The sequence below is a fragment of the Lactobacillus hominis DSM 23910 = CRBIP 24.179 genome (assembly GCF_000296835.1).
Taxonomy (GTDB): domain Bacteria; phylum Bacillota; class Bacilli; order Lactobacillales; family Lactobacillaceae; genus Lactobacillus; species Lactobacillus hominis.
This window is the reverse complement of sequence record NZ_CAKE01000013.1, coordinates 1-52,561: the sequence shown is the minus strand read 5'-3', so window position 1 is coordinate 52,561 and position 52,561 is coordinate 1. Positions and strand designations below refer to the sequence as shown.

Here is a 52,561-nt window from a genome sequence, read left to right as displayed (position 1 = left end):
AGAGCACCTGACTGTTAATCAGGTTGTCGTCAGTTCGAGTCTGACAGCCGGAGTAAGAAGGAAAGCTAGGAAGAGGAAGAGACTTTGCGTTTTTTCCTCTTTTTAATTTTTTATGACAAAAAAGTAAACTTTTTGTTAATATGGGCTTTTTTTAAGTGCTTATATTTGTTATACTTTCATTGTTATGTTTAGCTTTAATGCTTGTGCATCAAGGGTTAAAGGTGTATATGCATATTTTTAATTGTAATTTATCATATTGGTCTGAATGATTTGGGGAAGTCACAGACTTTTATTTTAAACCTAATTAAGAAAACGCTAACACATTTTTAGATGCCGACTAAATAAGGGGGAAGTATTTATGGTTGGAATCGTTCTAGCCAGTCACGGTGGATTCGCAGACGGAATCTTCCAATCGGCTGAAATGATTTTTGGACCACAACAAAATTTGGCTCATGTTATTTTGAAGCCAGATGAAGGTCCTGATGACATTCATAAAAAAATGGAAGATGCAGTAGCATCTTTTGACGATCAAGAACAAGTTCTTTTCATCGTTGACTTATGGGGAGGAACTCCATTCAATCAAGCTAATGACTTAGTTGGTAAGCATAAAGATACTTGGGCAATTGTTTCAGGTATGAACTTACCAATGGTTATTGAAGCTTTAGGTCAAAGATTGGCAAGTGACAATGCCCATGAAATTGCTAAAGGTATTGTTAAGCCTGGTAAAGATGGTATTAAGACTATCCCAGAAGATTTAATGCCAAAGGAAGCTCCAAAAGCTGAAGCTAAAAAGGCACCAGAAAAGAGCCAATCTAAAGGCGCAATTGCACCAGGTACTGTTTTAGGCGACGGACATATTAAGCACGTTTTAGCACGTGTTGATACTCGTCTATTGCACGGACAAGTTGCGACTGGTTGGACTAAGACTACTAATCCAAATAGAATTATTGTTGTTTCTGATAAGGTTTCAAAAGACAACTTACGTAAAAATATGATTAAGCAAGCTGCACCTGCTGGTGTACATGCTCACGTTGTTCCATTGAAGAAGATGGTTGAAGTTGAAAAAGACCCTCGCTTCGGTGACACACGTGCTTTATTATTATTTGAAACTGTCGAAGACGCATTAGCAGCTGTTAAGGCTGGCGTGCCATTAAAAGAAATTAACTTAGGTTCATCTGCTTATAAAGATGGAAAAGTTAACGTTACTAAGGCTCTTTCATTTGATCAACAAGATATTGATGCAATCAAAGAACTTGAAAAAATGGGCGTTAAGTTTGATGTTCGTGGTGTTCCTGGTGATAAGCCGGCAGATATCAACGAATTAGTAGACAAAGCTGAAAAACTTTTAGCTGAAAAGAAAAACTAGGGGGATTAATCAATGAATGGTATTCAAATGATCCTTGTAATATTAGTTGCCTTTATCGTTGGGTGTTCTAGTGTTATGGATCAAATGGAAACTTACCAACCATTAGTAGCTTGTTCACTTATTGGTTTGGTAACTGGACACTTGGAATTAGGCGTTATGCTAGGTGGCCAATTGCAATTTATCGCAATGGGTTGGGCTAACGTTGGTGCTGCTATGGCACCAGATGCTTCATTAGCTGGTATTGCAGCTGCTATCATCTTAATTGAAGGTGGACAAGGTGAAGCTGGTATTGGTACTGCTATGGGTATCGCTGTGCCTTTAGCTGTTGCTGGTTTGTTCTTAACTATGTTAGTACGTACCATTACTGTTGGTATTGCTCATATTATGGACAGAAAAGCAGAAGAAGCAAACTACAAGTCTATTGAAAGATGGCAATTTATTGGTTTATCTCTTCAAGGTTTACGTGTTGCTATCCCAGCTGCTTTATTATTAGCTATTCCAGCTAACTTGGTTCGTCAAGGATTGGAATCTATGCCTGCATGGTTAACTCAAGGTATGACTATCGGTGGTGGTATGGTTGTTGCCGTAGGTTACGCAATGGTTATCAACATGATGGCTAGTCGCGAAGTATGGCCATTCTTCTTCCTTGGATTTGCACTTGCTGCACTTCAAGAATTAACTTTGATCAGTTTAGGTATTATCGGTGTTGTTTTAGCTATTCTTTACTTATCTCTTGAAGGTAAGGGCGGTAATGGCTCAAGCAACGGTGGTTCAAGCAGTGATACTGGTGATCCACTTGGTGATATCTTGGATGATTATTAATAGAGAGCAAGGAGAGGTGTAAAATGGCTGATAAAAAAGTTACTTTATCAAAAAGCGATAGAAGAAAAGTTTTATTACGTTCTTACTTTCTTTTAGCATCATTCAACTACGAAAGAATGCAGAACGGTGGGTTTGTTTTCTCAATGATCCCAGCAATCAAGAAATTATATAAAAATAAAGAAGACCGTGCCGCAGCTTTGAAGCGTCACTTGGAATTCTTTAATACTCACCCATTTATGGCAAACCCAATCTTCGGTGTTACTTTAGCATTGGAAGAAGATCGTGCTAACGGTGCAGATATCGATGACGCCGCAATTTCCGGTGTTAAAGTTGGTATGATGGGGCCTTTAGCTGGTGTTGGTGATCCTGTTTTCTGGTTCACTATGAGACCTATTTTAGCTGCCATGGGTGCTGCTTTAGCTGTTTCCGGTAACGTATTAGGACCAATTTTGTTCTACGTTATCTGGAACATTATGGCTTGGGCTGTTAAGTGGTATAGTCAAGAATTTGGTTACCGTGCTGGTACTAAAATTACTGACGACGCTTCAGGTGGTTTATTACAAAAGGTTACCCGTGGTGCTTCAATGATGGGTATGTTCGTTATTGGTGCCTTGATTCAACGTTGGGTAACAATTAACTTCACTCCAGTTATTTCTAAAGTTAAGTTGCAAAGTTCACAATACATTCACTGGGACAAATTACCTAGTGGTGTTAATGGAATTAAAGAGGCTTTATTACAATATAATTTAGGCAAGGGTAAAGCTCTAACTCCATTCAAGGAAACTACACTTCAAAGTAACTTGGATCAATTAATTCCAGGTTTAGCTGCATTACTTTTAACTTTCTTATGTATGTGGTTATTGAAGAAGAAAGTTTCACCAATCGTTATTATTATTGGTATCTTCGTTGTAGGTGTTCTTGCTCACGTAGCAGGTTTACTTTAATTGATAATAAAAAGCCTCACTGTTAGGTGAGACTTTTTTTGTATAAACAGGGAGGCAATAAGATGGTTAAGTCTATGAATACCAAGGTTGAGTTAGTTACTAGCGCAACATATTTTGTAGGTTTAAGTTCTAATGGGAAAATTATGATCGGCGATAAAGCATTTGAATATTATGATGATCGCAATCCTAATAATTATGTTCAAATTCCTTGGAACGAAGTAGATAAAGCTATCGCAGCTGTTTATTTTAATAGATGGATTCCGAGATTTATCATCCGTACTAAAAGAAATGGACAGTTTAGATTCTCTGCGAAAAATAATAAAAAGGTGCTGCGTGCAGTGAGAAATCATATTCCAGCTGATGATATTGTAAGATCGCTTACCTTTTTCCAAGGCATTAGTCGAGGAATAAAACGAATTTTTACTAGAAATAACTAATTAAAAAATTGCATAATACTTGAAAGACATTACAGGTATTATGCAATTTTTTTGCTAATTATAAATAAGTCTTTTCAAGAAAGCGCATCCTGTATTAAAATGTCTTTAATATTGTCACAAAAAGTCGATTTATTCATACAGGAGAACTAGAAATTTATGAGAGATAAAAAGTCAATGCCGCAATTAAAGCGATCAATGACCGCTGGCCAAATGGAAATGATTTCACTTGGTGGCGCAATTGGTGTTGGACTTTTTATGGGATCGACCTCAACCATTAAGTGGACAGGGCCATCTGTATTATTAGCTTATATGTTTGTTGGCTTGATTCTGTATATTGTTATGCGTGCATTAGGAGAAATGCTCTATGTCAACCCAGGCACAGGTTCATTTGCGGACTATGCAACTGAATATGTTCATCCATTAGCAGGTTATTTGGCAGAGTGGGCGAATGTATTTGAATACATTGTTGTGGGGATGTCAGAAGTAGTAGCCGCAACCGAATACTTGCGCTTTTGGTGGCCAAACGTAAATGCCTTTTGGTCCGGAATAATAATTATTTTATTCTTACTTTTAGCTAACTTAGCTAGTGCTAAAGCCTATGCTTCATTAGAATTTTGGTTTGCGATGATCAAAGTAATTACCATTATTATTATGATTATTTTGGGATTTGCGATTATTTTGTTTGGTTTTGGTAACCATGGTCATGCAGTTGGCTTCAGCAACTTATGGAGCCATGGTGGCTTTTTCACAGGCGGAGTAAAAGGATTCTTTTTCTCAATGTCAATTATTGTCGGATCGTATGAGGGAATAGAGCTGTTAGGAATTTCTGCCGGCGAAGTTGCCAATCCGCAACAAGCTATTGTTAAGAGCGTTAAATCTGTTTTATGGCGTATCCTTATTTTCTACGTTGGAGCTATTTTTGTTATCGTAACAATCTATCCATGGGACCAATTAAGTAGTATTGGTTCTCCATTTGTTACTACATTTGCCAAAGTAGGAATTACTGCAGCAGCTAGTGTAATTAACTTCGTTGTTTTGACAGCTGCCTTATCTGGAGCAAATTCGGGAATTTATTCTTCAAGTAGAATGCTATTTAAGTTAGCGCATGATGGAGAAGCTCCCAAGATATTTGGTCATATTTCTAAAAGAATTGTGCCTAGTCGTGCAATTATGGGGATTTCTGGTGGTATCTTAATTGGTTTTATCTTAAATATGATTGCAGCGACAATTAATAAGTCGACGCAAGATTTATTTGTTATCGTCTTTTCATCCTCTGTTTTACCGGGGATGATCCCATGGTTTGTGATTTTGCTGGCAGAGCTACGTTTTCGTCGCAATAATCCATATTTATTAGAAAATCATCCATTTAGGTTGCCACTTTACCCATACTCAAATTACTTTGCATTTGTCATGCTCATTGTAATTGTGATTTTCATGTTAATAAATCCAGAAACTCGGGTTTCTGTGTTAGTTGGTGGGGCAGTTTTGATTATTGCAACTGTAGTATATCTGATTCGTCACCGTAAAAGCAGTAAAGGAGAAATAGAAAATGGAGAATAAATCTAAATCTACTGCTCCTAAGTTAAAACGCTCTATGACGGCACGTCAGATGGAAATGATCTCACTTGGTGGTGCAATCGGTGTTGGACTTTTCATGGGATCGACGTCAACTATTAAATGGACGGGACCATCTGTATTATTAGCTTATATTTTTGTCGGAATAATTTTATATATTGTTATGCGAGCATTAGGGGAAATGCTTTATGTGAACCCTAGTACCGGATCATTTGCGGACTATGCAACAGAATATATTTCTCCTTTAGCAGGATATTTAGCTGAATGGGCAGCTGTTTTTCAATATATTGTTGTAGGAATTTCAGAAGTAGTGGCTGCCACTGAATATTTACGCTTTTGGTGGCCGAATGTAAATGCCTTTTGGTCTGGAATAATAATTATTCTATTCTTGCTCTTAGCGAACTTAGTAAGTGCTAAAGCTTATGGCGCATTAGAGTTCTGGTTTGCCATGATTAAGGTAGTTACTATCATTTTGATGATTATCTTAGGGATGCTGGTCATTGTTTTAGGGGTAGGAAATCACGGCGTACCGATTGGTTTTAGTAACTTGTGGAGTCATGGGGGATTTTTCCCTAATGGAGCCAAAGGATTCTTTTTCTCAATGGCCATCATTGTAGGATCATATGAGGGAATTGAATTAATCGGAATTTCTGCCGGCGAAGTTGCCAATCCGCAACAAGCTATTGTTAAGAGCGTTAAGTCTGTTTTATGGCGTATTCTTATTTTCTACGTTGGTGCAATTTTTGTAATTGTGACGATTTATCCATGGGATCAATTAAGCAATATCGGCTCACCATTCGTAGAAACTTTCACTAAAGTTGGAATTACTGCAGCTGCAGGAATTATTAACTTTGTTGTTTTAACAGCTGCTTTATCTGGGGCAAACTCAGGAATCTATTCTTCAAGTAGAATGCTGTTTAAATTAGCTCACGATGGAGAAGCTCCAAAGACATTTGGTCACATATCTAAGAGAATTGTGCCAAATCGGGCAATTATTGGTATTACGAGCGGTATTTTAATCGGTTTTGTCTTAAACTACGTTGTTTCTACTTTAAACAAGAGTATGGGCGAATTATTTGTTATCGTTTATAGTTCTTCAGTTCTGCCTGGGATGGTAGCTTGGTTTGTAATTTTGATTGCAGAATTGAAATTTAGAAGACATAATCCTGAGCTGATGAAAAAGCATCCATTTAAGTTGCCATTTTATCCATACTCAAATTATTTTGCTTTTACGATGCTTATCGTAATTGTAATCTTCATGTTCATTAACCCAGAAACGCGAGTGTCAGTTTCTGTAGGAGCTGGAGTTTTAATTTTAGCGACAGCTGTTTATTTAATTCGTCACAGAAAAAATAAGTCCTCAGAAAAATAAAAATATCCTTCTTACTTGTAGTAAGTGGCCTTTTCTTGTATAGTAAGTATAGACAAAAATGGGGAGGAATTAACTATGGTAAAACCACTTATTGGAATTTCAGGTTCAGTAATTATTGATGATGGGGGTATTTTTCCGGGCTATCGTCGTAGTTATGTTAATGAAGACTATGTTGATTCAGTTGTTCAAAATGGTGGGATACCTTACATTATTCCTTTCAACGAAGATAAAGAGGTCATTAAAGAGCAGTTAGACCATGTACAAGGTTTAATTTTATCTGGTGGTCATGACGTTGATCCTCATAATTATGGACAAGAACCAGAGCAAAAGTTAGGCAATATTTGGCCTGAACGTGATCAATTTGATATGGAATTGCTTCGTTTGGCCGAAGAAAAGAAAATTCCGGTGCTTGGAATCTGTCGCGGGATGCAAATTATTAATGTAGCTCATGGCGGAACTCTTTATCAAGATTTAAGCTATCGTCAAGAAAAAACTTTGAAGCATAATCAAGACCAAACACCGACTTTGCTTACGCATACTGTTAAAACAGTAGCTGGCAGCAAGATTGCTAATTTGCTTGGAAAAGAGAGTTTGCAAACAAATTCTTTCCACCATCAATTGGTAGATAAAGTTGCTCCTAATTTTAAAGTAGCAGCACGTTGCGTTGATGGGGTAGTAGAAGCAATCGAAAACGACGATGCATCAGTTATTGCCGTACAATGGCATCCTGAAATGCTTCACCGCGTAGTTTCTTATCAAAATAATTTATTCAAATATATTATTGATAAGGCGCAAAAATAAGGAAGGAAAGCTAGAAAATGAGTAAGAGCGAAAATGATAAGCTAGGATTTTGGTCCATAGTACTATTAGCTATTAACGCTATTATTGGATCAGGAATCTTTTTAACTCCCGGAAGCGTTGTACAACAAGCCGGCTCTAAAGCCTTAATTGTTTACCTTATTGCTGCTTTAATCGCCTCAGTACTTGCAATTAGTTTTGCAGCCGCTGCTAAGTATGTTACTAAATCAGGTGCAGCTTATGCATATTCTAAAGCTGCATTTGGTAACAACGTTGGATTTTATATGGGAATTTTGCGTTACTTTTCAGCCAGTGTTGCCTGGGGAGTAATGGCTGTTGGGGTTATTAAATCAACTATTTCTATTTTTGGTGGAAATCCTAATAATAATTGGAACGTTACTTGGGGCTTTTTGATTTTGATGGCTGTAATTACCATTATTAATTTATTCGGTCAAAAAGTCTTAAAGTACGTAATGAACATGGCTACTATTGGTAAATTAGCCGCTTTAGTTTTAATTATCGTAGCCGGCGTGATTTTGTTAATTACTACTGGTGCATCAAGCAATTTAAATGAAGTTGACCAACTTACCCAAAATGGTCAAAAGATTGTGCCAGCATTGACTACTACTGGGTTTGTAATGGCTGTAGTATCTGCGTTTTATGCCTTTACTGGATTTGAATCTGTTGCTTCAGGTTCTGATGATATGCAAGACCCAGAAAAGAACTTGCCACGTGCAATTCCTCTGGCAATTCTTGTAATTGCTATTGTTTATATCGGCGTAGTTGCTGTTGCCATGATCTTAAACCCACGTGCATTAATGACTACTAAGCAAGTAGTTGCAATTGCCGCAATTTTCCAAAACGAAATCTTAAGGGATGTAATTTTGGTTGGTGCTCTTGTTTCAATGTTTGGTATTAACGTGGCATCAAGTTTTAACGCTCCACGTATCTTGGAAGCCATGGCACGTGAAAATCAATTATCCAAGGCATTAACTAAAAGAACTAAGAATAACTTTCCAATTAGAACCTTCTTTATCTCTGTAGGCTTGGCAATTTTAATTCCAATGGCCTTTGAATATAACATGGTTAACTTGATCACTTTAAGTGCTATGGTTCGTTTCTTAGGATTCATTGTTGTTCCATTAGCTGTTATCCAATTCTTCCGTGGTAAGAGTAAAGAGCAAGTTCTAGATGCTCCTAGGAATATTTGGACTGACGTTGTTGCTCCAGTAGTTTCAATTATTTTGGTAATTTTCTTGTTAGTTGAATACAACTGGCGTGCACAATTCGGAATTATGAACGCTAAGGGCGAATTTGTTGGTTTGAATTGGTACGCAATTGCGATGATGATCTTTGGATTTATTATTTTACCAGCGATTATGTTCTTAATTTCTAAAAAAGAACGTCAAAGAAATAATTAATTTTTAAAATGGTATTTAAAAAAGCCACACATATAGTAATTACGCTATATGTGCGGCTTTTTTTCTCTATAAAATTTCAATATGATCTTGAGCGCATTTTTCTAGCATGTCGCTAGGCCAAATGCTGGCTTGAACTTCGCCAATGTGAGCTTTTCCTAATAAGAGCATGCATAAACGTGATTGACCGATTCCGCCACCGATAGAGTACGGCAATTCGCCGCTAAGTACCATCTTATGAAATGGTAAGCTAAGGCGCTCAGTTACGCCAGCTTTTTCCACTTGGCTGCGGAGACTTTCGGCACTTACGCGAATTCCCATTGAAGAAATTTCAATTTTACTGTTAAGTGGCTCATACCAAAATACTAAATCACCGTTTAGTTGCCAATCATCATAGTCTGGTGCCCGACCGTCGTGTGCCTTGCCGCTACGCTTTAATTTATCGCCAATCTTCATAATAAAGACTGCTTTTTCTTCTTTAGCAATCTTATCTTCACGTTCATCAGGACTTAAGTCAGGCCAGCGATCTTCAAGCTCTTGTGTAGTAACGAAAGAAACATGATCAGCTAACCGGTAAGTTGAACCAGGATAGCGAGCAGCCACTAATTTTTCAGTTTCTTTGATTGCTTGGAAAATCTTAGTTACTGTTACTTGGAGATAATCTAAATTACGATCTTCTTTGGCAATTACTTTTTCCCAATCCCATTGATCAACGTAAATGGAGTGAAAGTTATCTAAATCTTCATCGCGTCTAATTGCGTTCATGTTGGTGTAAAGACCTTCATGCATGCCAAAACCGTACTTTTTAAGAGCTAGGCGCTTCCATTTAGCTAAAGAGTGGACAACTTCGATTGTCTTATCAGGCATTGTTTTCATGTCAAAAGCAACTGGGCGTTCAATGCCGTTTAAGTTGTCGTTTAAACCGGTATTTTTTTCGACAAACATTGGGGCTGACATTCTTTGAACGTTTAAAATGCTAGCAAGTTTATCTTGAAAAGTTTCGCGAATAAAGACAATTGCTGCTTCAGTGTCGCGAATGTTTAATGTGGGACGATAGTCTTTAGGTAAAATGAGTTCCATAATGTTTTCCTTCTTTAATTAGATTTAGAAGTAAAGAAAAAGCCCTTCGCTTCTGAAATTCTCAGGACGAAAGGCTTTTTTCCGCGGTACCACCTAAATTGTCTAGCATTGCTAGACCAGCTTATAGAATACAATCATATTCTATCGATAAGATAACGTATCGAAGACGGCAGCACTTAGTTTAAAGAAAATTTATTTCAGTGTGCAGCGAGAAAAAGTGTTTTTCGATAAACCAGGGTCTGCTAACTTCGCACTAACGTTAACTCACTGAAAGAATAGTTTATTTACTCGTCTTTTTCATAGCTTTTAGAAAACTTTGAATTAAGTATTGATTATATTAAAACTTATTCAGATAAATATTGCAAGAATTAATTTGAGATTTTTGTTAATATGAACAAGGAAGATTTTAAGGAGAGAATTTAATGTCGAAAAAAAGATTGTGGACTTGTTTAGCGGCATTGGCCTGTGTGTTTTGGGGAATATCGGGCTTGTTTGCGCGTGGATTATTTAATATTAGTAGCGAAATTACGCCAATTTGGATTTCTCAAGTAAGAATGATAGTTAGTGGAGTAATTTTATTAGTTTTCGCACAATTGACGGGTAAAAAACCATTAAAGACCGTAACTAATAAAAAAGATGCCATTACCGTTTTTTCATACGGACTGTTAGGATTATTGCCGGTGCAGTATTGTTATTTCGTAGTAGTGCAGCAGGCTAATGCTTCTATTGCGACGATCTTGCAATTTGTGGGACCATTTTTTGTGATGCTTTATATGGTTGTTTTTGAACACCAAGTGCTGCGGGCAATTGATGTTATAGCTGCTATTGTAGCCTTTGTCGGCGTATTTTTCTTAGCTACGCATGGTCACTTTAATCAACTATCTTTGTCGCCTAGCGTCTTATTTTGGGGCTTTTTATCGGCAGTTGGGGTAGCTACTAATACTTTAATTCCGCGACGCTTGCTTGATCATACTTCAAGCTTGGTTGTGACCGGCTGGGGACTACTATCTGCCGGAATTGCATTGTTAATTGTGCATCCTGTATGGCCACACTTACCAAATAATATAAATGTATTTTGGTTAATGGCTGGCGTAATTGTAATTGGTACTTTGATTCCATTCCAATGGATGATGGGATCGCTGCGTTACATTCAACCATCTACTGCAAGTTTGCTTGATGCATTTGAACCGGTATCTGCGACTATTGGTTCAGTAATTGTCTTTAATTTAACTATGGTGCCAATTGATTGGGTAGGGTCGGTAATGATTATTTTGGCAGTGCTGGCACTTAACTGGCAACCGAAAAAGAAGAATAAATCTACTGCGCTAAAAGAATAGAGGATAAAGATGTTAGTGCTTGTATTTATAAATATCATTATTTGTTTGATAGTTGCGTATCTGTGTCTTAAGACGTTCAGTTTTGACTTTAGTATCTGGACGGTTGGCATTAATTTCATGATTTGCGGCGCAGTGTTGGCTTTGAGTGCATTGCCAGTTAGAAATGATTTTGATGAAAATTCGGTTTTAACTTTTTTAGCTACAATATTCATTATTATTGGCGCTATTTTATTTGTTAGCTCGCTTATAATGCATGTCCCTAAGAAGTTTGACAGAAATAATTTGGGTAATTTAGGAGTTATTTTGACGTTGTCTGGGATTATTGCCATGGTGATCTTGTGGCATCGACCTTTAGTTTGGACGCAAGCGTTGATTCCTGAAATTGCCGTAATTATTGGCATTGTACTATTAGTTAAAAATCGTCTTAAGTAAAATTTTTAGGCGAAGAAAAAATCCTGAAATTCTCTAATTGTAGAGTTTCAGGATCTTTTTGTATCTAGGATTTAATTAGTTCCAAGTATCTTCTTGCATAACCCATTGGTTACCACCAAGGTTGTACCAACGATCGCCGTTGCCTAGCACTTGGTAAGCTTTCCAGTTACTGTTCTTTGGAAGAACGCGTCCAGTTGTGATACCGGAGTTTGGATCAGCGTAAACTTTAGCACCTTTAGGGTTTGAGATCTTAACTGTGAAGTTTGAAAGGTAATTGTATCTTGCAATGCCTTCAGGATTCTTATTAATTAAGTATTGACCAGAAACCCATTGGTTACCACCCAAGTTGTACCAAATTGTGCCGTTAACATTTACATACTTGAAGTATTTCCAAGAAGTACCGTGCTTTAAGTACTTGCCAGGAATTGCGTTTTTACCTGGTTGTGACCAAACGGCGATACCGTAACCTGGCTTGTAGTGAACAGTTACAGTGCCAGTTCCTTGGTGAACTTTTGAGTAGTCAGTAAAACCACTGTTATTGGAATTATTAGTCTTGGTAGTATCCTTCTTAGTAGAAGTTGAAGCGTCTAAATCACTTGCTAATACCCATTGGTTACCACCAAGGTTGTACCATAACATGCCATTATCAGTTTGTAAGAAAGTCTTCCAGCGAGAACCATTTGGAAGAACGCGGCTGGTCTTAGCAGTGGTAGTTGGCTTGCTGTAAATTACAGCACCTTTAGCGTTGTCAACTTTAACAATCTTGCTTGCTACAACAGTTACATTCTTATCTGAAGTAGTGTTAGTCTTAGTAGTATCTTTCTTAGTATCAGCAGGTTTGTTTTCTTTAGCAGTTGAAGATGTGTTCTTAGTTGCTAAGTCGCTTGCTAATACGAATTGGTTACCACCTAAGTTGTACCAAGTTGAGCCATTTTCAACGCGGTAGAATGACTTCCAGTTAGAGCCTTTAGCTAAAGTACGGCTAGTCTTAGCTGCTGCACTAGGTGCTGAGTAAACAACAGCGCCGTTACTGCTAGCAGTTACGATTTCATCAGCGTAGACAGTCTTACTGTCGCTCTTTGCAGGAGTCTTAGTAGTATCAGTTTTAGTATTGGTGTTAGTGTTGGTAGTCTTGTTAGTTGTAGTTGTGGTCTTAGCTGGAGCAGAAGCTTCAATCTTTACGTATGAGCCATCAATCCAGCCTGAGTTGTCAGCTAATAAGTACCAGGTATGGCCGTTAACCAATTGGCTTCCAGCTACTTTAACAGTAGATTGACCTGGAACAAATTTACCAGGTATTACATTTTTACCTGGTTGTAACCAAACGGCAATACCAAAGTCAGCTTTATAGTTGATAGTAACATTTTGCGTCTTGGGTTGGTAAGTTTGAGTGATTGTGCTTTGAGCAGTAGTATCAGCAGCCTTCACTGGGGTTGCTACAGCTGTTAAGGCTAATGCGCAAATACCAACGCCAAGAGCGAGAGATTTCTTTGAGTTCATAATTACATTCTTCCTTTTAATACAGTTACAAATTTCATTGTTAGTCTACTCTTTTTAGGGAAAATTGCAACATACAATTAAAGTTATTTTAAAAAATATAGTATTGCTTTAAACTTTTTAAATTTATTTAATAATTGAAAAACAAGGGGCTATGAAAATCAATTTATGTTGGAGGAATTAAATAAAGAGCAGGACAATTTTCTGCTCTTTATTTGTTGCTTATCTTACTTTAACATCTAAGGCCGATACCCATTGATTACCGCCAAGGTTGTAGTATGGAACGCCGTAATTAATTGAATTAAAGACTTTCCAACTTGAACCTTGTGGTAAAACTCTAGAAGTAGCAGCAGTCTTAGTACCACCGGCAAGTTCAGCATTTTTATAAATGCGTGTACCTTTAGGGTTTGTGACAGTAACTACAGTATTTTTGTTAACTGTAGGAGCGATAAAGCCAATGCCAGGATCTTGACCATAGTTAACATAGCGAGATGGAATCCATTGATTACCACCTAAGTTGTACCAATATTGACCATCGGCAGTTTGAACAACTTTGAAGTATTTCCATCCACTATTTCTAGGAAGATATTTGTTAATAGGATGTTGACCTGGTTGAGCCCAAACTACAATTGGAGTCTTATAAGTAACTCTAGCAATGCCTTGTAAATCAGGCTTTCGATCGGTAATCGTTGTTGATGCTGAAGAAGCATGAACAGCTGGTGCGCTGATTGCACCTAAGCTAAGAAAGGCAAGCCCTGCGACTAAAAACTTGGTATATTTCATAATAAACCTCCTAAATAAATCTGTATTCACTCTTAATTCTAAAGCGTATAGCAATAAATGCAAGCTAAATGAGGTAGTTATTCACCTTTGCCCCATTGAGTATATTTCTTAGGGATGTATTCATCGTTACCTACAAGATAACAAATTTCGCCATTAATTACTCTCGTGTACTTAACGTTCCAACGGGTACCAGTCTTAAATACTTTATTAGATCCTTGAACTTGAGTACCATCGGCGTGCAATGCATTTACACCATAATTTGGTTGATAGTGAATTGTAATAATTCCATTGTCATAGTGGCTGGTATATTTTTTAGGAATATAAGTATTATTACCAACTAAGTACATTTCTTCGCCATTAATTACTTTAGTATTAACGACTTTCCAGCGAGTACCGTCTTTAAATTTGTAATTACTACCGGCAATTGATTTACCAGTATTTTGGAAGGCTAAGACACCATACCCAGGTTTGTAGACAATTTGTGCAATTTGTTCTGGTTCTGGAACAGTTCCTACAGGTGTGGAAGCTACGGCGCTACCACCTGCTTCATGATCCCAAGCAGCTAAGCCGTAAGTATCGATAGCATTAATAAGTTGTGCAGCGTAATTCGGTGCAGTTGCATAACCGTCTTGTTGAATTAAGCGAGCTACTTCATGGTAGTCGGTCTTTCCGAGAATATTATGGTAGCGTGGATTATCAATAAAGAAGTTAGCGTGATCTTCTACTGAAGCAGACCAGGATGGATATTTTCTAAAGGCTGCGTTGATAGTGTAATAACCACGACCTGGAGCATATTCTGATGTAGGGAATGTAATAGATTGTCCGTTATATGAACCTTTAATACCAAATAAGTTGTTACCGAGAGTTGATAATTTTGATGTTCCCCAACCACTTTCGATAATAGCTTGAGCAGCAGTAATTGATGGAAGAACACCTTTTGCCTTACTTGCTAATGCTCCTGCTTTAATTTGATTCAAGAAGTTAGTTTGATATGAAGCCATGTAAAAACTCATAAAGATAGATGGTTGAGCAATGTTTTGGAATCCAGCATTAGAACTGTAGTAACCAGGTCCAATAGATGAGTTTTTGTTTACGCTAACAGTTTGTTTGTCATTTTGTTTAGTAGCTTTTTCATCAGCTTGTTTTTCTTTAATGGTATTTTCTACTTCAGCACCATTATTAGCAGTTGTTTCAGCGAATACTGAAGAAGCTGTAGCATTAAATGCAGATAAAGCCATTAAAGTGGCACCTGAAATTCCGATAAACTTGTTGGTTAACTTCATAATTTTTCTCCTCATTTTTTAGTTAATATAAGTTACAGCGAGAATTATTGCAGATTTGAAAATACACATTAGATTGTTTTGCAGATTTGGAATGAATATTGTGTAAAAGGGCTAAAAATATCCAAATATAAAGAAATAAGTTGAAAATAAAAAAGATTTTGCAGAAATGCAAAATCTAAAATTCTATTATTTTAATTGATGTTATCTTTATTAACGTTTAATAACGTTATTTAAACATTAGTCAAAAAGTTAAAAATATTTTTAAGTTCTTCATAGAAATCGGCTCTATGAAGAGCTTCAACTGCATTTAAAATTTCTAGTACACGTTGTTTATTGTTAGTAGCTTTGTAGAGTAGAATAGCATCTAAAAATTGCTTCTGTATATCTAAGTACAAAGAATATTTCGATAAAGAAATTGAACTCATCTTTTTACTTAACTTTGTGGCTTTAGCTGGATCTGTTTCTATTAATGATGTAAGAGCATTTAGTAGAGTATCAAAAGTGTCAATAAAATATTCATAACCAGAATTTTTAGTTTCTGAAATATTATTGACAATCAGAATAGACAATCCATAAATTGCGCGTGGAGAAAGTAAATCTAAACAATTTCCAAAACGACTAATATAGTAATGATTCCAATATGTAATATCCGAAAAAATAGTTTCAAGCTTTTTTACATATTTTGAAGGTAAAAGGTCAATATTAGTTAAAGAAGAATAAAAATTGGCTGCCATTGCAGCGTTGAATAGATCGTCAATGTTTAATGTTGTAGCATATATTTTTATCCACTTAGAATACAACTGTTTCAATTCTAAAGAATTATTTGCTTTAACTGCTTTATCAATCTCTTCAATAAATGGTGTATGACTGGAAAATGATGTGATTGAGATAAACTCAAGTGGAGAAATGTGAATATTATTTAAGAGTTCAAGAACTTGATCAAAGCGCATCTCAATTTGCCCATTTTCCCAGCGTGAAAGAGTAGAAGGCGCTGTTACGTTTTCTGCCGCTTTAGTAAGTGATATATGTTGTTCATTACGCAATTTTTTAAATTCTTTTCCGAACATAGAAAGGACCTTTCTAAATGAAAAAAATAAAAGTTTTATCAGGATTAATAGTATTTTTTAGTCTATTGTATGTGATTCCACGCAGGGTAGGAGCTGACAAATTCTTCTTCCTACCACCAGCAACCCACCAAATTAATCAAACAAATACTAAATAATTTAAAAAATAGACTTAGCCAATCGCTAAGTCTATTTTAACATATGCAAGTATATCAAAAGCTTAATAACTATCGCACCTTGTTCAGCTTACTGTGTCGATATCCATAAACAAAGTAAATCAAAAGTCCGACTGCAAACCAAATTCCAGCAAATAGGTATGTTTTGGCGTGTAAGAAACACATCATCCCTATGCAGGCTAATCCTGAAAGAATCGGAATGAATGGATAAAGTGGCACGCGGAAGTTCCCTTCAGGGATATCCTTGCGCTTACGTAGTAAAATTACGCCAAATGAAACAAAAGTAAATGCTAGTAGCGTTCCGATAGATACTAAGCTAGTTAATTCATCAAGTGAGAATAATCCTCCCATTAAGGCGATGATGATCGTGACAATCCAGAGTGCATTTTCAGGGAGCCCGCTTTTATCGATCTTGCCTAAAAAGCTAGGTAATAATCCGTCACGACCAATAGAATAGATCAAACGCGATGATGAATAAATCATTGATAGCATCATCGTACTCATTCCAACAATTGCACCCAATGAAAGTAAGTCGGCGATCCAGCCCTGATTTACCATCTTGAGTGCATAAGCTACAGGATTGGCTACGTCCAATTGCTTGTAGTTGACCATCCCAGTTAAGACGACAGATACGCCCATATATAAAACTGCAGCGATGATTAAAGTTCCAATGATACCGATTGGCATATTCTTTTTAGGATTTTTAACTTCGGCAGCTGATGAAGATACTACGTCGAATCCTAAAAATGCAAAGAACACTGTCGTAGCTCCATGAAGCACGCCGTTTGCGCCAAATGGAGTAAATGGCTGATAGTTCTTAGGTTTAATGAAGAATAAGCCGACTGCAATAAAGATGAAGATAATCGCAATCTTAATAATTACGGCGGCATTATTGAACTTCATTGAAGATTTCATCCCACGTGAAAGCAGGACTGCAATCAAAATCACGCTGATAACTGCCCAAAGATTGATATAAGTTCCATGAGACGGATCATAAGGTCCTTCTAAAAAGTGCGGGATATGCAGCCCAAAACTATTTAATAGCGAGTTAAAGTAAGCGGCCCATCCTGATGAAACAGCAGCTACTGATAACATATACTCTAAAACTAGCGCCCAGCCTAAGATCCAGCCGATAACTTCGCCGTATAAGATGTTGCCGTATGAATAAGCACTTCCGGCAACGGGGATGCTTGAAGACAGTTCCGCATAACACATACTGCATAATGCACACACAGCAGCGGCAACAATAAATGATAATGTAACGCCGGGGCCTGCTTCAGTTGCAGCAACTGTTCCAGGTAAGATGAAAATACCGGTTCCAATTACGGCTCCAATTCCTAAGGTTAATAAGTCAAAAGCCCCTAGCGTTTTGACAAAGTGCTTATCAGTACCGAGATAACGCTGGAGGCTTTCTTTTCTAAACAGATTCAACTTCATTATTTGTTCGTTCCTCATGTCGATTTAAAATCATCTCTACAATGGCATTGGCAACGTTGACATTTTTAAGTAAAGGTCCGTGAGAATAAGAACCAATCATATTCTTGTAGCGCAGACCTTCTTGTTTGTCTTGGGGATTATTGCCATATCCTTCGATCATTTCGCCGAAGGGATGCAACTTGTCAGTGTCATCAAAGTAAGTTTGACCGGAGTGGTTTTCAAAAGCTTTCACTTCGCCCCATTCAGTCATATAGCGGGTATCGCCGATCATTCGCTTGTCAGCTTTAAAAACTGTATGAAGCGGCAAGATGTCTAAACCTTTGATAGTAACGCCAGAGTTGGTTTTATAGTATGATCCCATTAATTGATAGCCACCGCAGATGCAGAGCATAGGATTTCCAGCATTGATATATTTTTCAATTGTGTCTTTGTGGCGAGGTAAGTCTTTAGCTACGACCGTTTGTTCAAAGTCTTGTCCTCCACCGAAAAAGACAAAGTCATAATCATTTGCGTCAAATTCATCATCTAAAGAAATATTGTCTACTTGCGTATCGTATCCTTTTTTAGCAAGCAAAAACTTCAAGACCTTAACGTCGCCAGAGTCGCCGTAAGTATTCATCAAATCTTCGTAAAGGTAAGCAACCTTAATTAATTTATCTGCCATGTGTATCATCCTTACTATTGTTCATGATAAAAGTATAACCCAAAAAGGGGATGGCACTCAAAAATTGAAAAAATATTAAAATTAATCTAATTTTCGCATAATTGCCCAATTTAAACAAGTAAAAAAAAGCCATTACCTAAGTAATGGCAAAAGTTTAATTATTCATTTCTTCTTGAGCTTTCAAGTGGTTGATTGGGCCCCACTTAGAGCCAATGTTAATTGGGTGAGAAATTGCTTCGTAAGTAAAGTCTTTGGCAATTTCTACTGCGTGTTCTACTGAATTGCCCTTAGCAAGTTCAGCCGTAATTACTGCCGATAAAGTATCGCCGGTGCCATTTACTCGATCTGTCTTAAAGTATGGCTTAGTAAACCATTTTTCACTACTATCAGATAATAGTAAGTAGTCTTTAACTTGATCTTGATTGCCGTCGTGGCGACCTTTAATCAAAACGTTGCTTGCTCCCATGTTTTGCAACATTTGGGCTCCGCGTTTGATTTCTTCTTCATCTTTTAATTCTAGGCCAGTTAATTTTTGTGCTTCATAAAAGTTCGGCGTAATAATTGTAGCTAGTGGCAATAATTCATCTAAAAATGCTTGGTAGGCATCATCAGATAATAGCGTTGCTCCGTGCTTAGTAATAATTACTGGGTCTAACACTACATTAGGCCATTTAACATTTTTTAATTCTTCAGCTACGGCATGGATGATTTCTTTATTAGCAAGCATTCCAGTTTTAACAGCTTTAATTTCAAAATCATCATTTAAAACTTCGAATTGCTTTTTAATGAAATCAACTGGCATTAATTCTTGAGCAAAAATTCCTTGGGAGTTACCAGCTACTGCAGCAGTTAAAATTCCCATTCCGTAAACGCTGCGTGCATAAAAGGCATGTAAGTCAGCAGGCATACCAGCGCTGCCATCGCTGTCATTACCAGCAATTGTTACTGCTTCAATATGTTCTTTGATCATAATTCGACTCCTTCCAACTAGCTTTTTGCTATGTAAACATTATAAGATTAACATGAATTCTCTTTAAATAAAATGCTTTGTCAAAAGATGATATTTAAAGATCCCTCAAAAAAGATCATAATGAGGTTTATATAATAGTAGAAAAGAGAAAAATATGCAGCAATTTATTATGGCCCTGGATGAAGGGACAACTTCGACGCGAGCAATTATTTTTGATCATCAAGGCCAAAAAATCACGGAAGCCCAATGCGAATTTCCACAATACTTTCCTCATCCTGGATGGGTAGAACACAATCCTAACGAGATTTGGAATGCGGTGCAATCAACAATTGCCCAGGCCTTTATTAATTCGCATATTCGTCCTGAGCAAGTTATTTCAATTGGGATTACCAACCAGCGCGAAACAACCGTAATTTGGGATAAAAAAACTGGCGAGCCCATTTATAATGCGATTGTTTGGCAGTCGCGACAAACTAATGAATTAGCTGAAAATTTAATTAAGCAAGATCTAGGCGAAATGATTCGCCAAAAAACGGGCTTGATCATTGATCCATATTTTTCCGCAACTAAAATTCGCTGGATTTTGGACCATGTTGCTGGAGCGCAGCGGCGTGCAGAAAAAGGCGAGCTTTTATTTGGGACGATTGATACTTGGCTAATTTGGAAATTAACTAATGGTCGCGTTCATGCGACTGACTTTACCAATGCTTCGCGGACGATGCTGTTTAATATTCATACTTTACAGTGGGATGAAGATATTTTGCGCTTGTTAAATATTCCTGCCCAAATTTTGCCAGAAGTAAAATCCAATTCAGAAATTTATGGCTACACTATTCCTTATCACTTCTTCGGAGGCACTGTTCCCATTAGTGGCGTAGCTGGCGATCAACAAGCAGCTTTAATAGGTCAACTTGCTTTAGAGCCTGGTATGGTTAAAAATACATACGGTACAGGATCGTTTATTGTGATGAATACTGGTCAAAATCCGACGACTTCAAATCATAATTTATTAACTACGATTGCCTATGCTTTGAATGGTAACGTAACTTATGCACTAGAAGGTTCAGTATTTGTGGCCGGCAGTGCAATTCAGTGGTTGCGCGATTCAATGCGCTTTTTCAAAGATGCAGCTGATTCTGAAAAATATGCCTTAGAGTCAAAATCAAATAATGAAGTTTATGTGGTGCCTGCTTTTACTGGGCTAGGTGCGCCTTATTGGGATGCGCAGGCACGCGGTGCAATTTTTGGCATTACACGCGGAACTGACCGCAATGATTTAATTAAGGCAACACTGCAGTCACTGGCTTATCAAACTCGCGATGTAGTCGATACTATGGAAAAAGATTCCGACATTAAAATTAAGGCTTTGCGCGTTGATGGCGGAGCTTCAAATAATAATTATTTGATGCAATTTCAGGCTGATATTTTAAATACGCCAATTGAAAGAGCACAGATTTTAGAAACGACGAGTTTAGGAGCAGCCTTTTTAGCAGGACTTGCGACGAGATACTGGCGCGATTTAAATGAATTAAAACAAGTCTTTAAAATAGGTAGAGATTTTGAACCTAAAATGGATGAAACAGCGCGTCAAGACCTATATCAAGGCTGGTTAACTGCGGTGCGTGCAACTCAGCTTTTTAAGCATAAATAGGCTACAATAAAGTTAGAATGATTAGTTCAAAGCAGGTGAGATAAATGACGCATCAACGTTTAATTGCTTTAGATGGTACTGTTAATTTTCGCGATATAGGCGGCTATGAGAATAATCATGGTCAAAAAGTTAAATGGAATAAAATTTATCGTTCTGATTCTTTGAGTTCGCTAACCCCAGAAGACCAAGAGAAATTAGAGCAAATGAAGGTTACGGTTGATTGCGATTTGCGTTCAACTAATGAACAAGATATGGCCCCAGATCGCTTATGGAAAAATGTAGACTTTGAAGATTGTCATGTTTATAGCGAAGGTCATGGTGGTAATTTCGTGGATGAAAAGCGACCACTATATAAGTTTTTCCACCATATTCCTGAGATGAATTCTTATTTGGGGCAAATTTATCAAGATGTAATTTTGAGTCCTTCTAGTCAAAAGGCTTTTGCCAAAGTTTTTGGTAAGCTGCTTAGTCTAGCTGATAGCGAGGCACTAGTATATCATTGCAGCGCAGGTAAAGACCGCACCGGGATGATGAGTGCATTAATTTTAACCGGCTTAGGCGTTGATGATCAAACGATTGCTAAAGACTACTTGTTAACCAATGAATTATATGGTTTTGGTCTAAAAAAGCAAATGCCTAGCGACACCGAAATGATCCAACTTGTTAACCAGATGAATGTGACTCAAGGAGAAGGCACAGCAATTAAAGGCGTGACTGCTACAATCAATGATGGTTTTGGCAGTTTTGAAAATTACTTTACTAAAATATTAGGTTTTTCAAGGCAAGATTTGGTAGATTTTAGAAAATTATATTTGGTATAATTTTTACTAAAAATCAGTGTTAATATGGTATTGTGATAGATCGTATAGAATTGAAATTTCTGTGAGGTAATTATTGTGCCAACGCTTTCTGATGTAGCTAAAGAAGCTAATGTGTCTAAAATGACGGTTTCGCGAGTTATTAATCATCCTAATCAAGTAACTCCCGAATTAAGAAAAATTGTTTTAGAGGCAATGCATAGGTTGAATTATCATCCTAATTCTGCAGCCAGTGCTTTAGCAAGCAATCGTACTAATGTAGTGAAGTTTGTAATTTTGGAAGATATTGATACGACTGAACCGTATTATATGAACCTTTTATTTGGCATTGCGCAAGGCTTGCAAAAACAGCAATTTGCTTTGCAATTAGTTAGAGATGCCGCTGATGTAGATAAGGGTAATTGCGATGGTTACATTATTACTGGCGCGCGGGCAACAGATTCGGACTGGCTAGATAAGTTAAAAAAGCCATTTGTTTTATTTGGCGAAAATCGTTACGGCTATGACTTTATTGATACCGATAACAAATTAGGCGATCAACTTGCGACGCAGTATGCAATTGATAGAAACTATCAATCAATTATTTTTATGGGAATCGATGAAAAAGAACCCTTTGAATATTCGCGTGAAGCTGGCTATATCAACACTTTACAAAAGTATAAAAAGATCCCGCGAATCTTTCGTGTAGCCAATCATAGTCGCAAGGCGCAGGATTTTATTACTAATAACTGGAAAAAATTTGCGCCAGATACTTGTTTTATTTGCGCTAGCGACCGCATTGCCGTTGGCGTAGTGCGTGCCATTCAAGAAAAAGGCGGAAAGATCCCTAAAGACTTTGGCGTAATTGGTTTTGATGGCGTATTTTTAGATCAGGTGTCTAATCCGAAGTTAACAACAATTAAGCAGCCAATTTTTGAATTGGGACAATCGCTAGCAACTATGATTTTGCAAAAAGTGGCACAAAATGGCGCTGCTCAAGGTGAACTATTAATGCCACCAGAATTAATTAAACGAGAAAGTACAAGATAAAGATAAAAGTCCAAGAAAATTCTTGGACTTTTTTGATACCGGTAACAGCTGATCATTTATTGAAACCGCTTTATAGCTACCGCTAAAATTAAGCTATGGAGGAAAAATTATGACACATTGGTATGATAAAGCGGTTATTTATCAAATCTATCCCAAGTCTTTTCAAGACTCTAATGGAGATGGAATAGGTGACTTAAACGGGATTAGACAACGGATCCCTTATTTAAAAGATTTAGGAATCAATGCTGTTTGGCTTAATCCTGTTTTTGTTTCGCCTCAAGTAGATAATGGCTATGATGTTTCGAATTATTTTGCTGTAGATCCTCATATGGGAACAATGGCAGATATGGATAACTTAATTAAAGATTTACATCAAGCAGGCATTAAAGTAATTATGGATTTTGTCTTGAACCATACTTCAGACCAGCACCCATGGTTTCAAGACGCAATCAAGAATCCTAATAGTATTTATCGCGATTACTACATTTTTGCCGGCGAAAATAATCAAAGACCCAATAATTGGGGTAGTTTTTTTGGAGGCAGCGTTTGGGAGCCGGATCCAGCTGGTACAGGACAATCATATTTTCACTTATTTGATAAGAGAATGCCTGATTTAAACTGGAAAAATCCAGAAGTACGTCATGCGATGCTTGAAATTGCCGAGTATTGGCTGGATAAAGGAATCGATGGCTTGCGTTTAGATGCCTTTATCCATATTGCTAAAGCAGATTTGAGACAAAATTATCCAACTGCAGATAATAGCCAAAATTCGGTTGTTGCAGAAGGATTTTTTGCAAATTTACCGCAAGTACAAGAATGGATGCGTCCATTTTGTGAAGAAATCAAAGCTAAGTATCCTGATACCTTGCTTTTAGGCGAAGCTGCTAGTGCCAGCGTTAACTTAGCCGTTGATTATACGAGCAAGAGAAACCACTTAATGGATAGCGTTATTACTTTTAGATACTTTACTGAAGATGACAGCCAAGTTGATAAGAGTTTTAGCAGTCAGTATCAGCCAAAGAAATTTGATTTTACAGCATTTAAGCAGAATCAAGCTATTTGGCAGCAGACTTTAGCAGGAATTTCGCAGCCAACTTTATATTGGAATAATCATGATATGGCGCGTCTGGCTACCAGAGTTGCCCATAATGATACACAAGCTCGCTCTTTAGCAATGCTCATGTATCTGCAACGCGGAATTCCCGTCATTTATTACGGTGAAGAATTGGGCCTTAAGAATTTAGAGTTTGAAAACAGCGCTGATTTTAAAGATGAAACTGTAGATGAATTCATTAAAAGTGCTAAATCAGCCGGTAAATCTGAAAAACAGGCTCTAGATATGGTTAGTCAAACTCATAAATTGCCAGCTCGCAATCCAATGCCATGGAAAAACAAAGTAAATTACGGCTTTAGCTCTGCTAAGCCATGGCTGGTTGGTAAAAAGTTAGATCAAGCCAATGTTGCTGACGAAATATTAGATAGTAAAAGTATGCTAAATTTCTACAAGCAGATGATCAAGCTTAAAAAGACTGACTTGTTTGAAAAAGGAAGATACTATCTTTTAGCTACCGATAAAAATAGCTATGTTTACCAGCGTGACTATCACGACCAAAGTGCCCTTGTTGCTGTTAACTTAAGTAATCAAACTCAAGAAATTAATTTACCTGATGGTTATGAAAAAGAACTTCTAGCTGCAGGCAAGTACGATATAAAACAAAATAAGTTAGAACTCACTCCTTATGCTGGAGTAGTTTTAGCAAAATAATAATTTATTTTAAGGAGAAAAAAGTATGCAATTAGCCGCATTACGCCACCAAACTGAAAGCGAAGATTGTTTTGCAATTGATCACAGCCATGTTCGCGTACGTTTTCATAGTGCAAAAGATGATGTTGAAAAGGTAATCATTCACTATACTGATAATTACATGCCAACGCAAAGCGATGAAAGCATTGAAATGAAAAAAGTCGGTGTCGGTCAAGTCAGCGATCACTGGGCTGCAACTTTAAAGGCGCCATATCACCGCATTAAATATACTTTTGAAGTAATTGGTAAAGATGGCAGCCATAAAATCGTGGGCGATCGCGGAATTAGCGATTTTAACGAAACCAATTTAAATTCTGATAGTTCATATTTCAAACTGCCATATTTACATGAAATTGATATGGTGAAAACCCCTGATTGGGTCAAAGATACTGTTTGGTATCAAATTTTTCCAGAAAGATTCGCTAATGGTGATAAGAGTAATGACCCAGCAGGTACTAAAGCATGGAATCCTGAAGATCATCCCGGTCGAGAAGACTTTTATGGTGGAGATTTGCAAGGAGTGCTTGATCATTTAGATTATTTACAAAAATTGGGTATTAACGGAATTTACTTCTGTCCCGTATTTAAGGCAAGTTCTAACCATAAATACGATACAATCGATTACTTGCAAATTGATCCAGCTTTTGGCGATAAAGATTTATTTGCTAAAGTGGTCAATGAAGCTCATAAGCGCGGCATTAAAGTGATGCTTGATGCTGTCTTTAACCATTTAGGCGATCAATCAATGCAGTGGCAAGATGTTGTCAAAAATGGCGAAAAATCGCGCTTTAAAGACTGGTTCCACATTAGTTCTTATCCAGTTGAACCTTATCGCGATCCAAGTAAAGGTGAAGGCGAGCCTAATTATGAAACTTTTGCTTTTGAAAAGCATATGCCTAAACTCAACACAGCTAATCCTGAAGTACAAGATTTCTTATTAGAAATTGCGACATATTGGGTAAAATACTTTGACATTGATGCTTGGCGTTTAGACGTTGCTAATGAAGTTGATCACCATTTCTGGAAGAGATTTCATGATGAGTTAGTCAAAATTAAGCCTGATTTTTATATCGTAGGAGAGATTTGGCACTCAGCTCGGCCATGGCTTAACGGTGATGAATTTAGTGGCGTCATGAATTACCCATATACTTTGCAAATTGAAGATCATTTCTTCAGTCATAAACAAAATTCACAAGAGCTGGTTGAACACTTAACTGATCAATTAATGCTTTATCGTGATATGACCAATCAAGCAATGATGGATATGCTCGACAGTCACGACACAGCTCGTATTTTAACTGTTGCTAATGGTAATCAAGATTTAGCCTTGCAAGCATTGACATTTATGTTTATGCAAACAGGCAGTCCATGTATTTACTACGGAACTGAAATGGGGATGAGTGGTGGAAACGATCCAGATTGTCGCAAGCCAATGGATTGGTCTAAAGAAGATGGCCCTGTTTGGGAGCGAGTTCATAAACTAATTGAATTTCGTCGTAAGCATAGCGAAACTCTGGGTCGTGGAAGCGTTTTGTTATCTGTAACAAAGGACAGATTAATTGCGGTGAAACGCCGTGGTAGCGAGGATTTGACGGCTTTGTTTAATACAACTGAGCAAGATGTAAAACTAGACGCTGATCCGCTTTTAGGACAAAATTACGAAAGCGGTTACCTAAAACCGGATGGTTTTGTTATTGTAAAAGGTTGATATACCGCGAAAGATCAGGCTTAGCCTGATCTTTTTTATGTTCAAATGATTATGATACCGGTAACATAGTTTTTAACATTGTTAAGCGGTTTCATGAACGAGATAATTAACTTGTAAATAAAAAAGACCTCACAAAGTGGTGGAGATAAAAATGAAAAGAATTTTTGAAGTTGATCCATGGAAGATCGTAACTCATCAATTTAATCCAGAAGACAAGAGATTGCAAGAAAGTATGACTGCAATCGGTAACGATTATATGGGAATGAGAGGGAACTTTGAAGAAGGTTACTCAGCAGATAGTTTGCAAGGTACATATCTTGCAGGTGTCTGGTTCCCAGATAAGACGCGTGTCGGTTGGTGGAAAAACGGCTATCCTGAATATTTCGGCAAAACTCCTAATGCTCCAAGCTTCATTGGTTTAGGCATTACGGTAAATGGTGAGAAGATTGATCTAGCAAAAGTTAAATTTAGTGATTTTTATTTATCACTAGATATGCATCAAGGCCTTCTGACTAGAAGCTTTGTTTACGAAGGAAAAGATACTAAAGTTAAATTTGAATTTAGACGTTTTCTTCATATTGTTCAAAAAGAAGCTGCCTTAATTGAAGTCAAAGCGACTGTTTTATCCGGCAGAGCTAAAATTGATTTTGATTCAACTTTAGATGGAACAGTTGTTAATGAGGATAGTAACTATAACGAACATTTCTGGCTTTCACTTGGTGAAAACGAAGATGATAGAACTATCCAAGTTAAGACTAAAGAAAATCCATATGAAGTTCCGCAATTTACAGTTTTGCTCAAAGAAAGCTTACGTCATGACGGCAAAATCGTGACTGGCGATGTAACTAGCAGCGAGGCAAAATTAAGCGAAAAGCTTTCAGTTGAATTAGATGAAGGTCAAAGCTACGAACTTGAAAAAGACGTAATCGTAGTCACTAGCCGTGATGTTGATGATAAAGACCAATTAGCAGTAGCTAATGAATTAATGACCAAGCTGCAAAATAAGAGTTTTGAAGAAAACTTAGTTGATCACGAAGCGACTTGGAATAAGCGCTGGCAAACAAGCGATGTTCAAATCGATGGTGATCCTGCTGCTCAACAAGGAATTCGCTTCAACATCTTACAGCTATTTATGACATATTACGGCGAAGATGCTCGTTTGAACGTTGGACCAAAAGGCTTTACTGGTGAAAAATACGGTGGAGCTACTTACTGGGATACAGAAGCTTACATCGTGCCAATGTATTTGGCAGTAACTAAGCCGTCTGTAACGAGAGCATTACTCCAATATCGTCACGATCAATTGCCAGGCGCCTACCATAACGCAAAACAGCAAGGTCTGCCAGGAGCATTGTTCCCAATGGTAACTTTCAACGGAATCGAATGTCACAACGAATGGGAAATTACCTTCGAAGAAATTCACAGAAATGCGGATATCCCTCATGCCATTGCTATGTACACTGAATACACTGGCGATGATAGCTATGTTAAAAACGAAGGTATGGACGTCTTAGTTGGAACTGCTAGATTCTGGGCAGCTAGAGTTCACTGGTCTAAGTGGCGTAATAAATACGTAATGCATGGCGTAACTGGACCAAACGAATACGAAAACAATGTTAACAATAACTGGTTCACTAATACCATGGCAAGATGGTTATTGCAATACACTTTAAAACGTTTGCCGCTAGCTACTGCCGAAGCTAAAGCTAGAGTCAAAGTAACTGATGAAGAAAAAGCAAAATGGCAAGACATCGTCGACAAGATGTACTTACCAGAAGATAAAGATCTTGGCATTTTCTTACAACAAGATGATTTTTTAGATAAAGATATTCGTCCTGTTAGCGAAATTGAAGATCAACGTCCAATTAACCAAAACTGGTCATGGGATAAGATCTTGAGATCGCCATTTATCAAGCAAGCTGATGTATTGCAAGGCATTTACTTCTTAAACGACCAATACACTAAAGAGCAAAAAGAAAAGAACTTTGATTTCTATGAACCGCTAACAGTTCATGAAAGTTCGCTTTCACCATGTATCCACTCAATCTTAGCTGCTGAACTTGGTAAGCAAGAAAAAGCAGTTGAGCTTTATGAAAGAACTGCTCGCCTTGACCTTGATAACTACAACAACGATACAGTTGATGGCTTGCACATCACTTCAATGAGCGGTTCATGGTTAGCCATTGTTCAAGGTTTTGCCGGGATGCGCTATAACGATGGAAAATTAAGCTTTAAACCATTCTTACCTAAGAAGTGGGACCGTTACAGCTTTAAGATTAACTATCGCGGACGCCTTCTTTCAATTGAAATGAGTGATCAAGCAAAAATCACCTTGATTAGCGGCGAGCCAATTGATGTAAAAGTTTATGACCAAGATGTTCATTTAAGAGAAGGTGAAAGTAAATGCTTAAAGGATTAATTTTTGATTTAGACGGCGTGTTAACTAATTCAGCTCGGTTTCACTTAGGAGCTTGGAATGATCTAGCTAAAGAATTGGGAATTAATTTAACACCTGATCAGCTTGATAGCTTACGGGGAATTTCAAGAATGGATTCACTTAACCTAATCTTGAAATATGGCAATCAAGAAGATAAGTATTCTGAAGAGCAAAAAGAAGAATTTGCGGCTAAGAAGAATGAGAAGTTCGTCGAGCAAGTTGGAAAGATGACGCCAGATGATATCTTGCCAGGCATTACGAAATTATTAGCTGATGCTAAAAGTCAAAACTTAAAAATGGCAATTGCTTCTGCTTCTAAAAATGCACCAAAGATTTTAACTAGATTAAATATTATGGATGAATTTGATGGGATAGTTGATCCAGCAACTCTTCATCGTGGTAAGCCTGATCCAGAAATTTATGAAAAAGCGCAGGAGCTTTTAGGCTTAGAAAGTAACGAGGTAATCAGCTTTGAAGATGCTCAAGCAGGTGTTGAAGCAATTAAAGCTGCTGGTCAATTTGCGGTAGGAATTGGTAGTAAGCAACTTTTAGCTCAAGCTGATTATATAGTTCCTGATACAAGCAAGCTTAATCTGAAAGAAATTGAAACAGCCTTCAATAAATATGAGGAAAGTAGGGAAAGTTAATGGTTGAAGTAGATTTAAATCACATTTATAAGAAATATCCAAACAATGATAAGTATTCAGTAAATGACTTTGATTTACACATTAAAGATAAGGAATTTATTGTTTTCGTTGGACCATCAGGTTGTGGTAAGTCAACTACCTTAAGAATGGTAGCGGGACTTGAAGACATCAGCGAAGGTACTTTAGAAATTGACCACAAGGTAATGAACGATACGGCTCCAAAAGACCGTAACATCGCCATGGTATTCCAGAACTATGCCTTATATCCACACATGTCAATCTACGATAACATGGCCTTTGGTTTAAAGCTTCGCCATTACAATAAAGAAGAAATCGATAAGCGTGTTAAACACGCTGCCAAGATTTTAGGCTTGGAAGATTATCTTGACAAAAAGCCAGGCGAATTATCTGGTGGTCAACGTCAGCGTGTTGCTTTAGGACGTGCGATTGTGCGTGATGCGCCAATCTTCTTGATGGACGAACCACTTTCAAACTTGGATGCAAAATTACGTGTGTCAATGCGTGCTGAAATTGCCAAACTTCACCAAGACTTAGGAACAACTACTATCTACGTAACTCACGACCAAACTGAAGCCATGACTTTAGCTGACAGAGTTGTAGTTATGTCTGTAGGTAAAGTTGAACAGATTGGAACTCCACTTGAAGTTTACAACAATCCTAAGAACATGTTTGTTGCTGGATTTATTGGTTCACCACAAATGAACTTCTTCAATGTCCACTATAAAGATAACCGCATTAGCGATGGTAAAGGCTTGGATATCGAAATTCCAGAAGGGAAGGCCAAGATGCTCGAAGAAAAAGGCTATAACGATAAAGATTTAGTCTTTGGTATTCGTCCAGAAGATATCCATGCCGAAGAAGCCTTTCTTGAAACTTGGCCTAACGCAGTTGTTAAATCTGAAGTTGTAGTTTCAGAACTTCTGGGAGCAACTATTCAACTTTACCAAAAAGTTGATGGTACTGAATTTGTCGCAATTGTTAACGCACGTGATTACCACACGCCTGGCGATCAAGTAGAAATGGGCTTTGATGTTAACAAGGCACACTTCTTTGACAAAGATACTACTGAGGCAATTGTAAATTAACGACCTTAGTAAAAATTAATTATTGTAAGCAATTCGCAGATTAAACTGCATTGTTTTTAAGGAAAGCTTGATATTTTTTAGGAGGAAATGTCATGAAAATTTGGAAGAAATTAGCTTTAGCCAGCACTGTAGTGCTAGTTGGTTTATCAGCTGCTGCATGTTCCAACAACAGCTCAAGCAATAATAGTAAGAGTAATAAATTAACTCTTTGGGTAGATACTGAGCAAGTCCCATATTACAAGAGCATTGCTAAGGACTTTACTAAGACCCATAAGAATATTTCAGTACGTGTTGTACAAAGTCCTAACGGTTCAGCCAACGCTAAGACTGACGTAGGTAAGGATCCTTCAAAAGCTGCTGATGTATTTGAAGTTCCTAACGACCAATTAGGTCAAATGGCTGAAGCTGGTTACATTAACCCACTTTCACCATCAGATACTAAGAAGATCAAGAGCGACTATATTGACGTAGCATCTAAAGGTGTTGAATGGAAGGGCAAGGTTTATGCTTACCCATACGCACAACAAGCTCAAACTCTTTACTACAACAAGTCTAAGTTAAGCGCAAACGATGTTAAAGACTGGACTACTTTAACTTCTAAAGGTGTTGTAGGTACTGACTTTACTAACGCATACGTAATGTGGCCAGTATTCTTCTCAGCAGGTACCCAATTATACGGTAAAAATGGTGAAAACCTTCATGGTTCAAACTTTGCATCAGAAAAAGGTGTCAACGCATTGAAGTGGTTTGCTGAACAAAAGCACAACAAAGGTGTAATGCAAACTTCCAACGCTTTGAACCAATTAAAGAAGGGTAACGCTACTGCTATCTTAGATGGTCCTTGGAATGCTGCTAACATTAAGAAGATCTTAGGCGATAACTTCGCTGTTGCTAAATACCCAACTATCAACGTTGGTGGTAAGAACGTTCAAATGGAAGCATTCTTAGGTATTGAAGGGTTTGCTGTAAACTCACATACTTCAAACGCTAAAGCTGCTTCTCAATTAGCTGCATACATTACTAACAAGAAGGCTCAATTAATTGCCCACAAAGAAGCTGGTCAAATTCCTGTATTAAAGAGTGCTGTAAACTCACAAGCTGTTAAGAGCGATCCAGTTGCTGAAGCTGTAATTGAAATGGCTAAGCCAGGTAACTCAGTATTACAACCAAAACTTCCACAAATGGCAGCCTTCTGGAACGGTGCTGCTCCATTAATCAGTGGTACTTACGATGGCAAGATCAAGCCAGCAGACTACATGTCTCAACTTCAAAAGTTTGAAAAGAAGATTGAAAAGAAATAGAAATTGAAAGATAAAGATTAGATTGGTTTAAGATCCAATCTTTTCTGTTAAGAAGGGGATAAGCTATGTTCAAAAAAAAGCATGTAGCGCCTAAAGCAACTTATCGCGAAACCTTCGCAAAAGGCGATGGTGCGACAAAATTATCATTCTTCTTAATGGGAAGCAATGCATTTGCTAACAAACAATGGGTTAAAGGTATTGTTTTCTTATTAAGTGAAATTGTATTCTTCGTTTGGTTCTTTATGAGCGGTATTCCAGCTTTGAAGCTGCTTTCAAATTTGGGACCCGATAAGACTAAACGAGTTGTCTATGACGCTTCACAGGGTGTTTATGTTACTAAACAGCCATCAAATTCAGTCTTAATTCTGTTATTCGGAATTTTGGCACTCTTTATGTGTATTGCCTTTGTCTGGATCTACTACCTAAATCTTAGATCCACTAGAAAGAACTACATTGCAAAACGTGATGGCGATCACATTGCAACTAACATGGAGGAATTAAAGAGCTTATTTGATAGTCGTTTGCATTCCACTTTAATGACTATTCCTTTATTGGGTATCTTATTCTTCACCGTCTTGCCAACGGTCTTCATGATTTCGATGGCCTTTACTAACTATGACAGGCAACACTCAATCGCATTTTCTTGGACTGGTTTTCAAGCATTTGGCAATGTGTTAAGCGGTGACTTAGCTGGTACTTTCTTCCCAGTATTAGGTTGGACCTTGATTTGGGCTGTTGCTGCTACTGCTACGACATTCTTCTTTGGCGTATTGCTCGCAATGCTGATTGAATCAAAAGGTATCAAGCATAAGGGCTTTTGGAGAACAATCTTTGTTGTTGTCTGGGCTGTGCCACAATTCGTTTCATTATTGATGATGGCACAATTCTTAGACTACCAAGGTGCTTTAAACAACATTTTGATGAATTTGCATTTGATTAGTTCACCAATCCACTTTATTGATAACCAAGCTTCTCCTTTAGTAGCTAGAATTACCGTTATTATTGTTAACATGTGGATCGGTATTCCAGTTTCAATGTTAGTTTCAACTGCGATCATCCAAAACTTGCCTCAAGATCAAATTGAAGCAGCTAGAATTGATGGCGCCAATGCTGCACAAATCTTTAGATCTATCACTTTCCCTCAAATCTTATTTGTTATGGCCCCATCTTTGATCCAACAATTCATTGGAAACATCAATAACTTCAATGTTATCTTCCTTTTGACCGGTGGTGCGCCGATGAACAGTAAGTATAACGGTGCTGGATCAACCGACTTGCTGGTAACTTGGTTATATAACTTAACATTCGGACAAGAACAACGTTACAACGCTTCTGCCGTATTAGGTATTTTGATCTTCGTGATCAGTGCGGTTGTATCCTTACTAGCTTACAGACGTACTAACGCATTTAAGGAGGGCTAAAAATGAAATCTTATAGTGCTCAAAGACGGCTCTCGTTAATTGGCCGTTACATTCTCTTAGCTTTACTTGCCATTTTATGGATCTTACCAATTGTTTGGATCATTTTAGCAAGTTTCTCGTATAACGATACAGGCTTTGTTTCAACTTTCTGGCCTGAAAAGTTTACTTTGCAAAACTACATCGGAATCTTTACAAACCCACAATATCCATTTGGTAACTGGATTATTAATACTTTAGTAATTTCATTGGCATCAATGGTAATTTCAACATTCTTAACTATTTCAGTTGCCTATGTATTATCAAGATTACGTTTTGCATTTAGAAAGCCATTCTTACAAATTGCCCTAGTTTTAGGGATGTTCCCCGGCTTTATGTCAATGATCGCTTTGTACTACATCTTAAAAGGACTTAACATGCTTAACCTCTTTGGTTTATTGCTTGTTTATGTCGGTGGTGCTGGCTTAGGATTTTATGTTGCTAAAGGATTCTTTGATACTATCCCACGAGCAATTGACGAAGCAGCTGAAATTGATGGTGCTACTAACTGGCAAGTCTTCTTGCATATCGGTTTGCCGTTATCTAAGCCGATGATCGTTTACACTGCTTTAACTGCATTTATTGCTCCATGGACAGACTTCATTTTCTCAGGTATTATTCTTTCTACTTCAGGAAATGCTAAAGATTATACCATTGCGTATGGGCTTTACAACATGGTGCACACAGCTAAAGGTAATGCCACAGCTTACTTTGCCCAATTTGTTGCTGGATGTGTAATCATTGCTATCCCTATTACAATCTTGTTTGTATTCATGCAAAAATTCTATGTTAACGGAATTACTGCTGGTGCAGATAAGGGTTAAAGCTCAACCTTCTTTAAAACGTCTTGTCTTTGGCAAGGCGTTTTTTATATGAAATATGTCGATATAAATATAATTAAAATAGAATTTGAGGAATAAAAAATGACTCCATGGTGGAAAAAAGCAGTAGTTTATCAAATTTATCCTAAATCATTCCAAGATAGTAATGGTGATGGAATTGGTGATTTGAAAGGAATTATCTCACGTTTAGATTATTTACAAAAATTAGGAATTGATGCAATATGGCTTTCGCCAGTTTATCAATCACCTGGCGTCGATAACGGCTACGATATCTCGGATTATGAAGCAATTGATCCGCAATACGGCACTATGCAAGATATGGATGATTTAATTAAAGAAGCTAAAAAGCGCAATATTAGAATTGTCATGGACTTGGTGGTAAACCATACTTCTGATCAAAATAAATGGTTTATTGAAGCTAAAAAGAGCAAGGATAATCCTTATCGTGATTTTTATGTTTGGCGCGATGGTGAAAAAGATAAAGTGCCAAATGGTATGAAGTCAGCTTTTTCAGGATCAGCATGGCAGTGGGATGAAAATACTAAGCAATATTATTTGCACTTATTTGCTAAGCAACAACCAGATCTGAATTGGAGCAATCCAAAGTTGCGTCAAAAAATCTACGACATGATGAATTTCTGGATTGACAAGGGAATTGGCGGCTTTAGAATGGACGTTATCGAGTTAATCGGTAAAGATCCTGATAAAGAAATTAGCGCTAATGGTCCCATGCTGCACCCATATTTGCAAGAAATGAATAAGAATACTTTTGGCGGACATGACATGATGACAGTTGGAGAAACTTGGAATTCAACTCCTAAGATTGCCGAAGAATATTCTGATCCAGATCGTCACGAATTATCGATGGTCTTTCAATTTGAAAATCAAGGTCTTGATCAGCAGCCAGGAAAAGAAAAGTGGGATTTACGTCCATTAGATTTAGGTGAATTAAAAAAGGTTTTAGTCAAATGGCAAACTGAAATTGATTTTGACCATGCTTGGAACAGCCTCTTTTGGGAAAATCATGATATTCCACGGGTAATTTCACGTTGGGGCAATGATAAGAAATACCGCGTACAATCAGCAAAGATGTTTGCGATTGTTTTGCACTTAATGCACGGCACGCCTTATATTTATAATGGCGAAGAAATTGGAATGACCAATTATCCGGTTGACGATATTTCGCAAGTAGAAGATATTGAAAGCATTAATATGTATAATGAACGCCTAGCTCAAGGCTATGCTAAGAAAGATATTTTGAAGTCAATTAATGCTAAAGGTCGCGATAATGCTCGTCGTCCAGTTCAATGGAATGATCAAGAAAATGCTGGATTTAGCAAAGGCACACCATGGCTTAAGGTAAATCCTAACTATAAAGAAATTAATGTTCAACAAGCATTAAAAGATCCAGATTCAGTATTTTACACTTATCAAAAATTGATCAAGTTACGTCATGAAAATCCAGTAGTTGTTGATGGCGATTTTAAGTTAGTAGAAAATACTGGCGACAGCGTTTTGGCTTACTGGCGGATTCTAGACGGGGAGAAATGGCTAGTTGTTGCCAACTTGTCTGGCGAAAAGCAAGAGTTTAATCAAAAAGTCGATATTAATAAATGGCTTATTGGTAACTATGCTCAAAGAGATAGTTTAGAAAATATTGAGCTTCAACCATATGAAGCATTTGCTGTAAAAGCTGAGTAGTTTAATAGCTGAAAGTATAGAAAAAGGACAAATATTCGTTAAATTTGAATATTTGTCCTTTTTTGTTTTGTTATTGACTAGATTTTCGACTTAGCAATTTAATTGGTAATTGAAAAGTATTTTCTTTTAATTCATTGTTCGGATGAGCAATTCGTTCTTGCAATAGCTTGACTAATAATTCACTAATTGCGGCAATGGGCTGCACAATAGTAGAAAGAAATGGGGCATAATTTTGAATATATCGACTACCATCAAAACCAATAATTTTTAAATCGTCTGGGATTGAAATATTTAACTGCTGAGCAACATTAATTACTGTCAAGGCTGTTAAGTCGTCAGTTGCTACAATGCCGTCAACTTGATGAAACTGCAGTAATTCTTTGATGGCCATTTCTTTTAACTCTAAGCTTTCGCCAAATTGAGCCGGATGAATGTGAGCTGTTAGTCCTAATTCTTGGATTTTTTGTCGATAGCCCTGCAATCTTTTTTGGGTGGGATGGCCGTCAAGTACTGGGTTTCCGATAAAGTAAATGTGTCGTGCACCATGATCGTAAAGAGTTTGCGTAGCCAGACTGCCACCAGCAAAATTATCAGAACTGACAATAGGAATATTGTCAGAAAGTTTACGGTCAAATGAAACAATTGGTAGACCAGTCTTTTTATATTCGTCAATTCCTAAGTTGTGAGCTCCTGCAATAATGCCATCGACTTGGTTCGCCATTAACATTTGTAAATAGGTGCGTTCTTTTTCTTTATCGCTAGCAGCGTTGCACAAGATAGTTTTATAGCCAGCTTTGAATAATTGGGCTTCGATATTTTCGACTAGTTCGCCAAAAAAAGGATTGGCAATGCTAGGAAAAATCACGCCGACAAGTTGGGTTTTCTTGCCTTGCAGAGAACGTGCAACTGAATTAGGCTGGTAGTTTAAGTCTGACATAGCCTTATGAACTTTTTGCCTAGTTTTTTCACTAATATATCCATAATTATTGATAACGCGAGAAACAGTTGTTACCGAGCAACCAGCTCTTTTTGCAACGTCAGTTAATTTAACCATTTTTTACCTACTTCATTACATTATTGGCATCATTTTCCAAAAGTCAGCATCATATTCAAGATCGTGATCAAAAGCGATTGTTTGATTTTCTGGATTAGCAAAAAATCGCAATGTAGCTACATTTTTACCATCATTAATAAAGATTTCGCATAATGATCCGTCGACAAAAATATCTAAGTTAAGTTCATGATGCAAATCAAGCAAGACTTCTCTTTGCTCGCCATATTCAGGATTTACCTTTGGCCCTACATTTGAACGGTCTATAATCAATCGACTGCTATCGCCGGTATTAAAGTCTAAAATTAAACCAGTCTTTAAGTCACTGTCTGCATTTAAGAATAATTTGCCGCTTTGATCAGGTTGAATAGTGAGTTTTAGTTCGTATTGATTGCTAGTATGATCTTTTAAGTGAGCCTGATTAGAAATTGCTTCATGATCCATACGTAAGGATTTGATTGAATCTAAAGGATGTTGGTAAAGTTCATTATCTTTAACTTCTAAACGTTTAACTTGGCTATAAGTGTTGGCCCAATTTTCGTCGTCAGTTGGATAAGTGCAATCAGGAAGACCTACCCAAGAGATGGCATAAGCATTACCGTCAGGTGCGTTAAAGGCTTGAGTTGCATATACGTCAAAGCCATCATCAAGATCCTTAGGAGCTTTTTGAGCAGGTGTGAATTTAGCTTGGCTTAAGTCGATGTTTTTGCCAACTAAGTACATATTTGGATAAATATTGTCATAAGAAGCAATAGACTTATCTAAGCCTTGCGGACAAAAGATTAGTACTGGTTGATCATTGACGAAGACCAAGTTAGGACATTCAATCATATAGCCCATTTTTTCTTTAGAAAAATCGAGATAGCCGACTTCATGCCAGGTCTTGAGATCGTCTGATTCATAAACGTCGATTTCGCCAGTCTTAGTATCTTTATCTTGGGCGCCTAAGATAATGTAGTATTTGCTGTTATGTTCAAATAATTGAGGATCGCGGAAGTGCTCAGTTACATGTTCTGGTGGTAAAATAATTGGATTTGTGTCTTTAACGATCTTATTATTTTTATCCATTTTCGCGATAACTTGATATGGAGTTCTAATCCAGTTTTTATCGCGGTGGTTGCCAGTATAAGCTAATAATAATTCACCATTGTGAACCAAGCCTGAACCTGAATAAGCGCCAGCATTATCAAGCTCGCTATCTGGATTGATAGCTTGGCCTAAATAGTGCCAATGTACCATGTCAGACGAAGCAAAATGAATCCAGGACTTTATGCCGTGGACTGGCCCAAAAGGATATGATTGGCAAAATAAATGATATTCGCCATTATAATAAGAAAAGCCATTTGGATCATTGATTAAACCAGACAAAGGATGTACATGGTAGTGCATTTGGTAAGGCGAGGTTGCAGCTTGAGTCTGCAAGTTAAGTAAAGTCTGCGCATCCCAATCTTTATACTTTAGATATCTTTTTTCTCTAGTCCATTCCATAATATAAATCACCCTTTTATTTATAATGTAAACGCATTCTTGATAAGTAAATATTAAGTGAAAAGTCAAAATATGTCAAACGAATAACATATTTTAACAATCAAATATGCATATATGCCTTGCTTATTCTATTTGAGTACAGCCGCAAAGATATAGAATTGATAAAGTACATTTATAAAATTTTGTGATAAGCGCTTGACATAAATTTAGAATACGCTATCATATAACATGTAATCAAAAGAAAAACGCTTACATAAGTAAGGAGGACGAAGTATGGACCACAAAAAAGTGGCGCAGGTCGTTATTGAGGCTGTCGGCCGTGATAATTTAATTGCCGCAGCTCACTGTGCAACCCGTTTACGACTTGTTTTAAAAGACGACGATAAAGTTAACATTAAGATGTTGGACGATGATCCTGACATTAAAGGTCACTTTAAGACCAATGGTCAATTCCAAATTATTATTGGACCAGGTGATGTTAATAATGTTTACGATGAATTAATTAAAATCACTGGATTACATGAAGTTTCTACTGAAGATTTAAAGAAAGTTTCTCAACAAAATGATGATCGCAATCCTGTTGTAAAAGTGATCATGGGCTTTATTAAGCTTCTTTCAGATATCTTCGTACCAATCATTCCAGCCTTAGTTGCTGGTGGTTTGTTAATGGCTTTGAACAACTTCTTAACTTCTCCAGGATTGTTTGGTAAACAATCAGTTGTTCAAATGGTTCCAAGTATTGCTGGACTTTCTAGCATGATTCAAATCATGTCGGCTGCACCATTTATCTTCATGCCAATTTTAGTTGGTATGTCAGCGGCTAAACGATTCGGAGCTAACCAATTCTTAGGTGCCACTATCGGTATGATAATGACTACACCAGCTTTAGGTGCTACTAGTCATTACTGGAATATTTTCGGACTTCATGTTTCTCAAACTAACTACCAATACCAAGTTATTCCAGTTTTAGTTGCTGTTTGGGTATTGTCAATTTTAGAAAAGAGATTCCATAAATGGCTTCCATCTGCGGTTGACTTCACCTTTACGCCACTTCTTTCAATTATGATTACTGGTTTTCTAACTTTCGTAATCATCGGACCAGTCTTCAAGGGCGTATCAGATGCTATTACTAACGCTATTGTTTGGCTTTACAACACTACTGGTGCGTTTGGTATGGGTATCTTTGGTTTATCATATTCAGCAATTGTTACCACCGGACTTCACCAAAGCTTCCCAGCCGTTGAAACTCAATTATTAGCTCAATTTGCACAAGGTCATGGTTCTGGTGACTTTATCTTTGTTACTGCATGTATGGCTAACGTAGCCCAAGGTGCTGCTACATTTGCTGTTTACTTCTTGACTAAGAATGAAAAAGTTAAGGGCTTAGCAAGTTCATCTGGTGTTTCAGCACTTTTAGGTATTACTGAACCAGCATTGTTCGGTGTTAACTTAAAATACAAGTTCCCATTCTTCTGTGCTTTAATTGGTGCTGGCTTTGGTGCTGCTTTTGCTGGACTTATGCACGTAACTTCTGCAGCTCTTGGTTCAGCAGGACTACTTGGATTCTTATCAATGGTTCCAAGTTCAATTCCTATGTGGATTGTCTCAATTGCAATTAGTTTTGTAATTGCCTTTGCTTTAACATTTGTTTATGGTAAGAAGCACTTAAAAGAAGATGTTCAAACTGCTTCAGCTACTGTTGAATCAGCTGGCGATGCAGTTGCTCAGCAACAAGAAGCTGAAAAGATTATCAAAGAAAACAACGAATTACACGATGAAGTTATTGCTTCTCCAGTTTCTGGTAAAGCAGAAAGCTTAACTGATGTTAAGGATCCTGTCTTTTCAACTGAAGCTATGGGTAAAGGTGCAGCTGTAATTCCTAGCGAAGGCGAAATTTATGCCCCAGTTTCAGGTGAAATTACTGTTGCTTATGAAACTAAGCACGCATATGGTTTGAAGTCTGACAAGGGTGCCGAAGTTTTAATTCACATCGGTATTGATACAGTTAACATGAAAGGCGACGGCTTTACTAGTGTTGTAAAGCAGGGCCAACATGTTGAAAAAGGAGATAAGTTAGGAACTGTTGATTTACAAAAGGTAAAAGACGCAGGATATGATTCAACTGTAATGGTTGTTGTAACTAACACTCCAAGCTATGCCAACGTTCAAAAGATCGACGGCATAGAAAAGAAACACGGCGACGATTTGATTGCTGTAACTAAGCGTTAATTTAATAACAATTTTTAAAGGACTCTCATTATGAGAGTCCTTTTTGTTAGCAATAACTATATGAAAAAGTTTATGATATATAGGAAAGACATCAAAGTTGGATATAGATATGCGATAATGATGCTAAGATAATAAGTATAAGGAAAGTCTTTTTGATTTGTATAGAGAAGGAAGACGTAATATGGATACAAAAATTTGGTACCAAGCAAAGCCAACTGATTTTAAAAAAGCAGAGCGATTATCTGAAATCAAAGATCTTGGCATTGAAGGCTTGTATATCGATTGGAATGTTAGCCCACATGAGCAAGACATTGCTAAAAAGATAGGGTTTGAGCTTGTTTACAGTGATCCAGCATTGAATTGTGATATTACTAAAGTGATCAAAAAGCATATTATTGATCATGAAATTTCAGCTCAAGAATTAGTGAATACGCTAAATCAGAAAAAAGACGAATTAAAAGAAAATTTAACTTCTGTAAAAGGGCAAGATCTTCAAGCAGTTTATCAAGAACTAGCATTAATTGTCTTGATTGCCAGCAATCCTGTCATCCCAAACAGTATTTTAGCTGATGATCATAGCCAAGATTGGGATAAAGTAGCATCTTTATTGGAGTTAAAGTTAAAAAATAAAGGTTTATTTGCCAACCACAATCTTAAAATTACTGTTACTGAAAGTGGCTTAATCGAGGTCATTTTGTCGGCTAATAAGACAATCACTGGCTATTTCAATACTTCATTAGATGCTTTAGGATTTAATTCGCCAGCTGATGTAATTCAAAATTATTTAGTTGGTCAATTATTGCCAAAAGGCGTAGTTATTAAAGTGGAATAAAATGTTAAAAGTTGTTTGTGAAGATATCACTAAATTAAAAGTTGATGCAATTGTTAATGCGGCTAATAAGAGTTTGCTTGGCGGCGGAGGAGTCGATGGAGCAATTCATAAAGCAGCCGGGGCACTCCTTTTGCAAGCATGTAAGCAATTAAATGGCTGTCAAACAGGTCAAGCTAAAATTACGCATGGCTATAATTTACCTGCCAAGTATATTATTCATACTGTAGGTCCAATTTATCGCTTCCATGACCAAGCAGAAGATGAACAGCTGCTTAGGTATTGTTATCGCAATAGTCTAGATTTAGCTAAAAAATATAATTTAAAGACGATTGCTTTTTCAAGTATTTCAACAGGCGTCTATGGCTATCCTAAAAAAGAAGCTGCTCAAATTGCAGTAAGTACTTGCAAGAAATGGCTGGCAGATAATGGTAATTTGTTAGAAATTACTTTTTGCGTATTTGATAAAGAAAATCTAAATATTTATCGACAATTGCTAGAAAAATAAAACCAATAAATACTTATAAAGAACAAGTGCTATAATAGCTTAATCAAACAATGTGCATTTAAATAATTGAGGAAGCTATGAATTCAACGTTATTATTTGTTTACTTATTTTTTGGTGGAATTTTAGGCGGTTTACTATCAACAGTAGCCAGTATGGCGTCTTTAGCAACTTATCCGGTTTTATTATCAATTGGAATTGCCCCCGTATACGCCAATACCACCAATGATGCAGCCTTGATTTGGTCAGGAGTAGGATCAACAGCTGCTTCATTAAGAGAATTAAAAGGTCACTGGAAAAAAGTTGGTTTTTATGCGATTTTTACAGTTATCGGCTCGGCAATTGGCTGTATGCTCTTAATTAATTTTCCTGGCAAAATTTTTGAAAAGATTGTGCCATTTTGTATTGCCTTTTCAGGCTTGATGATTTTGTTCAGTGGCAATAGTCAATTAGATGCCGAAAAAGAAAATGCTTCTAAGACTGTTAAATTTTTGTCATTACTTAGCTTATTAGTAGCTGGAGCATATGCCGGATATTTTGGGGCTGCGAGTGGCGTTTTAATGTTGGTAATTTTGAATATCATTACTAATGACGATTTTTTGACCGTAAATGCAATGAAGAATATTATCGGCTCTTTATCTAATTTAGTAGCGCTGATTATTTATATGTTTACTGAAAAAATTTACTGGCTGCAGGCCATTCCTTTGGCAATTGGCGTTTTAGTGGGTAGTTTTTTTGGACCGAAAATTATGCGTCATATTCCAGTAAAAATTATTCGGATGCTCATTGCGATATTAGCTTTAATTCAAGCAGCATACTTTGCATATACAGCTTATTTTTAAATAAAGCATAAAAGACGAAATCTTATTATGGATTTCGTCTTTTTGATATTTATTGAATTGAATTAAAGAATTGCTCAAAGATTTTATCTTGATTATTATCGTTTAATTTATCGACGCGCCATTGAATACCACGCATTGATTGATCGCTTGATTCAATAGCTTCAATAATTCCATCTGGAGCGGTTGCTACGATATTGAAATTGTCAGCTACTTTTTTGATTGCTTGGTGGTGGCTGCTGTTGACGTAAGGATGAGCGCCAGTAGCTTTATTAAGTATGCTTTCTGCCGTTACATTAACGTGGTGGCTAGCTTGACTAAGTGGCGTTTTTTGGACGTGCTGGATGCCAGCTCCAGAATTTTGACCATAAATATCTTGAAATAAACTGCCGCCAAAAGCAACATTAAGCATCTGCATCCCGCGTCCAATACCTAAAATCGGTACATTTGCTTCATGACTAGCTTTAATTAAGTTTAACTCGTATTGGTCGCGATGAGGATCGGTGACGCCAAGTTCTGGAAGTGGTTCTTCATTGTAAAAAATCGGTGTAATGTCATCGCCATCAGTTAAAATTAAGGCATCAAAGTCTGCTTTAGGTTCAGGCATTGCCTTTAAACTTACGGGAGCTAAAACTAGTGGTAAATAGCCATTTTTAGCTACAATATCGATAATATTGCGATCGACTTGTAAGGTGTTATTAGAAATGCCTGCTGTAATCGCTATTTTTTTCATAACTCAGCCTTCTTTTCTTTTGTAGTATTGATACATAACTTAACTATATGAGTTCAGTATCTTATTTTAGCACAGGAAAATAATGCTTTTTAACGAAAAACAAATCTTAAAAAATAGTCTAAAGGTAGCTTTTTACTAGATACAAATGCTTGATAATATGCTAGCATGATAAGGAAAAATTTAGATGTGGTGAAGTAAAGTTATGAATAAGAACTCTGATAAGCAAGAAAAACTGACGCGTGAGCAATATCGCCAAAAAGTTGCGCGCAATAGTAAATTAAATGTCTGGGATTTAGCTTTAGACCGACCCTATGTTTCAGTAGCGGTTATTGTTTTAGCGCTCCTTTTTATCATGACTGGCTGGTGGATTGGCTTAATTATCTTAGTAATTGCCAGTGCAATTGGGATCTTTTTTATTGCTCGCAGCAAAAATCCTATCCAGACTTTAAGTATCGAATTTAAAGTTGGTGGGTCGCGCAAGTTGAATATGCTCAAAGCCGTTCAGCTAGGAAGCGCGATGGTCATGTTTTTATCAACTTATATGCGACAGGTGGTTACGATTAACTTTCAAGGTGCAGGATCGGCTGATAGTTTAAAAATAATTCAAGGTGCAGCGGCCCAGACGAATAATGCCTATGCTTCTCAAGGAGCTAGCTTGTTAAATATTTTAGATAATTTGATGGGGGGCTCTTTATGGGGTACGTATCGTTATGCGACCAATAGTGCGCAATTTATGAATGATTCCTCAGGGCGCTGGATCATGATTTGGACTTTTTTACTAATGGTTGCGCCAGCTATTTGCGTATTGGCACAATTTTTTAGAGAACCATATTCTAGAAGGGCAATGCTTGTTGGATCAGGAGTTTCAGTATTTTTATTTGCGCTAACGCCAATCGTAATTAAAAACTGGGCAAATCAATATGCGCTATCCCACCAGATTAATCAAGCCGTAATTGGGCAAGTCTTTAATATCGGTTACATGGCTTATCCAGCGATTTTGTGCAGTATTGTAGTTTTTGTGATTTCGATTTATCGAACAGTAAAAAATGATAAATTTTAAAAAAGTAATTGACAAAAAGTAAGTTGTATTGATATTATACTTGTGAAAAGTAAGAAAGGAGAAATTAAAATGTTTGTACGTCAAAACACATTCTGTTGCTGTAATTGTCAAATTTTCGAATATGACAATTATTTTGACGTACAGTCATTAATTAGCTCCAGGAATTTGTGTTAATTCTAAAAGTCTACTTTTCAGGATTTAACATTGTATATTTTTTGCGAGAGTTATTGACCGTTAGGTCAATAACTCTTTTTTGTTTTGGAAGGAGAGTTTGGATGCAAACTTTTTTAGTAGTTTTAATTAGCGCTGCAATTTTAGGCGCGATGGCATTTTTGCATCAAAAAAAGTGGGGCTTTAATAAGCTCGTATTTTTAGCATTGGTTGCCGGAATCGTATTTGGGGTAGTATTGCAATTAATGTTTGGTGCAAAAAGCAAGATTATCGTTGATAGTATGCAGTGGCTAGGTATTGTGGGTGATGGTTATATTTCATTACTTCAAATGCTGGTTATTCCATTGATCTTTGTGTCGCTAGTTGGCGCATTTACCCAGCTCAAGATGGGGACTAAGATTCGTAAGATTGCGATAAATGTTTTAGCAATTTTACTTGGAACAACAGCAGTTGCATCATTAGTTGGTTTTTCTAGCGTAGCATTGTTTGGCCTGCAAGGAGCTAATTTTGCTAAAGGGATGAGTGCTACTTCAACAGCGCTAACTTCAATTAAGGATCACCAAAACCAGCTGCAAGGTTTATCATTGTCTGCACAAATTACCTCATTTTTCCCACAGAATATTTTTGCCGACTTTGCGGGAATGCGTGCAACTAGCACCATTGCCGTGGTTATTTTTTCATTATTTGTCGGCGTTGCCTTTTTGAAAATTAAGAAAAGCCAGCCTAAGCTTGCGGAAACCTTTGCTCGCGGTATCGAAGCTTTAAGAGCGATTGTAATGCAGATTGTAAAAATCATTTTGCAATTAACTCCTTACGGAATTTTTGCTTTAATTACCCGTACCGCTGCTACTAATAGCTTTGCCAGCATGGCAAAATTATTAACCTTCATTGTGGCAGCTTACTTAGCAGTTGCAGTTATGTTTATTGTTCATGCAATTTTGTTAATGGTAAATGGTATCAACCCAATTATTTACTTTAAAAAGGCTTGGCCTGTATTAGTTTTTGCCTTTACTTCAAGAACTAGTGGCGGAAGTTTGCCGCTTAATGTCCGTACGCAAAAAGAATCCATGGGCGTAAGCGACACTATTGCTGACTTTTCAGCCAGCTTTGGTTTAACCATTGGACAAAATGGATGTGCTGGTATTTATCCATCAATGGTTGCTGCAATTACAGCGCCACTTGTCGGAATTAATATCTTTTCATGGCAATTTGTTTTAACTTTAATTGCAATTGATGTGATTTCAAGCTTTGGCGTTGCCGGAGTTGGTGGTGGAGCTACCTTTACTACTTTAATGGTGTTAGGTGCTTTAAACTTGCCAGTTACTGTTTTAGGAATTTTGATTGCCATCGATCCAGTTGTAGATATGGCGCGCACCGCATTGAACGTTAATGATTCAATGGTTGCCGGAGTTATAACTGCTAAAAACTTGGATGAACTTGATTGGGATAATTTCCAAGATAAAGAAAAAGTTGTCAGTTCCGAACTCTAAAAAATATGTATAATAAAAGCTGTTTAAAGCAGCTTTTATTTTTTTAGGGGTAAAAAATGAATTGTGAAGTTAGAAAAATTACATTTGATGATGGGCAAGTTAGGGATGCCTTTGTAAATAAGCAAAAAAGTGCAGCAGAAATCTTAGATTACACTGCCAAATTAGCAAACTCTAAGCACATGATGGAATGGCGTTTAGATTGTTTTGAAAATGCAACGCAGATGAATCATGTTATTGAGCTAGCTAATGAAATAAACGAAAATTTTCCAGATTTATATTTGATGATTACATTTCGTAGTCAAAAAAATGGCGGTCATACTGAATTAGACAGTGAAGACGCCTATCTAAATTTAGTAAAGATATTAATTGAGTTTCAATTAAGCGATGCCGTTGATATTGAGTTGAACCATACTAGCGATCGCGTAGAAGATCTAATTGCTTGTGCGCATCGGCAAAACATGCATGTGAGTCAATCTGAATTTTGAGGGCACAAAAAAACCCTTCCGGAACGGCCGAAAGGGTAAAGTTAAGGAAAGCTACAAAATGTTATTTTTGTGAAAGCGCTTATATCGCCTTCATTTATTATTGTACTCGTATATCTTTAATAGTCAATCTTTTTGTGTATTCTTTTTTAGATAAGGGGTATTTAAGTGAATAATGATCCGTTAATTTTTGATTTTGCAATGGCACAAGATAAGCCATCCAGCTTTAGAAAAGATAAGAGTAATGTCTGTCCTTTCTGCGATACAGGGAACTTAACAGATATTTATGAAAAATCCGGTCCGATGATTTGGCTGCATAATAAATTTCCAACTTTGAGAGATACTTTGCAGACGGTTTTAATTGAATCAGACGATCATCATGGAGATATTGCTTCATATAGTAAAGATTACAATCGAAAATTAATGAGATTCAGTATGCATTGTTTTGAAAAAATGGCGCAGGATTCTCGTTTTAAGTCGACTCTTTGGTACAAAAATTATGGTCCCTTATCTAATGGTTCTTTGGTCCATCCTCATATGCAAATTGTGGGTCTTGAAAAAGAAGACGGCTATAAGTATATCTATCCTAATAATTTTGAAGGAATCACCGTTTTTGAAAATGAAGGAGTAAATGTTAATTTTGCGACGCATCCCGTGCAAGGATTTCAAGAAATTAACATTAATTTGAAAAATAAAAAAAATTCCAGTATCGATTTATGGGCAGACTGGATTCAAGTGGCAATAAATTACACCTTAAATATTATGTATAATGGCCGTTGCAATTCATATAATTTGTTTTTCTATCCAAGGCAAAATGGTTATTGTGCAAAAGTAGTGCCGCGCTTTAATGCTTCGCCTTACTTTGTCGGTTATAAGTTATCGCAATGCAATGATGAAAAAACATTAACGCATGAGGCAAGTCAGCTTTTAAACTACTGGAAAAATAATTAAAAAAACACCCGTACCTGGTATAATAATTGTATAGTCAAAATACTAGAGGTGTGTGACGTGATAAAGGATGAATTAGATTCATTAATTGAAAAGAGCAATATTGATGCTGGAGTTTTGATTACTTACGGAGATAAGGAACTGTATGCTAGTCAAGCCGATAAGGTCTTTCCAGCTGCAGGATTAATTTCATTAGGCATTCTTGCCTATATCGAAAAAATGTGGCAGCAAGACCATAGTTTGCTTGATGAAAAATTAGAAGTTACAGATTTATCTCGCGTGCGAGGCTCTGGCGTAATTAGCCGGATGCAGCAAGCAAGCTGGCCATTGCGCGATTTGGTATTTCTAGTAGCAGCAATGTCAGATAATGCGGCAACTAACTTATTGATTGAACGTTTTGATATTTATGATATTGATGACTGGCTAAGAGACAATTATCCTGGCATGCGTTTAGGACGCGAATTAATGCGGTATTCATCAACTGGTCAAGATAATGAAGTTACTGCAAATAGCATTAATCAAGTGTTGAAGTATTTCTTAAATACGAATAATGAATTTTGTGATATTGTTCGTAATGGTCTGTCTAATCAAATTGCACATTATAGTATCTCTACTTATGATAATAACGATTTTCCAACTTATACTCGGATGAGTGCAGTTGATAATTATCATCATGAAGTATGTTCATTTCAAACGCAAAATGGGCCTTTAACCATCGTTGCTTTAACGCAATACCAGGATAAAAAGAGTGAGGATTTACTGTTTTTGGAGCAAGTAGGAAAAGTTATTTTTTCTAAGATTTCAGTTCCAGAAAAAAAGAAGGAAAAAGACCCTAAAATCAAAAGATATGAAAGATAAAAACGCACTTAGCGTGTAATGTTAAGCTGAAACATTGGTTTCGGCTTATTTTATTGCAATAGTTTATAATGAGATTAACTTATTAGATCACACTCATTGGGAAAGATTACAAAATGAAAAATATTTACACTGAGATAAAAAATGATAGTGCAATTTTTAAAAAGTACTGGCTTCGCTTTTTGCTTTTGTTTGTTAGCTTAGATTTATTTAACCAAATAATCGTGATTCCGCTTTTTCGCTGGGCAGCAACCTATATCTTGCAAGCTGGCGCAATTCCATTTATTTCATATCAAAATATCATGACTATTTTGACGACGCATACTTTAGTGGTAATTGCTCTTCTTTTGGAATTAGTGTTATTAATTTTAGTCATTTATTTGCAGTTTGCCTTTATGCTAGTGGCTGTCAGATATATTAATTGTTCTCTGAAGCTAATTTTAAAAAGGACTTGGCAAGCAATGAAACACCTTCGCTTTGGGTCGCTCTTGGTGCTTTTAGCTTATTTTTTGCTCGTTGTGCCTTTTGTTGATCTTGTTTTTCGCACGCCGCTACTTGCTAAAATTCAGATTCCAGAATTTATTTTGGATTATATGACGCGCAATCTTTGGTTGAGTTTAGCTCTAATTGCATTTTATTTAATAACTTTTATATTAGGAATTCGCTGGATTTATACTTTACCTTTGATGGTTTTCAATAAAATGAAAACGCGCCAGGCGATAAGACAAAGCTGGCAAAAAACTAAAAACCTTAATTGGTGGAAAATTTTAAGTATTTTATTAGTTATTGGGATAATTTCGGTAATTGTTTTAGTAATTTGTTTTGGACTTATTTATGGATTGCAGGTGTTATGTGACTTTTTGCCTAAGACAGTTAGCTTGATTTTGGCTAATTTCAATTTACTTTTAGTGCAGCTTGTTTCTTTACTAGTATCAGTTTGGTCAAGTGTTCTTGCCTTTTTGTTTATTTTAAAAAATCTAAAAATAGAAATTTTAACTAAAACAAATCATAAAAATAAGGGCGTTATTGCAATCTCAAGCGTGATTTTCGTGATCTTTGCAGCTATGAGCATCATTAACAATCAGTTTTATTTAAATGGTCAAACGTTAAGACGTCCTGTGACAATTTCGCACCGCGGAGTAAATAATAAAAATGGCGTACAAAATACGATCCCTGCTTTAAAAAAGACTGCTAAATTGCATCCCGACTTTGTCGAAATTGATGTTCACGAAACAAAAGATAATCAGTTTGTCGTCATGCATGATGAAAACTTATTAAAATTAGCCGGAATTAACAAAATGCCAAAGGATTTAACCTTAAAGCAGCTTACCCAAATTACGCTTCATGAAGATAACCATCGTGCTAAAATTGCTAGTTTTGACCAATATTTAGCTGCAGCCAAAAAATTAAAGCAAAGATTGCTAATCGAGATCAAGACTACTCCGCGTGATTCTAAGAAGATAATTAATCGCTTTAATAAAAAATATGGCTCTCTAATTTTAAAGCGTAAGTACCAAGTGCAGTCGTTAGATTATAGCGTGATTGAGCGTCTTCATAAAATTAATCCACGCATTTTTACACTTTATATTCAGCCTTATAATTTCACTTATCCGCAAAGCGTGGCTGATGGCTATTCAATGGAATATTCAACTTTAAATAATGATTTCATCTGGCAGGCTCATTTAAAGCATGATCTAGTTTATGCTTGGACAGTTAATGATGATAAAATTATGCGTAAGATGATGTTTGAAGGCGTCGATGGAATTATTACTGATAATTTAGCCGGCTTGAAAGAAACGATTCATGATTTTGAAGATGATCATAGTTATTCTAGCCGTTTGTTAAATTATATTTTGGTATTGCCGCAAATGAATACAACTATGTAAAAACAAAAACGCCGCAAGTGCGGCGTTTGTTTTTATAATGAAAAGTATTAATTAAAACTTAGTTGGTCCCATATCATCTTCTGGACGATGTGCTTGCAAGCGTAAACCATAGATGGTGAATTTTTCATCTTCGTCATCGCGCTTAAGATTAATCGTCACTTTGTCATCTTTTTGGCTAAAATCCAAATCTTTGCGAGTATCAATCCACATTGCTTTTTCAATATGAGGTAAATTAGTTAACTCGATTTTTTCAGGCAGTGGTTGATGGATGAAAACGTAAATTTGATATTCAGCAAGCTCATTTTTAAAGACGTGGGCGTTGGCATCAGTCTTAATTGTTTTGTCAGGACGCATTTCATAATAAGCATGGCCAAAGCGATCAACCCACTTACGCAATAATTCTAAATCTTCAAGTTGACTATCTTTAATAGTGCCATCTTGAGTGAGGTCGATTTCAAAATAAATGTTTTGCTTGTCTAGACGTGCCGCAATTAACTTAGCCAAGATATCTGGTCCGCCTAAAACAATTGCGGGACGTTTTTGACAAAACTTAATGCTATATTTTTGACAAGCATCCTCAACCATTTTTTCTTGCTCTTTGTCAGCTACTGAAACACTTACACCGCGAAATCCACAATCGCGTGCCTGACGTACAAGTTTATCGGCATCAATTGATCCTTTAATATTAAAGTTAGTATCAATGCGGTATTGTAAGACAATACCAATGTTTAAATCTTCAGTCATGATAATTAGCCACTTTCTATAGGTTATTAACTAAATTATATAATTATTTGAGTAATTAAGATAAAAAATAGGTGATTAAAATGAAATTTATTATTGCTCCCGCTAAGAAAATGAAAGTTGATCAAGATAGTTTCTTGGTGAAAAGCCAGCCAATCTTTTTGGATAAGGCGCAAATTTTGTGGGACTTTTTAAAAAAGCAAAATTTTGAACAATTGCAGAAAATTTGGAATGCCAATGATAAAATAGTCCGTCAAAATCAAAAAAGGCTGCAAACTCCATTGAATCGCAATCTTATGCCGGCTGTGGTGGCTTTTGATGGTATTCAGTATCAGTATTTAGGAGCAGATGTATTAGAGCAAGGCGCACTTGATTACTTGCAAGAAAACTTAAGAATTGAATCGGCACTTTATGGTTTGTTGCGACCTTTTGATGGAGTAGTGCCATATCGTTTAGAGATGCAGGCAGGAATGGTTGGCTTTAAAGATTACAGTCTTTATCATTTTTGGGGCAGTGACTTATACCAAGAGCTGTATCAAGATGATGATTGCGTAATTAATTTAGCCTCTAAAGAATACTCAAAGGCAATTGCGCCTTATGTAAATGATAAGCAGCAGTTTATTAGTGTTTTCTTTTTAGAAAAAAGAAAAGATAAGTGGCGTCAAATTGCGACGCATTCTAAGATGGCGCGCGGAGCAATGATGCGTTTTGCGGCGCAAAATCAAATTGAAGACGTAACGCAATTAACTGAATTTAATGATTTTGGCTTTAAGTTTAGTCAAGCAGATAGTAACAAGACAATTCTGACATTTAAGAAAGAATAAGGTATAATAAGTTGAATTAGTTAATGAAAGGGATAATTTTATGTCACGTTCAAATTTAAAGACTATGGCTATGCTATGGCGCCCTATATCACTAAGGACTTAGCTGATGCTGGTCAAGAAATTACGGCTACGCAAGCAATTAGCGAAAGTCGCAAGGTGATGGACGGTCATAAAGGCGAATTATTTGTCTTAGATTTAAGCTTTATCGGCTGGTGGCTTTTGTCTATCTTAACTTTAGGAATTGGCTTTTTATGGTTGATTCCATATGTTCGCGTGACGCATGCTAACTTTTACCGTCAATTAGTTGGCGATACTTATAAAAAAGCTGGTCAAAATTAATTTGTTAAGTTCATAGAAAAAAGGATTATCCATTGTGTTTTTTTGATATGAACCCCAAATTTGGGACATATTATTAATTAGCTCTGTTTAAAACCATATTTCGATATTCTATCGGAGTATGGTTTTTTAGTACTG

General features: G+C 36.8%; 45 protein-coding genes, 1 pseudogene and 1 other annotated feature. Of the genes and pseudogenes, 34 read left to right on the top strand and 12 right to left on the bottom strand.

From position 1 onward, the window contains the following. Positions 1 to 358: 358 nt before the first annotated feature. From BN55_RS05955 to BN55_RS05920, 8 genes are all read left to right on the top strand, one after another. On the top strand, positions 359 to 1,366 hold the full coding sequence (locus BN55_RS05955) for a PTS sugar transporter subunit IIB (protein WP_008471055.1): 1,008 nt from the start codon (positions 359 to 361) through the stop codon (positions 1,364 to 1,366). A gap of 12 nt (positions 1,367 to 1,378) precedes the next feature. Further along, positions 1,379 to 2,188, top strand: a complete 810-nt coding sequence (locus tag BN55_RS05950) for a PTS mannose/fructose/sorbose transporter subunit IIC (protein WP_008471054.1) — start codon at positions 1,379 to 1,381, stop codon at positions 2,186 to 2,188. 23 nt (positions 2,189 to 2,211) lie between these two features. Further along, on the top strand, positions 2,212 to 3,132 hold the full coding sequence (locus BN55_RS05945) for a PTS system mannose/fructose/sorbose family transporter subunit IID (protein WP_008471053.1): 921 nt from the start codon (positions 2,212 to 2,214) through the stop codon (positions 3,130 to 3,132). Positions 3,133 to 3,194: 62 nt separating this feature from the next. Next, entirely contained in the window at positions 3,195 to 3,569 is a 375-nt protein-coding gene (locus BN55_RS05940) for a DUF956 family protein (RefSeq protein WP_008471051.1), read from the top strand. 156 nt (positions 3,570 to 3,725) lie between these two features. Further along, a complete protein-coding gene (locus tag BN55_RS05935; protein ID WP_008471049.1) occupies positions 3,726 to 5,129 on the top strand; it encodes an amino acid permease in 1,404 nt (467 codons plus the stop codon). After that, positions 5,119 to 6,516 (top strand): amino acid permease, encoded by a 1,398-nt coding sequence (locus tag BN55_RS05930; protein WP_008471048.1) that lies wholly within the window; start codon positions 5,119 to 5,121, stop codon positions 6,514 to 6,516. Before BN55_RS05935 ends, BN55_RS05930 begins: the two co-directional genes overlap by 11 nt. A gap of 75 nt (positions 6,517 to 6,591) precedes the next feature. Next, the gene (locus BN55_RS05925) at positions 6,592 to 7,317 is read left to right on the top strand and encodes a gamma-glutamyl-gamma-aminobutyrate hydrolase family protein (RefSeq protein WP_008471046.1); all 726 of its coding nucleotides are present in this window, start codon (positions 6,592 to 6,594) and stop codon (positions 7,315 to 7,317) included. A 17-nt stretch (positions 7,318 to 7,334) separates the two neighbouring features. After that, entirely contained in the window at positions 7,335 to 8,735 is a 1,401-nt protein-coding gene (locus BN55_RS05920) for an APC family permease (protein ID WP_008471045.1), read from the top strand. 66 nt (positions 8,736 to 8,801) lie between these two features. On the opposite strand, the gene asnA is transcribed toward BN55_RS05920, so the two are convergent. Beyond that, positions 8,802 to 9,812: an aspartate--ammonia ligase gene (gene asnA, locus BN55_RS05915; RefSeq protein WP_008471044.1), complete on the bottom strand. Its 1,011-nt coding sequence runs from the start codon at positions 9,810 to 9,812 to the stop codon at positions 8,802 to 8,804. Between the two features lie 59 nt (positions 9,813 to 9,871). Continuing rightward, positions 9,872 to 10,122 (bottom strand) — a binding site (T-box leader). A 112-nt stretch (positions 10,123 to 10,234) separates the two neighbouring features. Here asnA and BN55_RS05910 point away from each other — a divergent pair. Both BN55_RS05910 and BN55_RS05905 read left to right on the top strand, forming a co-directional pair. Beyond that, positions 10,235 to 11,149 carry a DMT family transporter gene (locus BN55_RS05910; RefSeq protein WP_008471043.1) on the top strand — a complete coding sequence of 305 codons (915 nt, stop codon included), beginning with the start codon at positions 10,235 to 10,237 and terminating at the stop codon, positions 11,147 to 11,149. A 9-nt stretch (positions 11,150 to 11,158) separates the two neighbouring features. Continuing rightward, complete coding sequence (locus BN55_RS05905) at positions 11,159 to 11,581, top strand: hypothetical protein (protein ID WP_008471042.1); 423 nt, start codon at positions 11,159 to 11,161, stop codon at positions 11,579 to 11,581. Between the two features lie 75 nt (positions 11,582 to 11,656). Here the strand turns inward: BN55_RS05905 and BN55_RS05900 are convergent, their stop codons facing one another. From BN55_RS05900 to thiD, 7 genes are all read right to left on the bottom strand, one after another. Continuing rightward, positions 11,657 to 13,081: an SLAP domain-containing protein gene (locus BN55_RS05900; protein WP_008471041.1), complete on the bottom strand. Its 1,425-nt coding sequence runs from the start codon at positions 13,079 to 13,081 to the stop codon at positions 11,657 to 11,659. 219 nt (positions 13,082 to 13,300) lie between these two features. Then, positions 13,301 to 13,861, bottom strand: coding sequence for an SLAP domain-containing protein (locus BN55_RS05895; protein WP_008471040.1), 561 nt, complete (start codon positions 13,859 to 13,861; stop codon positions 13,301 to 13,303). Between the two features lie 77 nt (positions 13,862 to 13,938). Then, complete coding sequence (locus BN55_RS05890) at positions 13,939 to 15,144, bottom strand: glycoside hydrolase family 73 protein (protein ID WP_008471039.1); 1,206 nt, start codon at positions 15,142 to 15,144, stop codon at positions 13,939 to 13,941. A 230-nt stretch (positions 15,145 to 15,374) separates the two neighbouring features. Further along, on the bottom strand, positions 15,375 to 16,211 hold the full coding sequence (locus tag BN55_RS05885) for an Rgg/GadR/MutR family transcriptional regulator (protein ID WP_008471037.1): 837 nt from the start codon (positions 16,209 to 16,211) through the stop codon (positions 15,375 to 15,377). A gap of 224 nt (positions 16,212 to 16,435) precedes the next feature. Beyond that, a complete protein-coding gene (locus BN55_RS05880; protein WP_040469399.1) occupies positions 16,436 to 17,821 on the bottom strand; it encodes an APC family permease in 1,386 nt (461 codons plus the stop codon). After that, positions 17,802 to 18,485: a type 1 glutamine amidotransferase gene (locus BN55_RS05875; RefSeq protein WP_008471034.1), complete on the bottom strand. Its 684-nt coding sequence runs from the start codon at positions 18,483 to 18,485 to the stop codon at positions 17,802 to 17,804. Before BN55_RS05875 ends, BN55_RS05880 begins: the two co-directional genes overlap by 20 nt. A gap of 154 nt (positions 18,486 to 18,639) precedes the next feature. Continuing rightward, positions 18,640 to 19,455 carry a bifunctional hydroxymethylpyrimidine kinase/phosphomethylpyrimidine kinase gene (gene thiD, locus BN55_RS05870; RefSeq protein ID WP_008471033.1) on the bottom strand — a complete coding sequence of 272 codons (816 nt, stop codon included), beginning with the start codon at positions 19,453 to 19,455 and terminating at the stop codon, positions 18,640 to 18,642. A gap of 154 nt (positions 19,456 to 19,609) precedes the next feature. On the opposite strand from thiD, the gene glpK reads away from it, so the two are divergent. From glpK to BN55_RS05810, 12 genes are all read left to right on the top strand, one after another. Next, positions 19,610 to 21,106 carry a glycerol kinase GlpK gene (glpK, locus tag BN55_RS05865; protein WP_008471032.1) on the top strand — a complete coding sequence of 499 codons (1,497 nt, stop codon included), beginning with the start codon at positions 19,610 to 19,612 and terminating at the stop codon, positions 21,104 to 21,106. Between the two features lie 44 nt (positions 21,107 to 21,150). Continuing rightward, complete coding sequence (locus BN55_RS05860) at positions 21,151 to 21,927, top strand: tyrosine-protein phosphatase (protein ID WP_008471031.1); 777 nt, start codon at positions 21,151 to 21,153, stop codon at positions 21,925 to 21,927. Between the two features lie 75 nt (positions 21,928 to 22,002). Continuing rightward, entirely contained in the window at positions 22,003 to 22,953 is a 951-nt protein-coding gene (locus BN55_RS05855; protein ID WP_008471030.1) for a LacI family DNA-binding transcriptional regulator, read from the top strand. 109 nt (positions 22,954 to 23,062) lie between these two features. Then, positions 23,063 to 24,718, top strand: a complete 1,656-nt coding sequence (locus BN55_RS05850; RefSeq protein ID WP_008471028.1) for a glycoside hydrolase family 13 protein — start codon at positions 23,063 to 23,065, stop codon at positions 24,716 to 24,718. A 25-nt stretch (positions 24,719 to 24,743) separates the two neighbouring features. Then, positions 24,744 to 26,465, top strand: coding sequence for a glycoside hydrolase family 13 protein (locus BN55_RS05845; RefSeq protein ID WP_008471027.1), 1,722 nt, complete (start codon positions 24,744 to 24,746; stop codon positions 26,463 to 26,465). A 151-nt stretch (positions 26,466 to 26,616) separates the two neighbouring features. Beyond that, a complete protein-coding gene (locus tag BN55_RS05840) occupies positions 26,617 to 28,884 on the top strand; it encodes a glycoside hydrolase family 65 protein (RefSeq protein ID WP_008471026.1) in 2,268 nt (755 codons plus the stop codon). Then, positions 28,869 to 29,549 (top strand): beta-phosphoglucomutase, encoded by a 681-nt coding sequence (pgmB, locus tag BN55_RS05835; protein ID WP_008471025.1) that lies wholly within the window; start codon positions 28,869 to 28,871, stop codon positions 29,547 to 29,549. Before BN55_RS05840 ends, pgmB begins: the two co-directional genes overlap by 16 nt. Continuing rightward, the gene (locus tag BN55_RS05830; RefSeq protein ID WP_008471024.1) at positions 29,549 to 30,655 is read left to right on the top strand and encodes an ABC transporter ATP-binding protein; all 1,107 of its coding nucleotides are present in this window, start codon (positions 29,549 to 29,551) and stop codon (positions 30,653 to 30,655) included. Before pgmB ends, BN55_RS05830 begins: the two co-directional genes overlap by 1 nt. A 92-nt stretch (positions 30,656 to 30,747) precedes the next feature. Beyond that, positions 30,748 to 31,956, top strand: coding sequence for an extracellular solute-binding protein (locus BN55_RS05825; protein ID WP_008471022.1), 1,209 nt, complete (start codon positions 30,748 to 30,750; stop codon positions 31,954 to 31,956). 65 nt (positions 31,957 to 32,021) lie between these two features. Next, entirely contained in the window at positions 32,022 to 33,377 is a 1,356-nt protein-coding gene (locus BN55_RS05820; protein ID WP_008471021.1) for a carbohydrate ABC transporter permease, read from the top strand. A gap of 2 nt (positions 33,378 to 33,379) precedes the next feature. Further along, positions 33,380 to 34,237, top strand: coding sequence for a sugar ABC transporter permease (locus tag BN55_RS05815; protein WP_008471020.1), 858 nt, complete (start codon positions 33,380 to 33,382; stop codon positions 34,235 to 34,237). 99 nt (positions 34,238 to 34,336) lie between these two features. Beyond that, positions 34,337 to 35,956 carry a glycoside hydrolase family 13 protein gene (locus BN55_RS05810; protein WP_008471019.1) on the top strand — a complete coding sequence of 540 codons (1,620 nt, stop codon included), beginning with the start codon at positions 34,337 to 34,339 and terminating at the stop codon, positions 35,954 to 35,956. A gap of 70 nt (positions 35,957 to 36,026) precedes the next feature. Here BN55_RS05810 and BN55_RS05805 read toward each other — a convergent pair whose 3' ends face one another. Together BN55_RS05805 and BN55_RS05800 are read right to left on the bottom strand one after the other, a co-directional pair. Then, complete coding sequence (locus BN55_RS05805; protein ID WP_008471018.1) at positions 36,027 to 37,010, bottom strand: LacI family DNA-binding transcriptional regulator; 984 nt, start codon at positions 37,008 to 37,010, stop codon at positions 36,027 to 36,029. 15 nt (positions 37,011 to 37,025) lie between these two features. Beyond that, a complete protein-coding gene (locus tag BN55_RS05800; protein ID WP_008471017.1) occupies positions 37,026 to 38,495 on the bottom strand; it encodes a sucrose-6-phosphate hydrolase in 1,470 nt (489 codons plus the stop codon). Positions 38,496 to 38,768: 273 nt separating this feature from the next. On the opposite strand from BN55_RS05800, the gene BN55_RS05795 reads away from it, so the two are divergent. The 4 genes from BN55_RS05795 to BN55_RS05780 all read left to right on the top strand — a co-directional run bounded on the left by BN55_RS05795 (position 38,769) and on the right by BN55_RS05780 (position 42,900). Continuing rightward, the gene (locus BN55_RS05795; RefSeq protein ID WP_008471015.1) at positions 38,769 to 40,724 is read left to right on the top strand and encodes a sucrose-specific PTS transporter subunit IIBC; all 1,956 of its coding nucleotides are present in this window, start codon (positions 38,769 to 38,771) and stop codon (positions 40,722 to 40,724) included. A gap of 181 nt (positions 40,725 to 40,905) precedes the next feature. Beyond that, positions 40,906 to 41,556, top strand: coding sequence for a hypothetical protein (locus tag BN55_RS05790; RefSeq protein WP_008471013.1), 651 nt, complete (start codon positions 40,906 to 40,908; stop codon positions 41,554 to 41,556). Between the two features lies 1 nt (position 41,557). Continuing rightward, complete coding sequence (locus BN55_RS05785; protein ID WP_008471012.1) at positions 41,558 to 42,061, top strand: O-acetyl-ADP-ribose deacetylase; 504 nt, start codon at positions 41,558 to 41,560, stop codon at positions 42,059 to 42,061. Positions 42,062 to 42,138: 77 nt separating this feature from the next. Further along, positions 42,139 to 42,900 (top strand): sulfite exporter TauE/SafE family protein, encoded by a 762-nt coding sequence (locus BN55_RS05780; RefSeq protein WP_008471011.1) that lies wholly within the window; start codon positions 42,139 to 42,141, stop codon positions 42,898 to 42,900. A 49-nt stretch (positions 42,901 to 42,949) separates the two neighbouring features. On the opposite strand, the gene BN55_RS05775 is transcribed toward BN55_RS05780, so the two are convergent. After that, on the bottom strand, positions 42,950 to 43,630 hold the full coding sequence (locus BN55_RS05775; protein ID WP_008471010.1) for a gamma-glutamyl-gamma-aminobutyrate hydrolase family protein: 681 nt from the start codon (positions 43,628 to 43,630) through the stop codon (positions 42,950 to 42,952). A 202-nt stretch (positions 43,631 to 43,832) separates the two neighbouring features. Here BN55_RS05775 and BN55_RS05770 point away from each other — a divergent pair, with 202 nt between their 5' ends. The 6 genes from BN55_RS05770 (at position 43,833) to BN55_RS05745 (ending at position 50,522) form a co-directional block, all read left to right on the top strand. After that, a complete protein-coding gene (locus tag BN55_RS05770; RefSeq protein ID WP_008471009.1) occupies positions 43,833 to 44,690 on the top strand; it encodes a hypothetical protein in 858 nt (285 codons plus the stop codon). 275 nt (positions 44,691 to 44,965) lie between these two features. Further along, positions 44,966 to 46,351 (top strand): L-cystine transporter, encoded by a 1,386-nt coding sequence (locus tag BN55_RS05765; RefSeq protein ID WP_008471008.1) that lies wholly within the window; start codon positions 44,966 to 44,968, stop codon positions 46,349 to 46,351. Between the two features lie 56 nt (positions 46,352 to 46,407). Beyond that, entirely contained in the window at positions 46,408 to 46,836 is a 429-nt protein-coding gene (locus tag BN55_RS05760; RefSeq protein ID WP_008471007.1) for a type I 3-dehydroquinate dehydratase, read from the top strand. 165 nt (positions 46,837 to 47,001) lie between these two features. After that, positions 47,002 to 47,784, top strand: a complete 783-nt coding sequence (locus tag BN55_RS05755; protein ID WP_008471006.1) for a DUF4931 domain-containing protein — start codon at positions 47,002 to 47,004, stop codon at positions 47,782 to 47,784. Between the two features lie 57 nt (positions 47,785 to 47,841). Continuing rightward, positions 47,842 to 48,639, top strand: a complete 798-nt coding sequence (locus BN55_RS05750) for a serine hydrolase (protein WP_008471004.1) — start codon at positions 47,842 to 47,844, stop codon at positions 48,637 to 48,639. A 113-nt stretch (positions 48,640 to 48,752) separates the two neighbouring features. Next, positions 48,753 to 50,522, top strand: coding sequence for a glycerophosphoryl diester phosphodiesterase membrane domain-containing protein (locus tag BN55_RS05745; protein WP_008471002.1), 1,770 nt, complete (start codon positions 48,753 to 48,755; stop codon positions 50,520 to 50,522). Between the two features lie 51 nt (positions 50,523 to 50,573). Here the strand turns inward: BN55_RS05745 and BN55_RS05740 are convergent, their stop codons facing one another. After that, the gene (locus tag BN55_RS05740; protein WP_008471001.1) at positions 50,574 to 51,266 is read right to left on the bottom strand and encodes a hypothetical protein; all 693 of its coding nucleotides are present in this window, start codon (positions 51,264 to 51,266) and stop codon (positions 50,574 to 50,576) included. An 80-nt stretch (positions 51,267 to 51,346) separates the two neighbouring features. Here BN55_RS05740 and yaaA point away from each other — a divergent pair, with 80 nt between their 5' ends. Beyond that, positions 51,347 to 52,087, top strand: a complete 741-nt coding sequence (gene yaaA, locus BN55_RS05735; RefSeq protein WP_008471000.1) for a peroxide stress protein YaaA — start codon at positions 51,347 to 51,349, stop codon at positions 52,085 to 52,087. 57 nt (positions 52,088 to 52,144) lie between these two features. Further along, positions 52,145 to 52,426 (top strand): annotated as a pseudogene (locus BN55_RS05730) (DUF975 family protein); the annotation flags it as partial. Positions 52,427 to 52,561: the final 135 nt, after the last annotated feature.

Excerpts from the sequence above, each read along its gene's own strand:
- BN55_RS05920 (WP_008471045.1), top strand. The coding sequence starts at position 7,335 with ATGAGTAAGAGCGAAAATGATAAGCTAGGATTTTGGTCCATAGTACTA.
- BN55_RS05805 (WP_008471018.1), bottom strand. The coding sequence starts at position 37,010 with ATGGTTAAATTAACTGACGTTGCAAAAAGAGCTGGTTGCTCGGTAACA.
- thiD (WP_008471033.1), bottom strand. The coding sequence starts at position 19,455 with ATGATCAAAGAACATATTGAAGCAGTAACAATTGCTGGTAATGACAGC.
- BN55_RS05890 (WP_008471039.1), bottom strand. The coding sequence starts at position 15,144 with ATGAAGTTAACCAACAAGTTTATCGGAATTTCAGGTGCCACTTTAATG.
- BN55_RS05820 (WP_008471021.1), top strand. The coding sequence starts at position 32,022 with ATGTTCAAAAAAAAGCATGTAGCGCCTAAAGCAACTTATCGCGAAACC.
- BN55_RS05775 (WP_008471010.1), bottom strand. The coding sequence starts at position 43,630 with ATGAAAAAAATAGCGATTACAGCAGGCATTTCTAATAACACCTTACAA.
- BN55_RS05765 (WP_008471008.1), top strand. The coding sequence starts at position 44,966 with ATGCAAACTTTTTTAGTAGTTTTAATTAGCGCTGCAATTTTAGGCGCG.
- asnA (WP_008471044.1), bottom strand. The coding sequence starts at position 9,812 with ATGGAACTCATTTTACCTAAAGACTATCGTCCCACATTAAACATTCGC.
- BN55_RS05740 (WP_008471001.1), bottom strand. The coding sequence starts at position 51,266 with ATGACTGAAGATTTAAACATTGGTATTGTCTTACAATACCGCATTGAT.
- BN55_RS05900 (WP_008471041.1), bottom strand. The coding sequence starts at position 13,081 with ATGAACTCAAAGAAATCTCTCGCTCTTGGCGTTGGTATTTGCGCATTA.
- pgmB (WP_008471025.1), top strand. The coding sequence starts at position 28,869 with ATGCTTAAAGGATTAATTTTTGATTTAGACGGCGTGTTAACTAATTCA.
- BN55_RS05860 (WP_008471031.1), top strand. The coding sequence starts at position 21,151 with ATGACGCATCAACGTTTAATTGCTTTAGATGGTACTGTTAATTTTCGC.
- BN55_RS05845 (WP_008471027.1), top strand. The coding sequence starts at position 24,744 with ATGCAATTAGCCGCATTACGCCACCAAACTGAAAGCGAAGATTGTTTT.
- BN55_RS05895 (WP_008471040.1), bottom strand. The coding sequence starts at position 13,861 with ATGAAATATACCAAGTTTTTAGTCGCAGGGCTTGCCTTTCTTAGCTTA.
- BN55_RS05745 (WP_008471002.1), top strand. The coding sequence starts at position 48,753 with ATGAAAAATATTTACACTGAGATAAAAAATGATAGTGCAATTTTTAAA.
- BN55_RS05800 (WP_008471017.1), bottom strand. The coding sequence starts at position 38,495 with ATGGAATGGACTAGAGAAAAAAGATATCTAAAGTATAAAGATTGGGAT.
- BN55_RS05840 (WP_008471026.1), top strand. The coding sequence starts at position 26,617 with ATGAAAAGAATTTTTGAAGTTGATCCATGGAAGATCGTAACTCATCAA.
- BN55_RS05940 (WP_008471051.1), top strand. The coding sequence starts at position 3,195 with ATGGTTAAGTCTATGAATACCAAGGTTGAGTTAGTTACTAGCGCAACA.
- BN55_RS05885 (WP_008471037.1), bottom strand. The coding sequence starts at position 16,211 with ATGTTCGGAAAAGAATTTAAAAAATTGCGTAATGAACAACATATATCA.
- BN55_RS05950 (WP_008471054.1), top strand. The coding sequence starts at position 1,379 with ATGAATGGTATTCAAATGATCCTTGTAATATTAGTTGCCTTTATCGTT.
- BN55_RS05790 (WP_008471013.1), top strand. The coding sequence starts at position 40,906 with ATGGATACAAAAATTTGGTACCAAGCAAAGCCAACTGATTTTAAAAAA.
- BN55_RS05810 (WP_008471019.1), top strand. The coding sequence starts at position 34,337 with ATGACTCCATGGTGGAAAAAAGCAGTAGTTTATCAAATTTATCCTAAA.
- BN55_RS05815 (WP_008471020.1), top strand. The coding sequence starts at position 33,380 with ATGAAATCTTATAGTGCTCAAAGACGGCTCTCGTTAATTGGCCGTTAC.
- BN55_RS05785 (WP_008471012.1), top strand. The coding sequence starts at position 41,558 with ATGTTAAAAGTTGTTTGTGAAGATATCACTAAATTAAAAGTTGATGCA.
- BN55_RS05925 (WP_008471046.1), top strand. The coding sequence starts at position 6,592 with ATGGTAAAACCACTTATTGGAATTTCAGGTTCAGTAATTATTGATGAT.
- BN55_RS05880 (WP_040469399.1), bottom strand. The coding sequence starts at position 17,821 with ATGAAGTTGAATCTGTTTAGAAAAGAAAGCCTCCAGCGTTATCTCGGT.
- yaaA (WP_008471000.1), top strand. The coding sequence starts at position 51,347 with ATGAAATTTATTATTGCTCCCGCTAAGAAAATGAAAGTTGATCAAGAT.
- BN55_RS05760 (WP_008471007.1), top strand. The coding sequence starts at position 46,408 with ATGAATTGTGAAGTTAGAAAAATTACATTTGATGATGGGCAAGTTAGG.
- BN55_RS05910 (WP_008471043.1), top strand. The coding sequence starts at position 10,235 with ATGTCGAAAAAAAGATTGTGGACTTGTTTAGCGGCATTGGCCTGTGTG.
- BN55_RS05795 (WP_008471015.1), top strand. The coding sequence starts at position 38,769 with ATGGACCACAAAAAAGTGGCGCAGGTCGTTATTGAGGCTGTCGGCCGT.
- glpK (WP_008471032.1), top strand. The coding sequence starts at position 19,610 with ATGCAGCAATTTATTATGGCCCTGGATGAAGGGACAACTTCGACGCGA.
- BN55_RS05875 (WP_008471034.1), bottom strand. The coding sequence starts at position 18,485 with ATGGCAGATAAATTAATTAAGGTTGCTTACCTTTACGAAGATTTGATG.
- BN55_RS05850 (WP_008471028.1), top strand. The coding sequence starts at position 23,063 with ATGACACATTGGTATGATAAAGCGGTTATTTATCAAATCTATCCCAAG.
- BN55_RS05935 (WP_008471049.1), top strand. The coding sequence starts at position 3,726 with ATGAGAGATAAAAAGTCAATGCCGCAATTAAAGCGATCAATGACCGCT.
- BN55_RS05905 (WP_008471042.1), top strand. The coding sequence starts at position 11,159 with ATGTTAGTGCTTGTATTTATAAATATCATTATTTGTTTGATAGTTGCG.
- BN55_RS05770 (WP_008471009.1), top strand. The coding sequence starts at position 43,833 with ATGAATAAGAACTCTGATAAGCAAGAAAAACTGACGCGTGAGCAATAT.
- BN55_RS05825 (WP_008471022.1), top strand. The coding sequence starts at position 30,748 with ATGAAAATTTGGAAGAAATTAGCTTTAGCCAGCACTGTAGTGCTAGTT.
- BN55_RS05780 (WP_008471011.1), top strand. The coding sequence starts at position 42,139 with ATGAATTCAACGTTATTATTTGTTTACTTATTTTTTGGTGGAATTTTA.
- BN55_RS05830 (WP_008471024.1), top strand. The coding sequence starts at position 29,549 with ATGGTTGAAGTAGATTTAAATCACATTTATAAGAAATATCCAAACAAT.
- BN55_RS05945 (WP_008471053.1), top strand. The coding sequence starts at position 2,212 with ATGGCTGATAAAAAAGTTACTTTATCAAAAAGCGATAGAAGAAAAGTT.
- BN55_RS05955 (WP_008471055.1), top strand. The coding sequence starts at position 359 with ATGGTTGGAATCGTTCTAGCCAGTCACGGTGGATTCGCAGACGGAATC.
- BN55_RS05930 (WP_008471048.1), top strand. The coding sequence starts at position 5,119 with ATGGAGAATAAATCTAAATCTACTGCTCCTAAGTTAAAACGCTCTATG.